Origin of the sequence: Bacillus sp. AFS017336, assembly GCF_002555445.1 — a bacterium.
Lineage (GTDB): Bacteria > Bacillota > Bacilli > Bacillales > Bacillaceae_G > Gottfriedia.
In genome coordinates this window covers 1-57,671 of record NZ_NUCO01000034.1, presented here as the reverse complement: position 1 = coordinate 57,671, position 57,671 = coordinate 1, and the positions used below count along the sequence as shown (strand labels likewise).

General features: G+C 31.7%; 65 protein-coding genes and 2 riboswitches (1 of these 67 running past the window's edge). Of the genes, 18 read left to right on the top strand and 47 right to left on the bottom strand.

The genetic code is table 11. The features are described from left to right. On the top strand, positions 1-524 hold the 3' portion of the coding sequence (locus tag CN601_RS19490; RefSeq protein ID WP_098172041.1) for a YitT family protein. 295 nt of this gene lie to the left of the window's left edge; only the last 524 of its 819 coding nucleotides appear in the window; its start codon lies off the left edge, out of view; it ends in the stop codon at positions 522-524. 69 nt (positions 525-593) lie between these two features. Here CN601_RS19490 and abc-f read toward each other — a convergent pair whose 3' ends face one another. Both abc-f and CN601_RS19480 read right to left on the bottom strand, forming a co-directional pair. Then, entirely contained in the window at positions 594-2,429 is a 1,836-nt protein-coding gene (gene abc-f / locus CN601_RS19485) for a ribosomal protection-like ABC-F family protein (RefSeq protein WP_098172040.1), read from the bottom strand. Between the two features lie 376 nt (positions 2,430-2,805). Beyond that, the gene (locus CN601_RS19480) at positions 2,806-3,300 is read right to left on the bottom strand and encodes an acyl-CoA thioesterase (protein ID WP_098117374.1); all 495 of its coding nucleotides are present in this window, start codon (positions 3,298-3,300) and stop codon (positions 2,806-2,808) included. Positions 3,301-3,645: 345 nt separating this feature from the next. Beyond that, positions 3,646-3,791, bottom strand: a riboswitch (cobalamin riboswitch). Between the two features lie 406 nt (positions 3,792-4,197). Here CN601_RS19480 and CN601_RS19475 point away from each other — a divergent pair. After that, the gene (locus tag CN601_RS19475; protein ID WP_098172039.1) at positions 4,198-5,124 is read left to right on the top strand and encodes a DUF4349 domain-containing protein; all 927 of its coding nucleotides are present in this window, start codon (positions 4,198-4,200) and stop codon (positions 5,122-5,124) included. A gap of 152 nt (positions 5,125-5,276) precedes the next feature. Beyond that, entirely contained in the window at positions 5,277-5,531 is a 255-nt protein-coding gene (locus CN601_RS19470) for a hypothetical protein (protein ID WP_098172038.1), read from the top strand. Between the two features lie 68 nt (positions 5,532-5,599). On the opposite strand, the gene CN601_RS19465 is transcribed toward CN601_RS19470, so the two are convergent. After that, complete coding sequence (locus CN601_RS19465; RefSeq protein ID WP_098117377.1) at positions 5,600-8,335, bottom strand: dynamin family protein; 2,736 nt, start codon at positions 8,333-8,335, stop codon at positions 5,600-5,602. A 192-nt stretch (positions 8,336-8,527) separates the two neighbouring features. On the opposite strand from CN601_RS19465, the gene CN601_RS19460 reads away from it, so the two are divergent. Further along, the gene (locus tag CN601_RS19460; RefSeq protein ID WP_098172037.1) at positions 8,528-8,995 is read left to right on the top strand and encodes a hypothetical protein; all 468 of its coding nucleotides are present in this window, start codon (positions 8,528-8,530) and stop codon (positions 8,993-8,995) included. A 62-nt stretch (positions 8,996-9,057) separates the two neighbouring features. On the opposite strand, the gene CN601_RS19455 is transcribed toward CN601_RS19460, so the two are convergent. Further along, complete coding sequence (locus CN601_RS19455; protein ID WP_098117379.1) at positions 9,058-9,201, bottom strand: imidazoleglycerol-phosphate dehydratase; 144 nt, start codon at positions 9,199-9,201, stop codon at positions 9,058-9,060. Positions 9,202-9,303: 102 nt separating this feature from the next. On the opposite strand from CN601_RS19455, the gene CN601_RS27635 reads away from it, so the two are divergent. Beyond that, positions 9,304-9,438 (top strand): hypothetical protein, encoded by a 135-nt coding sequence (locus tag CN601_RS27635; RefSeq protein ID WP_257131755.1) that lies wholly within the window; start codon positions 9,304-9,306, stop codon positions 9,436-9,438. Between the two features lie 81 nt (positions 9,439-9,519). Further along, on the top strand, positions 9,520-9,711 hold the full coding sequence (locus tag CN601_RS19450) for a hypothetical protein (RefSeq protein WP_098117380.1): 192 nt from the start codon (positions 9,520-9,522) through the stop codon (positions 9,709-9,711). A gap of 58 nt (positions 9,712-9,769) precedes the next feature. Here the strand turns inward: CN601_RS19450 and CN601_RS19445 are convergent, their stop codons facing one another. Further along, complete coding sequence (locus CN601_RS19445; protein WP_098172036.1) at positions 9,770-9,988, bottom strand: hypothetical protein; 219 nt, start codon at positions 9,986-9,988, stop codon at positions 9,770-9,772. A gap of 123 nt (positions 9,989-10,111) precedes the next feature. Then, positions 10,112-10,687 (bottom strand): GNAT family N-acetyltransferase, encoded by a 576-nt coding sequence (locus CN601_RS19440; protein WP_098117381.1) that lies wholly within the window; start codon positions 10,685-10,687, stop codon positions 10,112-10,114. A gap of 457 nt (positions 10,688-11,144) precedes the next feature. Here CN601_RS19440 and CN601_RS19435 point away from each other — a divergent pair, with 457 nt between their 5' ends. Genes CN601_RS19435 through CN601_RS19425 form a run of 3 tightly spaced genes read left to right on the top strand, consistent with a single transcriptional unit; the run spans position 11,145 to position 12,175 of the window. Further along, complete coding sequence (locus CN601_RS19435) at positions 11,145-11,516, top strand: DUF2089 domain-containing protein (RefSeq protein WP_098117382.1); 372 nt, start codon at positions 11,145-11,147, stop codon at positions 11,514-11,516. Further along, positions 11,513-11,902 (top strand): SHOCT-like domain-containing protein, encoded by a 390-nt coding sequence (locus CN601_RS19430; RefSeq protein ID WP_098172035.1) that lies wholly within the window; start codon positions 11,513-11,515, stop codon positions 11,900-11,902. The genes CN601_RS19435 and CN601_RS19430 overlap by 4 nt, the downstream gene beginning before the upstream one ends. Before the next feature lie 18 nt (positions 11,903-11,920). Beyond that, positions 11,921-12,175, top strand: coding sequence for a hypothetical protein (locus CN601_RS19425; protein WP_257131754.1), 255 nt, complete (start codon positions 11,921-11,923; stop codon positions 12,173-12,175). Positions 12,176-12,377: 202 nt separating this feature from the next. On the opposite strand, the gene CN601_RS19420 is transcribed toward CN601_RS19425, so the two are convergent. Further along, positions 12,378-13,208, bottom strand: coding sequence for a helix-turn-helix transcriptional regulator (locus CN601_RS19420; RefSeq protein WP_257131753.1), 831 nt, complete (start codon positions 13,206-13,208; stop codon positions 12,378-12,380). Continuing rightward, positions 13,205-13,306 carry a DeoR family transcriptional regulator gene (locus tag CN601_RS28045; RefSeq protein WP_257131752.1) on the bottom strand — a complete coding sequence of 34 codons (102 nt, stop codon included), beginning with the start codon at positions 13,304-13,306 and terminating at the stop codon, positions 13,205-13,207. Before CN601_RS28045 ends, CN601_RS19420 begins: the two co-directional genes overlap by 4 nt. Positions 13,307-13,468: 162 nt before the next feature. On the opposite strand from CN601_RS28045, the gene CN601_RS19415 reads away from it, so the two are divergent. Together CN601_RS19415 and CN601_RS19410 are read left to right on the top strand one after the other, a co-directional pair. Then, positions 13,469-13,927: a VOC family protein gene (locus CN601_RS19415; protein ID WP_098172034.1), complete on the top strand. Its 459-nt coding sequence runs from the start codon at positions 13,469-13,471 to the stop codon at positions 13,925-13,927. Between the two features lie 323 nt (positions 13,928-14,250). Further along, a complete protein-coding gene (locus CN601_RS19410; protein ID WP_098172033.1) occupies positions 14,251-15,510 on the top strand; it encodes a S1C family serine protease in 1,260 nt (419 codons plus the stop codon). Between the two features lie 69 nt (positions 15,511-15,579). Here CN601_RS19410 and CN601_RS19405 read toward each other — a convergent pair whose 3' ends face one another. The 4 genes from CN601_RS19405 to CN601_RS19390 form a co-directional block, all read right to left on the bottom strand. Continuing rightward, a complete protein-coding gene (locus CN601_RS19405) occupies positions 15,580-16,113 on the bottom strand; it encodes a DUF1003 domain-containing protein (protein WP_098172032.1) in 534 nt (177 codons plus the stop codon). A gap of 615 nt (positions 16,114-16,728) precedes the next feature. Next, positions 16,729-17,022 (bottom strand): hypothetical protein, encoded by a 294-nt coding sequence (locus CN601_RS19400; RefSeq protein ID WP_098172031.1) that lies wholly within the window; start codon positions 17,020-17,022, stop codon positions 16,729-16,731. Positions 17,023-17,163: 141 nt separating this feature from the next. Beyond that, positions 17,164-17,574: a hypothetical protein gene (locus tag CN601_RS19395; RefSeq protein WP_098172030.1), complete on the bottom strand. Its 411-nt coding sequence runs from the start codon at positions 17,572-17,574 to the stop codon at positions 17,164-17,166. Positions 17,575-17,694: 120 nt separating this feature from the next. Beyond that, positions 17,695-18,111 (bottom strand): NUDIX hydrolase, encoded by a 417-nt coding sequence (locus CN601_RS19390; protein WP_098117391.1) that lies wholly within the window; start codon positions 18,109-18,111, stop codon positions 17,695-17,697. Between the two features lie 856 nt (positions 18,112-18,967). Here CN601_RS19390 and CN601_RS19385 point away from each other — a divergent pair. Beyond that, the gene (locus CN601_RS19385; RefSeq protein WP_098172029.1) at positions 18,968-20,599 is read left to right on the top strand and encodes a P-loop domain-containing protein; all 1,632 of its coding nucleotides are present in this window, start codon (positions 18,968-18,970) and stop codon (positions 20,597-20,599) included. Positions 20,600-20,711: 112 nt separating this feature from the next. On the opposite strand, the gene CN601_RS19380 is transcribed toward CN601_RS19385, so the two are convergent. From CN601_RS19380 to CN601_RS19285, 20 genes are all read right to left on the bottom strand, one after another. Further along, entirely contained in the window at positions 20,712-20,906 is a 195-nt protein-coding gene (locus CN601_RS19380; RefSeq protein WP_098172028.1) for a hypothetical protein, read from the bottom strand. Between the two features lie 123 nt (positions 20,907-21,029). Continuing rightward, on the bottom strand, positions 21,030-21,452 hold the full coding sequence (locus tag CN601_RS19375) for an SRPBCC family protein (protein ID WP_098172027.1): 423 nt from the start codon (positions 21,450-21,452) through the stop codon (positions 21,030-21,032). A 186-nt stretch (positions 21,453-21,638) separates the two neighbouring features. Further along, positions 21,639-21,878 (bottom strand): hypothetical protein, encoded by a 240-nt coding sequence (locus tag CN601_RS19370; RefSeq protein ID WP_098172026.1) that lies wholly within the window; start codon positions 21,876-21,878, stop codon positions 21,639-21,641. A gap of 159 nt (positions 21,879-22,037) precedes the next feature. Then, positions 22,038-22,286 carry a hypothetical protein gene (locus tag CN601_RS19365; protein WP_098172025.1) on the bottom strand — a complete coding sequence of 83 codons (249 nt, stop codon included), beginning with the start codon at positions 22,284-22,286 and terminating at the stop codon, positions 22,038-22,040. Positions 22,287-22,358: 72 nt separating this feature from the next. Further along, on the bottom strand, positions 22,359-22,712 hold the full coding sequence (locus tag CN601_RS19360; RefSeq protein ID WP_098172024.1) for a hypothetical protein: 354 nt from the start codon (positions 22,710-22,712) through the stop codon (positions 22,359-22,361). Positions 22,713-23,215: 503 nt separating this feature from the next. Then, complete coding sequence (locus CN601_RS19355) at positions 23,216-23,977, bottom strand: SDR family oxidoreductase (RefSeq protein ID WP_098172023.1); 762 nt, start codon at positions 23,975-23,977, stop codon at positions 23,216-23,218. A 36-nt stretch (positions 23,978-24,013) separates the two neighbouring features. Then, positions 24,014-24,388: a MerR family transcriptional regulator gene (locus tag CN601_RS19350; RefSeq protein ID WP_098117398.1), complete on the bottom strand. Its 375-nt coding sequence runs from the start codon at positions 24,386-24,388 to the stop codon at positions 24,014-24,016. A 190-nt stretch (positions 24,389-24,578) separates the two neighbouring features. Continuing rightward, complete coding sequence (locus CN601_RS19345) at positions 24,579-25,370, bottom strand: GNAT family N-acetyltransferase (protein ID WP_098172022.1); 792 nt, start codon at positions 25,368-25,370, stop codon at positions 24,579-24,581. Positions 25,371-25,521: 151 nt separating this feature from the next. After that, positions 25,522-25,932, bottom strand: coding sequence for a DUF4288 domain-containing protein (locus CN601_RS19340; protein ID WP_098172021.1), 411 nt, complete (start codon positions 25,930-25,932; stop codon positions 25,522-25,524). 116 nt (positions 25,933-26,048) lie between these two features. Further along, positions 26,049-26,519, bottom strand: a complete 471-nt coding sequence (locus CN601_RS19335) for a DinB family protein (protein ID WP_098172020.1) — start codon at positions 26,517-26,519, stop codon at positions 26,049-26,051. A gap of 208 nt (positions 26,520-26,727) precedes the next feature. Next, positions 26,728-26,928 (bottom strand): hypothetical protein, encoded by a 201-nt coding sequence (locus CN601_RS19330; protein WP_098172019.1) that lies wholly within the window; start codon positions 26,926-26,928, stop codon positions 26,728-26,730. A gap of 159 nt (positions 26,929-27,087) precedes the next feature. After that, on the bottom strand, positions 27,088-27,909 hold the full coding sequence (gene hisJ, locus CN601_RS19325) for a histidinol-phosphatase HisJ (protein ID WP_098172018.1): 822 nt from the start codon (positions 27,907-27,909) through the stop codon (positions 27,088-27,090). After that, positions 27,906-28,547, bottom strand: coding sequence for a bifunctional phosphoribosyl-AMP cyclohydrolase/phosphoribosyl-ATP diphosphatase HisIE (gene hisIE / locus CN601_RS19320; RefSeq protein ID WP_098172017.1), 642 nt, complete (start codon positions 28,545-28,547; stop codon positions 27,906-27,908). The genes hisJ and hisIE overlap by 4 nt, the downstream gene beginning before the upstream one ends. 11 nt (positions 28,548-28,558) lie before the next feature. Continuing rightward, entirely contained in the window at positions 28,559-29,317 is a 759-nt protein-coding gene (hisF, locus tag CN601_RS19315) for an imidazole glycerol phosphate synthase subunit HisF (protein ID WP_098117405.1), read from the bottom strand. After that, complete coding sequence (gene hisA / locus CN601_RS19310; protein ID WP_098172016.1) at positions 29,287-30,018, bottom strand: 1-(5-phosphoribosyl)-5-[(5-phosphoribosylamino)methylideneamino]imidazole-4-carboxamide isomerase; 732 nt, start codon at positions 30,016-30,018, stop codon at positions 29,287-29,289. The genes hisF and hisA overlap by 31 nt, the downstream gene beginning before the upstream one ends. After that, positions 29,996-30,619, bottom strand: a complete 624-nt coding sequence (hisH, locus tag CN601_RS19305; RefSeq protein ID WP_098172015.1) for an imidazole glycerol phosphate synthase subunit HisH — start codon at positions 30,617-30,619, stop codon at positions 29,996-29,998. The genes hisA and hisH overlap by 23 nt, the downstream gene beginning before the upstream one ends. Then, entirely contained in the window at positions 30,620-31,198 is a 579-nt protein-coding gene (gene hisB, locus CN601_RS19300) for an imidazoleglycerol-phosphate dehydratase HisB (protein ID WP_098172014.1), read from the bottom strand. It abuts the gene before it with no gap. Then, positions 31,195-32,481 carry a histidinol dehydrogenase gene (gene hisD / locus CN601_RS19295; protein WP_373604992.1) on the bottom strand — a complete coding sequence of 429 codons (1,287 nt, stop codon included), beginning with the start codon at positions 32,479-32,481 and terminating at the stop codon, positions 31,195-31,197. The genes hisB and hisD overlap by 4 nt, the downstream gene beginning before the upstream one ends. Continuing rightward, positions 32,462-33,109, bottom strand: a complete 648-nt coding sequence (hisG, locus tag CN601_RS19290; protein WP_098172013.1) for an ATP phosphoribosyltransferase — start codon at positions 33,107-33,109, stop codon at positions 32,462-32,464. Before hisG ends, hisD begins: the two co-directional genes overlap by 20 nt. Then, positions 33,106-34,023 (bottom strand): ATP phosphoribosyltransferase regulatory subunit, encoded by a 918-nt coding sequence (locus CN601_RS19285; protein WP_098172012.1) that lies wholly within the window; start codon positions 34,021-34,023, stop codon positions 33,106-33,108. The genes hisG and CN601_RS19285 overlap by 4 nt, the downstream gene beginning before the upstream one ends. Before the next feature lie 545 nt (positions 34,024-34,568). Between CN601_RS19285 and CN601_RS19280 the strand changes: the two genes are divergently transcribed. After that, positions 34,569-35,780 (top strand): MFS transporter, encoded by a 1,212-nt coding sequence (locus CN601_RS19280; protein WP_098172011.1) that lies wholly within the window; start codon positions 34,569-34,571, stop codon positions 35,778-35,780. Positions 35,781-35,888: 108 nt separating this feature from the next. Here the strand turns inward: CN601_RS19280 and CN601_RS19275 are convergent, their stop codons facing one another. Continuing rightward, positions 35,889-36,830 (bottom strand): ketopantoate reductase family protein, encoded by a 942-nt coding sequence (locus CN601_RS19275; protein ID WP_098172010.1) that lies wholly within the window; start codon positions 36,828-36,830, stop codon positions 35,889-35,891. Positions 36,831-37,656: 826 nt separating this feature from the next. On the opposite strand from CN601_RS19275, the gene CN601_RS19270 reads away from it, so the two are divergent. Then, positions 37,657-38,214, top strand: a complete 558-nt coding sequence (locus tag CN601_RS19270) for a TetR/AcrR family transcriptional regulator (RefSeq protein WP_098117413.1) — start codon at positions 37,657-37,659, stop codon at positions 38,212-38,214. Positions 38,215-38,427: 213 nt separating this feature from the next. Here CN601_RS19270 and CN601_RS19265 read toward each other — a convergent pair whose 3' ends face one another. The 10 genes from CN601_RS19265 to CN601_RS19220 all read right to left on the bottom strand — a co-directional run bounded on the left by CN601_RS19265 (position 38,428) and on the right by CN601_RS19220 (position 47,773). Beyond that, complete coding sequence (locus tag CN601_RS19265; protein ID WP_098172009.1) at positions 38,428-39,636, bottom strand: FAD-dependent monooxygenase; 1,209 nt, start codon at positions 39,634-39,636, stop codon at positions 38,428-38,430. A 118-nt stretch (positions 39,637-39,754) separates the two neighbouring features. Then, complete coding sequence (locus CN601_RS19260; RefSeq protein ID WP_098172008.1) at positions 39,755-40,831, bottom strand: helix-turn-helix domain-containing protein; 1,077 nt, start codon at positions 40,829-40,831, stop codon at positions 39,755-39,757. A gap of 294 nt (positions 40,832-41,125) precedes the next feature. Further along, positions 41,126-41,395, bottom strand: a complete 270-nt coding sequence (locus CN601_RS19255; RefSeq protein ID WP_098172007.1) for a hypothetical protein — start codon at positions 41,393-41,395, stop codon at positions 41,126-41,128. Positions 41,396-41,470: 75 nt separating this feature from the next. Further along, positions 41,471-41,920, bottom strand: coding sequence for an NUDIX hydrolase (locus CN601_RS19250; protein ID WP_098172006.1), 450 nt, complete (start codon positions 41,918-41,920; stop codon positions 41,471-41,473). 131 nt (positions 41,921-42,051) lie between these two features. Further along, positions 42,052-43,134, bottom strand: coding sequence for a histidinol-phosphate transaminase (gene hisC / locus CN601_RS19245; RefSeq protein ID WP_098172005.1), 1,083 nt, complete (start codon positions 43,132-43,134; stop codon positions 42,052-42,054). 186 nt (positions 43,135-43,320) lie between these two features. Then, positions 43,321-44,472: a homogentisate 1,2-dioxygenase gene (locus CN601_RS19240; RefSeq protein WP_098172004.1), complete on the bottom strand. Its 1,152-nt coding sequence runs from the start codon at positions 44,470-44,472 to the stop codon at positions 43,321-43,323. 10 nt (positions 44,473-44,482) lie between these two features. Next, positions 44,483-45,379: a fumarylacetoacetate hydrolase family protein gene (locus CN601_RS19235; protein WP_098117420.1), complete on the bottom strand. Its 897-nt coding sequence runs from the start codon at positions 45,377-45,379 to the stop codon at positions 44,483-44,485. A gap of 4 nt (positions 45,380-45,383) precedes the next feature. Beyond that, positions 45,384-45,995, bottom strand: a complete 612-nt coding sequence (locus CN601_RS19230; protein ID WP_098117421.1) for a flavin reductase family protein — start codon at positions 45,993-45,995, stop codon at positions 45,384-45,386. Between the two features lie 12 nt (positions 45,996-46,007). Further along, positions 46,008-47,123, bottom strand: a complete 1,116-nt coding sequence (gene hppD / locus CN601_RS19225) for a 4-hydroxyphenylpyruvate dioxygenase (protein ID WP_098172003.1) — start codon at positions 47,121-47,123, stop codon at positions 46,008-46,010. Positions 47,124-47,452: 329 nt separating this feature from the next. Continuing rightward, on the bottom strand, positions 47,453-47,773 hold the full coding sequence (locus tag CN601_RS19220) for a winged helix-turn-helix transcriptional regulator (RefSeq protein ID WP_098172002.1): 321 nt from the start codon (positions 47,771-47,773) through the stop codon (positions 47,453-47,455). A 336-nt stretch (positions 47,774-48,109) separates the two neighbouring features. Here CN601_RS19220 and CN601_RS19215 point away from each other — a divergent pair, with 336 nt between their 5' ends. The 3 genes from CN601_RS19215 to CN601_RS19205 all read left to right on the top strand — a co-directional run bounded on the left by CN601_RS19215 (position 48,110) and on the right by CN601_RS19205 (position 50,213). Continuing rightward, on the top strand, positions 48,110-48,646 hold the full coding sequence (locus tag CN601_RS19215; protein ID WP_098172001.1) for a flavodoxin family protein: 537 nt from the start codon (positions 48,110-48,112) through the stop codon (positions 48,644-48,646). 23 nt (positions 48,647-48,669) lie between these two features. Next, complete coding sequence (locus CN601_RS19210) at positions 48,670-49,827, top strand: iron-containing alcohol dehydrogenase (protein WP_098172000.1); 1,158 nt, start codon at positions 48,670-48,672, stop codon at positions 49,825-49,827. Positions 49,828-49,985: 158 nt separating this feature from the next. Beyond that, positions 49,986-50,213, top strand: coding sequence for a hypothetical protein (locus CN601_RS19205; RefSeq protein WP_098171999.1), 228 nt, complete (start codon positions 49,986-49,988; stop codon positions 50,211-50,213). Between the two features lie 117 nt (positions 50,214-50,330). Here CN601_RS19205 and CN601_RS19200 read toward each other — a convergent pair whose 3' ends face one another. Next, positions 50,331-51,284: a carbohydrate kinase family protein gene (locus CN601_RS19200; RefSeq protein WP_098171998.1), complete on the bottom strand. Its 954-nt coding sequence runs from the start codon at positions 51,282-51,284 to the stop codon at positions 50,331-50,333. Positions 51,285-51,452: 168 nt separating this feature from the next. Further along, a riboswitch (PreQ1 riboswitch) is annotated at positions 51,453-51,497 on the top strand. A 5-nt stretch (positions 51,498-51,502) separates the two neighbouring features. Here CN601_RS19200 and CN601_RS19195 point away from each other — a divergent pair. After that, the gene (locus CN601_RS19195; protein ID WP_098171997.1) at positions 51,503-51,988 is read left to right on the top strand and encodes a QueT transporter family protein; all 486 of its coding nucleotides are present in this window, start codon (positions 51,503-51,505) and stop codon (positions 51,986-51,988) included. A gap of 52 nt (positions 51,989-52,040) precedes the next feature. Here the strand turns inward: CN601_RS19195 and CN601_RS19190 are convergent, their stop codons facing one another. The 3 genes from CN601_RS19190 to mutS all read right to left on the bottom strand — a co-directional run bounded on the left by CN601_RS19190 (position 52,041) and on the right by mutS (position 57,332). Next, positions 52,041-52,418, bottom strand: coding sequence for a VOC family protein (locus tag CN601_RS19190; RefSeq protein ID WP_098171996.1), 378 nt, complete (start codon positions 52,416-52,418; stop codon positions 52,041-52,043). 224 nt (positions 52,419-52,642) lie between these two features. Next, positions 52,643-54,580: a DNA mismatch repair endonuclease MutL gene (gene mutL / locus CN601_RS19185; RefSeq protein ID WP_098171995.1), complete on the bottom strand. Its 1,938-nt coding sequence runs from the start codon at positions 54,578-54,580 to the stop codon at positions 52,643-52,645. 109 nt (positions 54,581-54,689) lie between these two features. Beyond that, positions 54,690-57,332, bottom strand: a complete 2,643-nt coding sequence (gene mutS, locus CN601_RS19180; RefSeq protein WP_098171994.1) for a DNA mismatch repair protein MutS — start codon at positions 57,330-57,332, stop codon at positions 54,690-54,692. Positions 57,333-57,671 lie beyond the last annotated feature (339 nt).

Below are 57,671 nucleotides of genomic sequence, written 5' to 3'. Positions count from 1 at the left end.
CAAGCGAGACATTATTAGGTAGTATTTTTGCTGGTGTATTAATTGGGCTAGGGTTAGGAATTGTCTTCCGCGCAGGAGGTACAACAGGTGGTTCCACTGTTCTTGCACAAATGGTCCATCAATCGTTTGGCTGGAGTATTAGTAAATCTTTACTTGCCTTTGATTTAGTTGTCGTCTTAGGAGGCTATTTTGTAATCGGTTTTGAAAAAACACTGTATACCGTCATTTCAATTTATATTGGAATTAAAGTAATGGATTATGTTATGGAAGGAATAAATCCAAAAAAAGCAATTACGATTATTTCTGACCAAGCAAATGAAATTGCACAGATCGTATCAAATGAATTGAATCGTGGGGTAACAATCTATCCAGCAAAAGGACATTTCTCAGGTTTAAGAAAAGAGTCATTATACATAATTGTGAGCAATAAGGAATTGTTTGAACTTAAAAAAATAATTCACGCAATCGACCCAAAAGCTTTTGTCGTTATTCATGATGTAAATGATGTGTTAAAGGCAAGCTAAAACGAGCTAGTTAAACAAAAAAAACAAATCACTTTAGTCATTTACCTAAAGTGATTTGTTTTTTTTTACTTACACCTCTTGTTTCCCATTTATTCCTGATTCTAAAATTTGATTTATGTTTTCTAATTCTTTTTGTAACATTACGATTTTTGTAATTTGAGCTTTCTTTTCTTCATCGGTTTCGATTTCTTCCGCACTCAATGCAGCAATTTCTAGTTGTAACCTAATTCGTTCATTTAATAAAGATTGTTGATCGTTTGTAATGCTTTGTCTACCGTTCCATTCAGCAAAAGAACCTTTGAATTCATAAAGATTACCATTTTCGATATGAATTACACGATTTGAAACTTTTTTTAGTAAATAAGGATCATGAGAAACAACTACAACGGCTCCAGGATACGCAGCTAATGCTTCTTCAATTCGTTCTCTCGTGTGAATGTCTAAATAGTTTGTTGGCTCGTCAAGAACAAGTAGATTTGAGTCTGAAAAATATAGTTTTACGAAAGCAACTCTACACTTTTCCCCCATACTTAATTGAGCAATATTTTTATAAACATCCTCTCTTCTAAAAAGGAAGCAACCCAGTATTGTCCTCGCCTCTGTTTCAGTCATATTTGGAAGAGATAAAATTTCATTTAAAATCGTAGAATCTTCATTTAACGCTTCAAGCTCTTGCATAAAATAACCTATTTTTAATTGTGGGTTATGTCGTACGGACCCATTACTTGGAATCAATAATCCCGTTAATAATTTTAAAAATGTAGATTTTCCAGAACCATTTTTACCTATTACAGCTAATCGATCTTCTCGACCTAACAGAAAGTCAACTTGGCTAAATAATGATTTTTCAGCGTATGAGAAATCTACTTTTTCAAAGGTAATCATTTGCTTTGCAGTGAACGTTTCATTTTCAAAGCTAGCTGCAATTGTCTTAACTTCTTTCGGTTTCTCTACTTTTCTTTTCTCTAATCGTTCTAAATCCTTTTCCTTAGATTTAAATCTTAATGCGTTTTTTGCAGCTTGTTTCTTGGCAAAAGGATCACGTTCACTCGCTGCATTATGCGAGCTTGTAAACCATTGTTTATATTGATTGATCGTTTCGATTAACTTTTTCTTTTCCGCTTCTTGTTTTTCATATTGAGCTTGCTGGGTTTTTCGCTCATGTTCTTTTTGAATTTTATACGCTGAATAGCCACCATTATACTTAAATGTGCCAGCATGCGTTAATTCAACTGTAACGAGCGCAACATCATCAATGAATTGTCGTTCATGTGATATAAAAAGCACACTACCTTTAAAGTTTTTTAACCACTCAGTTAACCATTGAATCGACTCCGTATCTAAATGATTTGTTGGTTCATCTAAAATTAATAGCTTAGGTTGTTTCATCATCACTTTCGCTAATTTAACTTTTGTTTTTTGTCCACCACTTAAATGACTGAACGGGATATTCCATAACTCTTTCGGTAATTGAAATTTCTTTAATACTTGATCTATTTTATTTTCAAAGTCATATCCATCTAATTCTAAATACTTACTTAAATATTCATTATATTTATCAATGTTTTTTTCATTAGATAGGTCAAGCGATAACTTTTCTAAATTCTTCTTTATTAAATAACGTTCTTGATCAAATGATTCGATTACTTCCCTTGCTGTAAGTAATTCCTGGTCTTCTTCATCTGTTAGAAGCCAACCTATATCATCTTTTGAATATTGAATTTGCAAAAACCCTTTATTAAGCGGAATATTTCCTAAAATTGCATTTATAAATGTTGATTTCCCAACTCCATTTTCACCAATTAAAGCAACTCGTTCGCCTTCTTTTAGTTCTAGATTTCCATTTTTAAAAATTGTCATTCCGTTTAACTCTATTTCAATGTTCGATGCTTTTATAATAAACATATATTTCACTCCATCCGATTTAAAAATATCCCTCTGTTTTAGCCCAGAGAAAATAAAAACACACAAGCAGTATCTGCCTGTGTGTAAATTGGATGTAATTTAATAAGCCTAGTACATACGAAAAAGTATATACAAAGTTTAGTTATTATTAAATAAACCATTTTTTTAATTGAATGGATTTACTTAATATTCATTATGGGCTCAAAAAATAGACATACTTATCCAATTTCTCTGTTATCAGGCAGAGTACTTTTTTGCTATTAATTCTTTAGCTTTAAAAGTTATCGGATATTGTACATAGTGTCTAAATTTGATGCCTCCTTAAAAATATTAATTTAATATTAGCTTACTTTTAGTATGATTTCAATCATTACTTTTATTCTTTCCAAATTAATGCCAATTCCTTACTTAGTTTTTTTCTTAATTGGCGACTTTCTAAACGCTTAAATGCTAATTGCTGTAATTTAATTTCTTCTTCAGTTTCTGGTATTGCCTCTACTACTTTATGAGGTTTTCCATCTTTTAGTGCAACAAAAGTTACAAAACATGTTGCCGCCACTCTTTTTTCACCTGAAAGAAGGTCTTCTGCAGTAGCTCGTACAAATACTTCCATTGAGCTTGAGCCTGTTAAGATGACAAATGATTCATAATAAATGCAATCACTTTCGCGAACTGGACATAGAAACTCGACTGAATCCATCGATGCGGTTACACATTCCATTCTCGAATGCTTTGTTGCTGAAATAGAAGCAATTAAGTCCATTGCTGCAAGCATCTTTCCACCGAATAATGTACCATGGTTATTTAAATCAGTTGGAAATATTCTACTACTATCAAATACTCTGGATTCTTTAACGTATCTACTGTTCATCGGTTTCTCCCTACTTTTAATTAATTGAATTATGTATTTCTCTAATTTTTTTGATTTTACCAAAGTTAAAATTCATCTTTTTTTGTCTCATGGCGAGTCTTTATTTCAAATTCAGGCTTTACCCAATTTCATCAATTCTTTCAACTTTGCTGTCTTACATGTTTAATTTCCATCGTTTTTTGCATGTAAAATTGGAAGTTTCATAAATTCCCCTAAAAAAATAAAAAGCATTTTCATCTCAAAAAAGATAAAAATGCCTTAAGATCGTTGGAAAACATAAAATAATGACAATACTTTAAATTAAGCTTTCTTTCAAAAGGCACCTCCCTATCTCTCGTAGGTCAAACAGCGTCGTTAGAATAGGCAGGTCTCCTGACTTTAGAATTTTCATCTATTACAGTGGCGGGACCGCGTTGGAATTTCACCAATCTTCCCTTTTAAGTAAATGAATTAATAAGAATTTCATTTACACCTATTCCCTACTATTTAGTTTTCATTATTTTGTCATAAAATACAAAAATAGTCAAAATATTTATTTCTTTTCCAAAAATAATAATATTCATTCATTATATCTTAATAACTTTTCTATTAAATAAAAGTAACTCACCATAGATTTGCATGTGGTTTTTCATACTAAAAAATATACTTAAAATGTTCAAAAATTGGTTTAAATACCACACTTTCCCTTACTTCTATTTATGGTATAGTAGGTTAAATTAGAAATTTTTAACAAATATAAAATCTGCAACTAAAAAATAATTACTATCGCAATCGAATGTTTGATGAAAGATTAGGAAATAAAGGGAAGGAATACAAACAAAAATTAAACAACTAACCAAACTAATTACGGATCTTTCCAACCCTTAAATTCGACCTACATATGAGGTGATTAAATTCATGTTAATTTATCGTCGTTTTTTTAAAAACTTATTTTTAATACTACTTGTATGTTTATTCGTTTCTGCATGTTCAAATCCTGACTCAAAAAAAGAAATAAGTAGTATGTCATCAAAATCGTTAAAACAAGATCAGAGGGGCTTTGTAAATAACACTGATGCTTCGGTCAAAGATCAAAAAAAGCAACCTTTCGAACAACTTGAAGCTAGTAATCGCAAATTAGTAAAAACAGCTGAATTACAGCTCGAAACAAAGAAATTTGATAAAACCATTTCAGCTCTTGAAAAATCAGTTAGTAGTTCGAGCGGCTATATCGAATCGAATCATATTAGCGGAACATCCATATTGGAAAAGTACTCTAGTAACAACTCTGAGCAATCACCATCAAGAACTGCAAATTATACAGTAAGGGTTCCATCAACAAATTTAAATGAATTTCTAAATAATTTAAATAAGATTGGAAACGTAATTTCAAAAACTGTTTCAACTGATGATATATCCAATCAATACTTTGACACAGAAACGCGTATGAAATCATTAAAAATTCAAGAAGACCGTTTATTGAATTTATTAAAAAAAGCTGGCTCTTTAAAAGACATTTTAGAAATTGAAAAGCAATTAACTGATGTTAGATACGAAATTGAAAGTTTAACAACAACTTTAAAAAGTTATGATTCAGCTGTAAACTACAGTACAATCAATCTTTTTATTAATGAAGTTTCATCGATTACTGATACAACTCCTCCAAAAACGATTGGAGACCGGATTGGTGTAACATTTAAACAAAATGTTGATGCAATCGTAAGTGGATTTAAAAATACGACAGTTTTCTTGATTGGTAATTCTCTTATGATTATTATTTGGTTTGCGATCATTGCAGTTGGTTATTTTATAACGCGGAAAGCCATAAAAAAATATCAATTATAAAACATACCTAAATAGTTTTAAGATAGCATTCTTAAGAATAGAATTTAGTTAGATAGAATAAACCTTTTACCATTTCTCAATATAAGTATCTATTTTACTAATCAGTTTAATAAGTTAGTTTAAAAAACAACTTATAGAAGGAGAACTATTATATGAGTCATCTCTTATTAAGTAGACTAGGTAATTGGAAAATACAAATTCATTGCCACGCTGGTATTCGAACTGTAGGAAATGAGAGAGAAGTTCTTTTACTTGATGAAGAACATGAAAAAATTGCACACTTTTCAATTGATTCAAAAGGAGCCTTTTTAATCCTTCAAATCCCTTGGGGTGGCTATGTGAAAATTAAAGAGGGCTATCAAACAATTGTTGTACATATTCCTTATGAAGAAGTTGCGGAAGAATAATTGTCTTTATTATTGATTTAATAACTTGAAAAAAGAGTGTGCCATTTTGATATTGGCACACTCTTTTATTATTTACGTAATGTTAAAAACTCTAATTGTCTTAAACGCACTGTGAAGAATGTAATCGGATCAAAGTAAATACTTGGATTTGATTTCATGTCATCTAAAGTACGGTTATAGTTAGAAATTGCTAATCTTATTTCATCAACTAGCTCATGAATTTGCTCAAATGGAGCATTTAAGAACATAGCTAAATCTCTTGGTAAAGTCTTTTCAAACATTTCAAATTGTAGGAAAAACTTAGTTGATAGGTCAGATGTAACATCATCGTAGTTTACATTATCAACATATTTTTGGTATTGAGCAACAAGCTTCGATTTATTTTGAGGTAATAAACCTAATAAGATTCCTGAGCTCTTTAAAATAAATTGAGATGGTGATGAGTTTAATAATATATTCATCTCATCTAATTGAGTCATACTAGTCATTCGATCTGCATCACGGCGCCAGTCATCTAATACTTTAAAGTCACACTCAAGGCTTAAATATTCATTTCCAATATACTCATTTAAAGAATTACTCATTTCTGCTAAATAGCTTTGAGTACCTTCTAGTAATACACCAGATTCTTTAATCCAATTTTGAAGTGCTTCATTTAATTTTGGTAAAGTAGTCGCTCTGACATACTCACCAATTCGTTGATTCATCTCTTCATTTACAGTTTCAAGAATAGTACTGAAATCACTATCTTCTTTAATTAAATCTTTACATTCCTTTAAAAGGCCAGGAACACTTAATTTTAAGTCATATTTTAATTCGTCTTTTAGCTCACGATATGAGTTTTTAATTGTATTTAAATGTTCCATTTCTTTATCTTTTAAAGAATGTAATAAACCGTTTAACTTTTCATCAAGAACTTCATTCCATTCAACAGTTGCACGTAACTCGTCTTCTTTTTCAACTCGTTTTTCAAGTAGGAAATTGATTAGTTTTCGAATTGCTAATAATAATTTCTCAGTTTGCTTTGAATTAGCCTCAGTTGATAGCACATTCTTCTCAATAAATAGTTCTAAGTCTTTAAACTGATCTTGATTATTATAAATAGATGAGTATGGTAATACTTTAGCACCTGGGAAGTCTACCGTAATTTTTGATTGTATTTCATTACGAACTCGTTCAATCTCTTCTTTACTATAAATCGAATCCATTTTATTTAAAATAAAGTGAATCGGCAGAGTTGGTAGTTCTTTTTGAATAGTAATTAGTAATTTACGTTCATTCTCTGTATAAGGTGCAGTAGCATTTAGTACAAATACAAGTCGATCTGCTAATTTAACAGATTGTAATAATGCTTTTGTATTAATTGTGTCTCCATCAATTCCTGGAGTGTCAATTATTGAAAGGTTATGTTTTTCTAAAAATGAATTTGGCAATTTATAGTAAACTAGTTCATCACCTTTTAACAGATTATTTTCAACTGTTGTTAAATCATAAAAATCAGAGTATTCAGCAAGCTGCGTATTTCCTTCGTTCGAGAATACAATTATTTCTGACTCATTATTTTGCTCAAATAATACAGGCATTGTCGTAGAAGATCCCATCATCTTCTCACCTAAAAGTGAGTTAACAAATGAAGATTTTCCGTTTCCAGCTGTTCCTGCTACTAGCATAGTTGTATTTTCAAATTGAGTTAATTTGTTTGTCCACCATTCAAAGCTGTCGCCAACTTCAATTTCATTAATAACAGACCATTGTAGAATGTTTTCAAATAACTCTTTTCCAATTTCAAAGCAATCAGGTGTTTGCATAAGTTGTTCAAATGCTTTCTCTGCATCAACAACTATTTGCTGATCGATACGACCCGGGAATATACGATCCCATGCTAAAGTTGCAGTTGTTGCTAAAACCGCACCTTTCAAATCAGTAATGCGCAACCAATTTGTTAAGAAACTTGGCATCATCTCTTCAAGCTGTGCTACAAAATATTCACCTTCAACTAATGCCTCGTAAGTCATTGTATAAATTAAAGGCAAACGATTCCATTTAACACCTGTTTCAACGTTGATTTGGAATAACATATCGTTAAATGTTTGTAACCAATTTACATAAACTGATTGTTCACGATAACTGTTCCATAATGCTTCTACCATTAATTCAAAATGCTCTAGATTTACTTTACTTAATGAAAGTAAAGTTTGCACGAAATAACTTGGTGCCATTTCTCTTGTTACACCATTTATGATATATTCCTTCAAAATGATAAACCATTTTAAATCTTCTGTTCGGATTGATTCGTCTGAAGCTAATGCTACAGCACTGTTCCAATCGTGGTTTTTCTCATAAAAATTACGAGCAATTTTTGTTACATTAGGATAATCAGGATCATATTTCACTGCTTCTTTAATTATACGATCTGCTTCCTCATATTTCGCAACATCAATATAAAGTGAAAATAATTGTAGGTAGATCTCAGATGTTAAAGTTCTACTTTCTGTTTTAACTTCTTTATAAAGTTTCTCTGCTGTTTCATATGAACCAATCTCATAATAAGAATCAGCTATATTTTTCTTTGCCCAATCACTTAACTGGTTTCCAACCTTTTCCCATTTGAAAACTGCAGATTCAAAATCTTTATTTTCAAAATAAACTTCACCTTGTGCAAATCGGATCGAAGAAAGATCCATCTCTTCATCTTGCTCTCTGTAAAGGTCTGCTAAAACCGCAATCGGATGATTTTCGTTATGATTTTCATTTAAATATGATTTATAAAATTCTTTTTTAATAAATTGTTGTTTTACTGCCATTTCATCACCTACTATGTATAATTAAATCTAAAAATAAGCCAAAGGAATGTGTTAATTTAATACAGCATTATTATTCTACCAAATTAGAGTAACACAAATTGTGACAATTAGATGTCATTTTCTATAGAATTTTGTTATATTTGTTACGTTACAAACAAAACATAGGAAAAATAATAACTATTTGGAGGCATTATGCTTACTTACGAAGAAAAAATTAAGATCATCGAATCATTTCCAGAATTAACTCAAAAACCTGTTTCACTTGGGCGTACAAACTTCCAATTTGAAGAAAGTTTAAAAGAAAAAAAGAACGTTGTTTTTCATTTACATCCTAATGGTAATGGATTTGTATATGCTGAAGGAATTAAAGGATATAAAACAAATGACAAAGGCATGGTAAATATAAGAGACTTTTCTGAAAACGAACTTCGCACAATTTTATCGAAGTCGATTGAAAACCTTTCTGTTGAACCAATTTTTGATGAATATGAAGAAGAAGAAGTAGAAGAAATTTGGATAAATGAAAATGGACAAACTCTTATATTAGTCTCAGAAATGGACATGTGGAATGTATATGCAGGAGAAAATCTTGACGGTACCTTCAATAGTTACGGTGAAGCTTGTGAATATTTAGATGAAGAAGGTTTTCAAATAAAATAGTTCAAATTTAAGGGTTAAATAAAAGAGCTTGAAATTTCCAAGCTCTTTTTTTAATTCCTTTTTTAGTGTAGTTCTGTTTGAGATTTGCTTCCTTTTTTAGAACGATACTCGTTCCCTTTTGTGTTGTCGCCGCTCGCTGGTGCTTGGCCATGAAGTTCTGGTGCATTTTGATTTTTACTACCTTTGCTGCCATTTTTGCTTGTCATCATTCTTCCTCCTAATACCATTTATCATAAATAGATTCCCATAATAAATAAGAGATTATTCAAGGAATTTAAGCACATAATAACAAAAAAGGAGGGTTAAACATGGCAAAAGGACATACAAACAAAGGACCACAGAAAAGTTCTGTCGATCAATTTGGACATTCAGAAGAATCAGCATACTCAAAGAGCAAAAAAATGGAAGAATTTCATAAGAAAAATACCGAAAAAGAAAATTAACTTGAACACTTATTTGACTTGCTTATTTTCCTTCAACAAGTCATTATATAGGTAAGATGAAATTGGAGGAAAACTAAATTTATGAGCGAAAATAATGAAGTGAAAAATGAACAAAAAAAAGTAAGTCTTCAAGACTTAATGAGACAAAAATTAGCAAATAAAAAACAGCAAAATTCTAACTCAAATATGGGTTTAAATGCTGTTAAGGATACGACTAAAAAGAATCAAATTGCTAAGAAACCTAACAATCAACGTAAACGTATGGGTGTTTAAAAAATAATGAGGATGTCCTATTTAAGGGCATCCTCATTTTATATAGTTATACTGTTTATTAATAAAAATGCGAAGCGCAAGGCGTTGTTCGTGCAAATAATACTGTAAAATTTGCAATTAAGAAACTAGAAACTGCAAATAAACGTTGAAGTGCAAATAAAAATAGAGAATCCGCAAATAAAATTGGAAAAACTGCAATTAAAATGACCAAATCCGCAATTAAAATGACCAAATCTGCAATTAAAATGACCAAATCTGCAAAATAGAAATCCTCCACCAATATACCCCTCATTTTGCTTCTAGTCAGACTTAGATCAATAATTTTTCTCAATATAAAAAGGCCTGCCCAAGTATCAGTTTACACTAACCTTTAGGAAGGCCCCTTTTATTTTGTAAATTTTCAAATGTCTTCTAAAAGGTTTGGATTCGTTTTATTTTCACCAAATGTAAGTACTTCTTCTACAGGTTGATAAGCTTCCCCATAAAAATGTGTATCCCTATATGTATGGATCATATTATATGTTTTTTTCATCGCTTTAAAAATCATTTCTTCACTCTCGTTATTTGGTGACCAGTACAAGATTTCCATCGAATTTATTTCTTGAGTAGCAAGTGAACGTCTATTGTATCCAATTGATTGGGCATGCTCAAACCCTTCTCTTTTATAAAAACGAAGCCTTTTTTCTGTATCCGTATCTTCATAATTTACAGGTTCAACTTCTAAAATAATTGGTTTTCCCTTCTTTTTAAGCATATTAAGCAGTTTATTACCAAGTCCTTGACCGCGTGCATCTTTAGAAACAAATAAGTAATCTATAAATACAAAGTCTTCCAGTTCAACATACATCAACACATGATGAGGTCCTTCTTCTTTATGATAAATATTTGAACGCTCTTTTAATAATGTTTCCATGTGCTCTTTTGATTTCATTTCTTCAACAGGAAAATACTGATTCAGTTTTTCATACCAATGCATCCAAAATCTCCTTTTCATACATGCTGTTTTAAAGGAAGTATTTGAAGTATTTAACATTTTCATGCAAGTAAAGTATTAATTATTAAAAAGATCATGTAAAAACTTTCCACTACTTCAAAATAATCTTTTCCCCTTTCTTAAGTGACTACCCTGTAAACATTTTAATAGCCCCTTAAATTCAATCATTAGATAACCCAAGCAAGTATGTATTACCAGTTTTGAAAGATTTTATACTACTTTTTCATTACTAGTTTTCTTTTTACTTTTCTAACAATCCTTCAAAAATTCAATAACTTCATTTCCACTTCACAATTATTAAGCAATAGATTAATTTATTTAATACTTAAATTAACTTATTGAATTAAATTATAAAAAAATATAAATAATTTTAAAGTTTTTGTTTGAAAATTTAAATATATGGTGTATTATATGATTAAATAAAAGAAAGGAGAATTGTATGGCGTATCCTTTACTTACAAATTGTCCTGTTTGCCAGAAGACGCTTAAAATTACTAAGCTACAGTGTAACCATTGCCACACAACGGTTGAAAATGAATTTGAAGTTTCGAAACTAGCGGCTCTTGGCCAGGAACAGCTTCATTTTATTGAGATTTTTCTTAAATGCCGAGGTAATATTAAAGAGGTCGAAAAGGAGCTAGGAATTTCCTATCCGACTGTGAGAGGAAAATTAGATGAAATTATCTCAGCTCTAGGCTACTCCTCTCAAAAGAAACCAGAAGTAGATAAAACAAAAATTGTAACATTATTAGAAAAAGGCGAAATTACGGCAGAGAAGGCCATTCAATTATTAAAAGAGGGGGAATTATAATGGATGAAATTTCTAGAATCTTAACATTGGTAGAAGAAGGTAAAATTGATAAAGACAAAGCGAGTGAATTAATTAATATTTTACAAGTTAAAGATCAACCTGAGTTTGTAGAGGCAAAAAAAGAAGTACCTTATGGAAATAAAATGTTAAAGATTCGTGTGACTTCTGATGTTGGCGATAATGTAAATGTGAATTTACCAATTAATCTAGTAAAGGCTGTTTTAAAAGTAGGTACAAATATCGCTGAAAAAATACCGGAAGCAGAAAAATATGTAAAAGATATTAATGTTGACCTTCTAATTGAAGCAATCGAAAACGAATTAGTAGGACAGATCATTGATATTACTTCAGCTAATGGTGATAAAGTTTTTGTGGTTATTGAGTAGATTATGTTAAGAGTCAAGTTGAAAGTTAACGAAAAGCGTTTCTCCATCCCTGTTCCCTATTCTGTTTTAAATTTGGCTTGTTTAATTATTACATCAAAAAAGATTAATCATTTAATTAATAAAGCAATCGAAAAAGAAGGTAGTAAATTCATCTTCCCGAAAATTGAAAGAAGTGATTTGAAGCCATTGTTGCAGGGTCTTTCTAAAAATCGTGGAGTTACCCTTGTCGAAACGAAATTGAAGGATGGAACTGAGGTCGTAGTAAAACTTTAAGATCACATTTTTAGTATTTGACTTTTTGACCATCTTTTAGCACTTGAGCTCATGGTCGTTCCAACTTGAAAAGTCTAATTTCCTATAAGAAGTGGCGAAATTAGACTTTTTATAAAAAAATAGATTTTCAACAAAATCACGCATAAAAATCAAAGGAACTTTAGGAAAAGTTCCTTTTTTCAATTTTATTTTTTAGATTGGTTCATTCTATATTTTCAAGTAAATCTTTATAATTTTGTCGTAAACTTTCTTTTAAAATAATGGGCTCAATGATTTTGACTGTTTTGCCTAATTTGGCTAGATATTTAATGATAAAACCAAGTTCGTTTTGCTCATATGTACCAATTATATATGTTTTTTCAAGCTCATTTATCATTTTCATAGATGGGTAGTGTTCCTTTTGAAATAATTCGATCCCCTCTTCATTAATCAACCATTTAAATTTAACAGCGTTTTCAGATGGTTTCCAAAGCGAATGTGAATTTAACTTCGTAATTTCCTTTAATTCCTCTAACGGCTGAATATTCGTTATCTCAGCTGAAGAAATGCGATCGCAACGGAAAACACGGTACGCCATTTTATCCATATCATAAGCTTGACAATACCAGTACTCCTTTAAAACGTATATAGCAATTGGATGAATAGTACGAGAAATATTTTTATATACAATTTTAAGGACAATATTTTGAACAGCTGCCATTAATAATATTTCTAAATGTTTACATTCTTCGATTTGCACGGCATTTTGAAAAGATACTCGATTTTGCATCCGCGCTATTTCCTGCTTTTGACTTTCCGAGAGTTCATTGATAAATTTTTCATGTATTGTTCGGTAGGATACTTGAAATGGCAAATTCGAATAGCTTCCAAGTGCCTGCATAGCAAAGTAAAGCGCAATAATTTCTTGAGTATTAAAAGAAATAGGTGGGAGCTTCATTTGATTCAGTATGCGATAGCCTCCATAACGACCATATTCTGCATAAAGCGGTACGCCAATTTCCTCTAAGGAAGATACATCTCTTAAAGCTGTCATTTTGAAATCTGAAATTCCTGCATTAAATCCTGAAGTGTAAAATGCTGTTTTTGATTAATAAAGCGAAGAATTTGATTTATTCTTTCTGATTTTTTCATAAAAACACCTCTTAATGGTGCCTAAAATTGTCACCTTTAGACAGTATACTTGTAAGTGTAATCAATATTGTTTAAGAAAACAATATGAACTTATTTATAAATTGGAATACTACCAATGATCTAAATAAGGAAAAATTCACAATAACTAAAGGAGCTAATACGATGACTGTACAATTAAACTCATTTTTAATGATGGATGGAAATGCAAAGGAAGCAATTGAATTTTACAAAGAAGCTCTTGATGCAAAACTTTTATTTAGTCAAACTTTTGGAGATGCACCAGAAGACCCCAACTCCCCACTTCCAGAAAACTTAAAGGATTTAATCGTACACGCAATCTTAAAAATTGGTGAAACAAATATTATGATTGCAGATCTATTTCCCACTATGATTTATCGAAATGGGAACAATGTTAATATTTGTATTACTACTAATGAAATAGAGAAAACCAACTCTTTTTACAATTCGTTGAAGGAAGATGGCCAGGTAGTTATGCCATTGCAACAAGTCCATTTTAGTCCAGCTTATGGCATAGTAACTGACAAATACGGGATTACTTTTCAAATTTTCACGGCAAAATCAGAAGATGCAGTAAAAAGAGGACATCAAAAAGAAATTTAAGTAATTAATACCTCAATCTTTTACCTATCAAAACGTTACGTTATCTTTAAATTAGAAGGAACTTCATTCATTGCGAAGAAGTTCCTTTTCATTGTAAACTACCTCATTCGATAATCTTTCACCCTTTATTTTGATGATTAAAAAATAAGCTGATTTTCTCAAAACTAAAAATAACAAATCAATTTTTATTAAAGAATAACTAAAAATTCTATGAATAAAATGGTTTGACGGGATAATGGTGTAACATTGTTGGCAGGCATATAGATTGGTGCGCATCAGGAAATTAAGCAACTGTCGAATCTATATTGGAAAGGTGGAGTTGAATGAAAAAGAAAGCGCTTTTTTCCATTCCAATTAGTTTGCTACTAATCGCCATGATTGTCACTTCGTTTTTCTTAATTCACATGAAACCAAACACAAAAAATGTATCACAAGCACACAAATTAGCCGTTTACACAAAATCTTCTGTTGTACGAATTTTAGATTATGCAACAGTCAAATGGTCTTTCGACTTATCCGATCAGCGTGTGATTAATGTTCTTCAAAAAGATGATTACAAAACATCAGTATCCGATTTAGGATCCGGTGTCATTATTAGTTCAAATGGATACATCATCACAAATTCTCATGTGCTAGAAAGTTCACATATTATGACAGATGAAGATATTGGGACTAATGCTTTTGATATAATTGTGAATGAAGTAGCATCTGCAAACAATTGGGACTATGATCAGACTTACGATTATATGTATAAAAATACAACATATAAAGTAATCGAAAAAGGAACATCTGTCTATTTACCTGATGTAAATGAAGCAATTAAAGCAGAAGTTAAAATGAATACTTCCTTAACTAATGCAGCACAAGATGTAGCTGTATTAAAAATTGATGGAAAAGGCTTTCCAACCATCCCTCTAGGTGATTCTGATTCCCTTCAAAGTCAAGATCGAATTTGGGTGATTGGTTACCCAGCCGCAGCAGATTCTAATTTATTTTCAAATGATTCATTACTTGTCCCAACGATGAACGAAGGGCAGATTTCAGCCATTTCAAAAACAACCAAGCAAGGCACACCAGTAATACAAATCAATGCTGCTGCAACACACGGAAATAGTGGCGGACCGGTCATCGATCAGAATGGAAAAATCATCGGATTGCTCACATTTCGTGGTGACACCGTAAACGGTCAAGAAATACAAGGGTTCAATTTTGCTATCCCAGTCAATACAATTAAAAAATACATTGATTTATTAAATATACCCCATTCACGCAGTAACACTGATCGATTATTTAAAGAAGGAGCGGAGTTGTTTTGGGGTGGTTATTATAAAGATGCTCTACTAAAATTTCGTGCTGTCCAAGAAATCTATCCAAAGTACGCTGATATCAACCAATTCATCAGTGATTCTGCACAAAAATCTGATAGTAGTAAAATACTGTGGACTAATTATAAGGAGGCTTTTCTCCAATTTTATGTAATTTCTATTTTAATCATCATCGCTTTACTTATTTATACATTTACTTCTAATTCAAAACAAAATGTAAAAAATCCAACATTAACTGATCAAGATAAGGACGGTTGACTTTATTGAAAACACTGATATTCGTCATTAAAAAAAGGACTGTCAATATTTCGACAGTCCTTTTGCATTTTAATTTTTTTGTTTAAGCAAATCTCTAATCTCAGTTAATTGATTCTCTATATTGGTTAGTCGACTTTGCATATCATCAATCTCTTGTTCTGCTTTATAATTTATTGCAAAATCGATAACAGATTCATGTTTATCTCTTACTGCTTGACGGTTTTGACTCATCATAATGACTGGTGCTTGAAATGCTGCAATAAATGATAGACATAAGTTCAGCAAGATAAAAGGCGCAGAGTCAAAATGAAATGATTTCGTAAACGATAAGCTATTCCATATCATCCAGGCAGCAAGTGTACCACTAAACCATATAATAAATTTCCAACTGCCACCAAATTGCGCTATTTTATCTGCAATCCGATCAGACAATTTTGTTTTTTGTGTGTAATCACTATCTAAATGATGCAGAATTTCTGACTCATAACGATCCACAAGTCGATCAATTCGTGTTAAGTTTTCTTGGTTTAAATCAATATCAAAACCTTGTATTTTTTTTGGTTGTTTTTTAAAGTTAATTTGCTTCCAAATGTTTTGTACCATGCTTTAAAACCTCCTCTTTTATTAGAGGAAGCCATGTTTCAAAAGCTTATAAAAGGCGGACTACATTTTTATAAAGTAATCCTCCTCGGATATTCAATTGTATGACTTCCTCTGACGTCGGTAAATTATCCGACTCACCTATACTGGGACTACCCATAAAAATGTTCCACCTCACTTTTTTTAGTAAAATTACTCTTCTTATTATATGACGACTTATCCATTTGGACTATACTAATTTACCAAAAAATTGGTATATTCCTATATATATTTATTCCAAATTTTCGATATTCCTTATATAGGTCGCAAACGTGATCATAATTTTAACCACTATCATATACGATATCATACATTCACTAAATTTTTCATAAAAATGCTTGATTTTTCTATTACTTTTTAAATCTACAACATTTCCAAATTTTTATAATAAAAAGATCCTCAATCTAGAAAATCCGTAATATTCGGCAGTACTACTACTTAAACACATAAAAAAATCCCACTATTCGTTAGTCGGATTGTTCTAGTACTTTATTAACGTTTTTTAGTTTAGTAGTTACAAAGTTTTCACCAATTACTTCAATACACCAAAAGATGATTTATTAAGTTCTTCCAAAAAAATTAAGGATGTAAAAGAAATCTTAAATTTGATCGTACGCCAAGAAATATAAATCCAATCCCTAACAAAAACCATAGTGACCTCACTAACCAAACTGGCAAAAATCTTAAAAATCCACCAAGAATTAATGTTAGTATTAGACCAATGCAACCTAAAACTTCATTTCCATAAATGGTGATCTCTTCAGCATTACTTAAGTATTCTTTATTATTTTCATTTGTGTATATTCCCTGTAAGATTAGTAGTAAGCCTGCTATACACAATCCTACTCGAATTACCCAGTTAATCGACCACATAAATCCTCCTGATTGATAAAATTAACCCGCTTTTATTACTAAAAGGTTTAACGTTACTAAAATCTCTTGGATCATAAATTTTACATTTTCTTTTTGTTTATATCTATCCTAATAAGCAAATGTGGGAGAAAACACGTGCTTCTATTTTTCTGCTTTTTTAAAACTGAACCACAATAGTGGAATAATAGTCGTGAAAGCTATAAGTATATCTACAAATTTTACAGAGAAAACTGTTTTGTATTTTACTAAAGAAAGACTAATCGTAATTACAACTCCAATCATAAAGAATGGAAGTACTTTTTTTATAAGTAATTTTAATAGCCAAACATTTTTCACCAGAAAAGATGACGCAACCAGAATGTTTAAAGCAATTGTTACTAATGTAATTAATAAAATAACTAAATAAATTATGGCAAACCATTTCAAATAGGTTCGAGTTGCGTTTAAGAAACTTGCGCTACTTAATATTACTATTGAAAATACAAGCATCAATCCGGTTAATATATAAAATAGCTTATAAATTTTTCCGGTCATAGATAAATAGGTTTTCATTTTTAAATCTTTAACTCCTCAACTTTGAAATATGATTCTAAACTAAGCGTTTGACAAACCATTAAATCAGGTGAATGTCAGGATTATTAGTACTTTCATGGTAGTTGTAATAACGTTTTACTAACATTCGCCCTGAAATATGTACGGTGTTGAGGATTTTAATAAACTCTCTACACCTCCTGAATGATAAGGCATTAAACTATTAGCGGTATTTATGTCTACCCATTTTACTTCTTCAATTTCGTTCTGATCTTTAATAGTAATTTCTCCTCCAATTATTTTCGCTGAGAATGTAAACATTATACCGTGATGCCCTTGCTTATTAAAAAATGCTTCATTAATTGCATTTATATTTAATACTTCAACAACTAAACCAGTTTCTTCATTTGTCTCACGTATAACTGCCTGTTCTATGGTTTCTCCTTTTTCTACTGCTCCACCTGGTAGTGACCAAGTAGAATTTTGATTTTTAACCATTAATACTTTCTCCGCTGTTTCGTCATAAATAAAAGCATATACTACATCTACTCTCTTCATTAACAACACCTCTTGCTATTCTTCTCTATATATATATTAGCATTTTATTTCCTTAAACTATGCTCTCTAAAAGTATAATAGGAACTAATATTATCGTATATATTTTTTAACCTGTTAACGTGTGTGAAACACAGTACATATTTTTCCTACTACAAACTTTTCATGATATTGGATAATTCGTTAAATACTTGTTATTTCCTTTTTGGAACAACTCTGCAATTTACTTCAATACAAAACAATATACAATACACCTATTGTCAAATGGTTAAATTAATGGTAGGATTGGTTCTATCAAAATAAATTTTAATGAGGTGAGGATAACAATGAAAACAAAAAATTATATGTCTTATCCTCATATTACTATTTAGTTATTTTTTTATGAATACATTAGATCAAGCTCTGAGGGTAGGATTCACTCTCAGGGCTTTTATATTTTTAGGCAAATGATCGTTTAATCGTTCTTGCCGACCTATTTTATGACAGCCACTTACTGAGTGGCTGTTATTTTTTTGGAAAAAAATTACTCAAGACAACAATACTAGTAAGGATTTAATCGTTTGTCTTACAAATTAATTTGAAATCTATTAGGGGGAATATGTATTGAAATTGATTTACTTAGATTGGAATTTTTGTCATGGAAAATTTCAAACAGTGCCTGTTTATGTTTAAGCAGGCTAATACATGGAGATTAGGTGTCAACTCGTTTTATCGTTACTTTGCTCCAAAGGATAAAGGGCCCCCATCTCGAGGAAAGGTTTCCGTTATTCACTGCTTTCCAAATATGAAAGGATGATGCTTTATTAAAAGACTCGCTCAATATTTTCGCTCATTACAATCAGGACAATCATCTTACGGTATGATTTATGAAGACCCAATCTATTGGAATAATGATGTTGCTTATTACATTGAAAAGACACATAAACTCACACCGGATAAGCCATGTATCACCATAAAAATTCCTTTTGATCGTCTTGGCTTAGATGAAAAGATGGATCAAGTTGTTCTCGCAGATTTTGCTTTAAGAGAATGGGTTGATCAAATTAATACATTAAATGAATTGATCTATAACCGCTCACGAACCGATAAAGAAAATGGTGCATTTTATTGTTTTCGTCCAACCAATGTGCTGTTGAAACGCAATGTATCCTTTGTCGAAGTCATCTCGGAAAAATGGTATTTATGCATAATGATTACAGTACAACTTCCATTCAAGGATAATAATAAAGCTATGCGAATGCTATGCAAAATGCTTCCAAAAGAAGTGGAGAAGTTTATTACAAGTTTTGATCTCATAAAATTAAATACTGCCTTGAAATTGGTAAAAAAACAACATATGATTCGCGAATGGCTAAAAACCAATGGTTATTGTGCATTTATTGGAAATGGTAGCATTTTGCCAAGAAATAAAGAAAAAAATGGTCCACTAGAGGGTGCTTTGCCTTTTACATCCCCAGAAGATGTTGAAGTTGAAATTTATGGTATGCGCGGAATGGGTATAAAACGTGGTGTCACTGTCATCACCGGTGGTGGTTATTCGGGTAAAAGTACAATGTTGGACGCACTAAATTCTGGGATTTACAACCATATTATAGGAGACGGACGAGAATTTGTAGTTACAGATCAAAGTGCAATGGAAATTTCTGCAGAGGAAGGCCGTTCCATAAAAAATATCAATATTACACCGTTCATAAAGTGGATCCCAAATAGCTCGGCAGAACAGTTTTCTACTGACTATGCCTCTGGTTCTACATCTCAAGCTGCAAATATTATGGAAGCAATCAATTATGGATGTAAGCTTCTTCTTATTGATGAAGATAGAAGTGCGACCAACTTTATGATTCAAGACATCAAAATGCGTTCATTAATTAAGCATGAGCCGATTACACCTTTTACGGAACGTGTTAGGGAACTTTATGAGGCTGCTGGCGTATCTTCTGTTCTTGTTATTGGTGGAAGCGGGGAATTTTTATCCGTAGCCGATCAAATTATCTTAATGGATAACTTTGTGCCAAAAAACGTAACGCAAGAAGCAAAAAATTTATGTGAAAATGACAAACCACATGAACGTATCCCCCATACAAACTGGGAGAGAGAAAGAAAAATAAACACCGATCACTTTTCGAGCTATCCACAAGGTAGCGGTACAGAAAAGCTGATTGTTTCAACGATGGGATACATGATGATAGGCGATGAACAAATTGATATCAGAGGACTATACAATATCACATCACACGCCCAGCTTGCAGCTATTGCCTTTTTAATTCGAAAAATAGCCATAAATAAACAAGATCGCCACATCTTACTTCATGAAAAGATCAAAAAAGCTCTCGAAGACATGGAAAGAGATGGAGTGGATATTGTATTTTCTTCCTTTTTTCCTGGTTTCGAAAGATGGCTTGAATTACCTAGAATTAATGAAGTATTATCTGTCATAAACCGAATGAAACATTTAACTTTTATTCAGCCAGAGCCATCTGAACAACTCTAAGCATGTCATAATTATTTGATTGTCTTATAGGAACTTAGAAAACTATCAAACTAAAAAAAGATATATGATAAATAAAGAACCCGTTTTGATCAATTTTCATCAAAACGGGTTTTTATAATTTAACGCTAGAGCTTGTGTACTTCGTTGATAGGCTTGTGATTTGTGCATAAAGTGGAGGTTTTTGTTCATATTGTTGTGTGTTTTGTGCATAAAGTACGGAGATTTGTTCATAAGCAGTTGGTTTTGTGCATAAGGCGTCTGCTCTATTTTGAAAAGGCCCTTCCATGTCTAAATCGTGCTCAATCAATGAATGCACTTCTATCAATTCATCATTTAGTTTAAAAAAATTCGATATTTTCTTTTTTAAACCCTTAATTTCTAGTGCAAAAAAGAGAATGATTTAATAAAATCATTCTCTGTAAGTCTCTTATTAATTTGTTTGCTCCGCATACTTTTTGAAATTGTCTAGAATAGATTGCCATCCTTGTTTTTGAAACTCAGGTGGATTCGTTGTTTCAGGATCGAATGTTTCAATTACTTCTGTTTGGTTTTCTTTTTCTCTAAAGGTGATATCTACTTTTCTTCCATCACCTAGCGTATAGGAAATGAGTTCATGCGTTTTTACATCATCATAGATTCCTCCAAAATCGAAACCAAAACTGCCATCCTTTGCTTCCATTCTTGAACAGAATTCTCCTCCAACTCGTAAATCATTCTCAGCCTTTGGTGTGTGCCAGTCCTCTGAAGGAGTGTTCCATTTTTTGATATGTGTTGGTTCTGTCCAAAATTCCCAAACTTTTTCTACTGGTGCATTAATAGTTGTTTCAACTGTTACTTTTTTAGTTGTATCCATTTTATTACCTGCCTCTCTTTGATATAAAAAAATTTAAAGAAAACTTCCACTTGTCAGGCCTATTGTATAAGCTTTCTGAAAGTCACAATTTCTTAATCCCCTAACGAGTTAAGTATAACCAATTAGTAACGGAAATAGTTTAAGTACTCAGTAATTCAACTATAACTATGCAATAGTTGAATAAAATTACTCATTAATACCTCTCTTTATGTAATTAATACCTATAAAAAAGAATATCAAACTAATAACCAAAGGAATGAGTCCAATAGTAAATAAAACCGAACCAAATGGACCTAAACGCCAGTTATAATGTGCACCATATGGTTTAGCTACATACAAAGAATAAACTGCTGCCGTAATAAGTGTCATACCAAACAAAAGAACGCTTGATAAAATTCCTATACCGCCAATAAAAAGGTTCTTCATTTTTGTTTCTCCCTGACATTATGTATAATTTATTAAATTCGAGTTGGAGAAGAGGAATCCTCTTTATTAAACTATATTATCAATTAGTGCAAAAAAATAGATTACCTTTGTACGATCATTGTATACCTAACGCAATGCGTTTAGTTTCAAAAGTAGATTTTATGGATTTCGATTCTCCGATGACACATTTTTATTCCCAAGTTTGTGTTCGATAACCTTTAACAAAATTCCAATGGCCAGTCCAAGTAAGATGAAGCTCATAAATAATAAAGTTAATAATGAAGCGTTCTTTGACAAAGGTTCGATATGGGTTCGAGTAACGTAATAATTTGTAGCAAACCTACTACTTCCAATCATAATGAAAACTGGTATTAAATAAATAACAAAGTTTTTTATTTTTTTGTTCATTCATTGACATCCTTTTGTTTTTTATATTAATAATATTAACTTAACGATTTTTAAATTTGGGGTAATCTCGTTTTACTCGTTAAAGTTCACTAACGAACCAATTAAAGCCCCTATTCCAGCAAACAGTACTGTTGATGAGCCTTTTAGAAATGAATTTTCAAAAAATGCAATATTTAATACTCCATTATAAAGAAAAATAAATAAGAAGCAGATGACAATAAAATACCATTTTGAAGTAAAGCTACGACTCAACCCATGTTCTTTCATCTTCTTTTTAAACAAATGTTGCGTGTAGTAAAAGAAAACAAAAAACAGAGCCACTATAACTGACACGATACCAATCGGAAATTCCATTTTTATAATTGCATAAATTATCATAAAAATAATTCCGGTAGTTACTAATTCAATCACTTCATACCTATTCATAAATACTCCTTCTTACCCATTAGTTTTCTATCTGTTACTTTTACAACGGTAGTTGAATTACACATTCATTAATTTAGTAATTTCAGCATATACGTATTTTGCCAAGCAGATAGGTTCTTTCTGATAATCGATTAAATCCTTACAAACAACGATTTCGCCAGTTTGTGGCATGTTTGTTTTTGTGTTACTAATACAGCATCTAATGGTTATAGGTATTTTTTACGAGTCAATTAAATTACTCTGATTGATTTAAAAGTAGTTTAGAAAATTATACCTACACACAGGTGATTTGTAACTTAGACGAATTTCCCATTTTCCATTGAAATTTGATTATCCTTAAGCATTTAAACTACCATTATGTTACATAAAAAGCCCTATAACAAAACGACAAAAAAGACAAATTCGAATTAACGAACTTGCCCTTTTATTAATTAATTTTTTCTCCAGATTTAAGTTTCCAATTAAAATAAACTTAACTTAAAATTTTTTGAGTTTAAAGATGATTATAAAATCGTATTTTTCAACGCATTGTACATATTTTCCACGTGCTCATCGACTTTGTCGCGTGACATACGTAGTCTTTCAACGGAAGATCCATATCCAATTTCTTGTTTGCCATCTTCTAATCCTTTAAAAATTCCATCTGCGAATTCATCTAAAGGTTCGCCATGAGTATGCAATCCTGCCCCGCCTAAATCTGTATTAACTGCAGGAGGAGCGATTTCAATTACTTCTACAGTTGAATCAGTTAGTTGGTGTCTCAAGCCAACTGTAAATGAGTGGAGTGCAGCTTTTGTTGCCGAATAAATTGGAGCAATTGCCAAAGGAGTAAATGCTAATCCAGATGTAACATTAATAATAGCCGCTTCTTGTTTTGTAGCAAAAAATGGAGCAAACAGCATGGAAAGGTGAATTGGAGCTTCAATATTTGTTGTGATTTCATTATTGAAATATTTCCAATCATTTTTCGCATCTGCTTTTAAGACATTAAAACGTTGTTGAATCCCTGCATTATTTACTAATACATTCACTTCTGGATAGTTATTTGTTACCCAATCAAACAATAAAGCGCGGTCTGATTCAGTGCTTAAATCACTTACATGAGTAATAAGCTCTGGGAATTTTTCTTTTGCATCTTTAAGAACATTTTCACGTCGACCTATAATAATAACTTTATTTTCTAATTTTAAAAAGCGTTCTGCAATAGCCAATCCAATACCAGTACTTCCCCCTGTAATAAGGATTGTATTTCCTGTAAGTTTCATTTTATTTCCTCTTTTCCTTACGTTTTTAAAAGGAACTTATCCCTTTTCTTGTTCAGTACGTTTTAGATAACGATTAATTTTCAAATCAATACCCTCTAATGATTTTGTCATTAACGAAATTTCTTCTAGTACTGCCTGCTTATGATTTTTCATCATTTCAAGTCGTAATTCAGTCGTTTGATCACCTACCACTACCCAATCGATATATTGCTTTATACTACTTATAGACATGTGCGTATTCTTTAAACAAATCACTGTTTCAAGAAGTAACATTTGATTTTCTGAGAACAGCCGTCTACCTGCATGATCACGTTCAATTAGTGGCAGTAAGCCCTTTTTTTCATAATATCGTAATGTAGATTCTGTAATATTAAATTTTGCTGCCGCTTCACTAATTGAACAATATTTCATAAGTTGACCTCCAAAATGTTACTTTCATCGTCGACTTGATTATCATACGACTTAAACCATAGTTTAAGTCAACAAAAGAAATAAATTGTTTATCGCTCATGAAAATCGTTTTTTTAGTATTAAGCAAATTTCTAAGTAGGTAATATGATGCTTACCGATTAACAGAGAAATAAAAAAAATGAACTTATAATTATTTATATGTATACATCATCCAAAATCCAATATCTTCAAACCCAATTCGCTTATAGATTGCACCCGCTTGAGGGTTATCATAGAACAAACACAATTCTTTCCCTTCTTGTAAAAGGGTATTACAAAGCTTGAGCATACACTTTGTTGCATATCCCTTTTTCTTATAGCTTTCTAACGTTGCTACTCCTACAACCATTGCTGACAAAGTATTTTCCGCTGCAGTTGATGCACTTGATACCATTTTTCCATCTTCCTTTATAAAAAATGAACGTGAAGTACCATCAGTCAATGTTCTACGTTTTCGTTCCACTGAAATGATCGAATCACTAAATTCAGGAACAGATGTCAATAATTCTACAAGTTCTTCTGCATCTTTGGATGATGCTTGATGCACATTTAAAAATTCACTTTGATTAGTTGAAATCAATCTTTTACACTTGGCGTAATATGTTTGTCTTTTTGTTTTAAGCTCTTTAGTTAAGTATGGCTCAATTTTTCCAGTAATCTCTTTGAGACCAGACATATACTTAAAGTCAGGATCATTCGAAATAATCTCAGCAAATTCTTTTGCATTAAATGAATCCGCTGCAAATGGGATATAGTTTTCTTGATATTTTAACAATATAGCTACTAATTCTCCATGATCGTTAAACTCTCCCCAAACCTTTTGAAATTCTTGGTCATATCCATAAGCTTCTATGTCACCAATAATAAATAAGTTTTCAGCGCTTCTAGACTTTAATAAGTTAAAACAAACCTCATGATCACTCTGATTAAGTCTTCTTATCATTGTTTTTCTCCCCCTACATAGTAAAAACAAACAAAAAATATTTTCATCATTTTACAGTAAAACGAACATATTGAAAAGGGAAAAGTTAGTATTTTCGAAACTTTTAAAAAACATTAAAATCTTGCATATCATCTTTATGATTACTAGCCTATTAATTTTTTTCCTTCACTACTTCTGGATAATATTGAAAAATAAGTTCTTCTTTCGATAAATCCTTTGGCACTCTTATAAAGCGTGAATACAACTCAGTTCCCGTTTGAAGTTTTTTATCAAATAATTCAAAGCAATCTAGGATTTCAATGAATTTCCATTCTACTGTTTCACCAAATTGATTCAAGTATTCAGTTTCATTTTTTAAAGCTTCTTTTTCACCAATTAAATAGGCTTGTTCCACAGTAGGAGCCTTTATTAGAAGAATGGTTTCCTCAAATGTATTAAGATCATCGATTTCATAATTTATTTTTTCTGGTGTAGGATTTCCAGATATTTTACATTCATATAATACTTTTACTGCAAACCATTCCCATTCTTGTGTCACTTTTTTTCGTAATCTTTTCTTCATTTTCTCTCTCCTAATTTATTAAAGTTTATCTATAGAGTATTATCATGTTTTATACAAAAAAAAGACAACATTTAGCTGCCTTTATAGTCTATTAATATTAAAATTTCACTTTATATTCATCGATGAGAAGGCCACGATCCTTGCATTTTTCTAATTTGAATAATTTGACCTGTATGATAGGCTTCATGAAGAAGTATATCCATTAGCTTCGTTGTGAAAGAATCTCTATTTAGTTCTTCATCCGTAATATTATTTAATCGTTGTCTTAAACTTAATTGGGCATTTTCCAAACGTTCAAATACTTTTTCCCATTCGTTTTTATGATTAGACTGTTCAGTAAAGTTAAAGGTTTCATCACCATCTAGTTTTTTTGTCCATTCTCTACCTTCTAAGTTTGCTACTAACCTCTCTTTATAATAAAGCAGATGATTAACGTTTTCCCAGATTGATTTCGTTGCTTCTCCAGTAGGTTTCCAGTTAGCTTGTTCAGCACTAATTCCTTCGATTGAATCTTTTAATGGAGCAAACCAACTTTCCTGATCATACGTTTTGTCTAATACATTTAAAATTAATTCTTTTCGATTCAAAATCTACTCCTCCTTAAACTCGATTAATTTAAGAAAATTACTTCTGTAAAGTCACTTTAACCACTGTTAATTTATTCAACATAGAGTAGCCTTTTCCTTTTCTTATCTCGATTTTATAAAGATATTTGTATTTTGTATCAACTTTTTCTTTAAATATAAAAAAGAACCAAAACGATGACTCTTTTCATGACTATTCAAAACATTAGTTCTAATATAGATCTATAAATTCAAAAATGAATAAAACTAAAAAAAGAGCAGACACCAAACCAATTTTTTGAATCTTGGTTCTTTTTCGAAACCATTTCCATCTATTATTCTCTTCGTTAACATTTCCAAATTGAAAATACATCAAATAATCAATTGTACTCAACAATAAAGCCCCTAAAATAATCCATAAAATATGTGACATTTAATTTCTCCCTTAATATAAATAGTTTCTAACTCTTACTTAATTATACTTCAACGATTATTACTTGTAATTTGGGGGAATTTCATGGTTTTTCAAAAAAAAACACTTCTACAAATATAAAAAAGACGATAAATTCATCAATTTATCGTCAGAACAAGATCATTTAATAGTTGAAGAATAAACCTCATATCCTCTTCCAATATCTTTTACACTATGAGAATCCGAACCATACATAAATGAGATATTTAATGAATTTGCAATTTCAACTACGTGTTTTGGTGGATAGGTTTCACCACAATATTCTTTAAATAGTCCCGCTGTATTATAGTCTAAAATATAGTTTTTTTCTTTTACTAGTTTTAATACTTCAATTTGTTTATTTATTATTTTTTCGGTATCTTCACACTTTAAAAATTGCATAAACTTATTACATAAAGTCATATGTCCGATTCGTGTTGGTTTAAGTGGGCCTAAATCATCTAAAATCGATTGTTTCACAGTATCGTAGTAAGCAAGTTGAAACGCTTCTACACTACCATAGTAATTTACTAAGCCACTCAGTGTGTCTTCAGCTTTATAATCTATACAATGCCAACCATCTTTCCCTTCCAAATAATGAACAGATAATAGACCCGTATCACAATATTTACCGTATTCTTTTAAAAATTGTTTAAACCATACCGATTCGCTAGGTAAATAATCGTATTCAAAGCCGATTTTGATTCGAATTCGATCTTTGTATTGATCTCTTACTTTATTCATTTCCTTAATATAATCGTCTACATCATTTTCAGACATTGAAAGTGATGCAACTGCTTCATCTGGCTTTAAAACATTTTGAAATGATGACGGTATTGGAGTATGCTCGGTGATATGGTATTCATCGAAACCAAGTTCAATAGCTTTCTCAATCATTAATTGTACATCGTCTCCACTTCCGTGTGGACAATATTGTGTATGAGTGTGTCCATCAATCTTCAAGATTTTACTTTCTCCTTTCTGTTGATTAAACTATTGTTTATTTCTTCAAGTTTTATTCCCTTTTCTACCATTAAGACCATTGTGTGATAGACAAGATCACTAATCTCATAAATTAATTCCTCTGTTCCCTCATTTTTAGCTCCGATGATCACTTCACTTGTTTCTTCACCTATTTTTTTCAATATCTTATCAATTCCTTGATTAAATAAATATGTAGTGTAAGATCCTTCAATTGGATTCTTTTTTCGATCAAGAATTGTTTCATAGAGATTTGGTAAATAAGATGGCACTTCATTTTTTACATCATTCTCTTCATTTAATGATAATTTTTCTGAAAAACAACTATAGTTTCCTGTGTGGCATGCAACGCCTACTTGCTCAACTTGCAGTAAAATTGAATCTTGGTCGCAGTCATACGATACTGATTTTACATATTGTAAGTTCCCTGACGTTTCACCTTTTTTCCATATTTCTTGGCGACTCCTACTATAAAAGGTTGCAAATCCTGTTTCAATTGTGAGATTAATTGATTCATAATTCATATACGCTAGCATTAATACTTCCTTTGTATCTACATCTTGAACGATTGCTGGTACTAATCCTTGTTCATTAAATCGAATCTTTTCTATATCAAACATGTTTGCTCCTCCTATAGTCGAACTGGAATATTTTTTTCATTTAAATAATTTTTCAAGTCGTTAATTTCGATTTCTCCAAAATGGAAGACTGAGGCAGCTAATACACCATCCACATTTGCGTATTCAATCGCGTCGTAAAAATGTTCTAATTTACCCGCTCCTCCAGATGCGATCACGGGTACATTCACTGCATTTGTCACTTTTTGAAGCAATCCGATATCAAATCCTCTTTTCATACCATCTTCATCAATACTATTTAGAACAATTTCACCCGCTCCGAGTTCTACACCCTTCTTAGCCCATTCAATCGCGTCCCACTCTGTTTCTTTGCGCCCGCCATTTATAAACACTTTATATTGACCATCACTATTTAACTTTGCATCAATTGAAAGGACAACACATTGTGAACCAAAGCGTTCTGAAGCTTCTTTGATTAAATTCGGATTTACGATTGCAGCAGAATTAACGGATACTTTATCTGCACCATTTCTTAAAAGTTTAGTAAAATCCTCTATTGAGCGAACCCCACCACCAACGCTAAAAGGAATGCGTAATTCTTTTGCTACCTCTGAAACAAATTGCAATGATATATCTCTTTCTTCATTTGATGCTGTAATATCATAAAATACTAATTCATCAGCACCATTTTCACTATAATATTTTCCAAGTTTAGTAGGTGAATCAACATCTTGAATGCTTGAAAATTGTTTTCCTTTTACGACACGTCCATTTCGAACATCTAAGCACGGTATAATTCTTCTTGCAAGCATTTAAGTGCCTCCTCTACAGTAAATTTTCCTTCATACAATGCTTTACCAGAGATCGCACCATAAATATTTAATTGACTAAGTGTTTCAAGATCATTTAACGTACTTACTCCACCTGAAGCAATTATGTTTAAATTCGTTTCTTCAGCTAATCTTTTATATGCTTCAATATTTGGTCCACTTAACATGCCATCCTTTGATATGTCAGTGTATACGACTGTTTTCACACCTAGTAGTTCTAACTGCTTGCAAAATTCAAAGCTGTCTTGATTAGTAGACTCTTCCCAACCATTTATTGCGACATAACTATTTTTTGCATCTACGCCTACAATGATTCGATCTCCGTATGTAGAGATAGCTTGTTCTAATAGCTGTCTATCTTTCATCGCAGCTGTTCCTAAAATAACACGTTCAACTCCTAGTTCTAACCAGAACGAAATTGATTCAAGCGATCTGATTCCTCCACCAATCTGAATTTTCAACTTCGTATTTTGAACGATTTCTTTTATAATTGAAGCATTTTTTCGTTCACCAGTTCTTGCTCCATCTAAATCAACTATATGTAATACTTTTGCGCCAAACTTTTCAAATTCTAACGCAACCTCTAAAGGTGAATTTTGATAGATTACTTGTTTATTAAAATCTCCTTGCTCAAGGCGAACACAATTACCATCCTTTAAATCAATTGCTGGATATAGAATCATATAAACACAACTCCTTAAATGCTTTTAATAGATTAAGACCTGTTTCTGCGCTTTTTTCAGGATGAAATTGCATACCGTAAATATTACCGGATTTAATGATTGCTGGTATTTTGACCCCATATTCAGAGTAAGCTAGCAGTTCATTATTTGAAGAACTAACATAAAATGAGTGTACAAAATAGACATACTCACCTTCATTTACATACTTAACAAATGATTCTTCTTTCGTAAAATTTAATTTATTCCAACCCATATGGGGCACTTTTACAATATCCGGAATTTGTTTGACTTGGCCTTGAATTAGGCCAAGACCATTCGTTCCTAAGTTTTCTTCACTAAATTCATATAGTAATTGCATTCCTAAGCAAATCCCTAAAATCGGCGTACCACTTTTTGCTTTAGACTTTATTATCTCTATTAGACTAAGACGTTCTAATTCAATCATCGCCGCTTCATATGCGCCAACCCCTGGAAGAATGATAGATGATGCTTGCTTTATCACTTCAATTTCATTACTGATCATTACTGGAAAACCAATTTCTTCACACGCTCTTTTTAAAGAGTCCAAATTACCTACACCATAATCAATAATAATATTCACTTATAACATTCCTTTCGTGGAAGGTAACTTAGACGAGGTCACTTCTACCGCTTGTTTAACTGCTCTACCGAACGCTTTAAATAAAGCTTCAATTTTGTGATGATCATTTTCCCCATATAAAACTTCCATATGGCAATTCATTCTAGCTTCAGAGCTCAGTGCCTTAAAAAATTCTTTGAAGTTTTGAGTATCAATCATTCCAATTCGCTCTCTTACTGTTCGATCATTATAAACAAGATATGGTCTATTACTAAAATCGACTACTACTCTTGCTAATGTCTCATCCATTGGAATATAGCAAGAGCCGTAACGATTAATGCCAATTTTTTCTCCTAATGCATCTACCAATGCCTTACCTAAAGCAATTCCAACATCTTCTGTTGTGTGATGATCATCAACTTCCAGATCACCTTCACAAAATACATCTAAATCGATTCCGCTATGGAATGAAAATAAAGTTAGCATATGGTCTAAAAATCCAATGCCAGTCTGAATATTACTTTCCCCATCACCATCTAAGTTTAATGTTAAACTAATTTTTGTTTCTTTTGTTTGTCTTGAAATTATTGCAGTTCTCACTTTGAATCCTCCTCAAATCGGATACTAATTGCTTTACCATGTCCAAAAAGACCTTCTTCTTCTGCTATCACTTCAATATGTTTTCTTGCTTCATTTAAAGCTTTCTTATTGTAATAAACGACCGATGTTTTCTTTTGAAAATCATTTACATTTAAAGGTGATGTAAATCTTGCAGTTCCACTTGTTGGTAAAGTATGATTCGTACCAGCAAAATAATCGCCAACTGGCTCAGGCGTGTAGTCACCTAAAAAAATAGCACCAGCGTTTTTAATATGATGAACGATTGATTCCGGGTTTTTGATCATGATTTCAAGATGTTCAGGAGCTAACTTATTAACTAGCTCAATTCCTTCTTCAATTGTTTTAACAACTAGTATTGCTCCATACTGTTCGAATGAACTTTTAATAATTTCTTTTCTTGGTTGTTCTTCTAATAAATTTGGTATTTGTTGCTGAATTTTTAGAGCAAACTCTTCTGAATTTGTAATGACAATACTAGATGCCATTTCATCATGCTCTGCTTGCGCCATTAAATCGGCAGCAATAAATCTTGGATTAGCTGTTTCATCTGCTAAAATAACAACTTCTGTTGGACCTGCGACCATATCAATTCCAACTATTCCTGAAACACTTTTCTTAGCAAGTGCAACATAAAGATTTCCAGGACCAACTATTTTGTCTACCTTTTCAATTGTTTCCGTTCCATATGCTAGTGCACCAATTGCTTGTGCTCCACCAACTTTATAGACTTTTGAAACACCAGCTAATTTCGCAGCTACTAGAATTGAAGGCTTGATTTTCCCTTCTTTATTTGGAGGAGTTATAATGACAATCTCTTTTACCCCTGCTATTTTTGCGGGAATTACATTCATTAAAACAGTAGAAGGATATGCCGCTTTACCTGCTGGAATGTACACGCCAACTCTTTCAATTGGATGAATTAATTGTTGTACATATGAATTTTTATCGTTTATTTTATAGCCATCTTGAAGTTGTTTTTCATGGTATCTTTCTATGTTCTTCTTAGCTTCAGCTAATGCAGTAACTAGTTTTTCATCAGTTTGTTCTAACGCTTCATTAAATTCTTCTTCACTTACTTCAAAGTCTTTTAGTTTGACTTCGTCGTAAATTAAAGAATATTGACGTACAGCTTCATCACCATTTTCTTTCACATTTAATAAAATTTTTTCTACGCTTTTCGTAGTCTCAACAGTAGGTAAATTAGTTCGGTTTATAATACTTTCAAGTTTATCGCTTTTTTGATTAATCGATAATATTTCCAGCATATACATTCTTTCCCTTCTTTATTTTTTCGAGAAACTCGGTAATTCGTAAGTGGTTAAATCTGTAACTTACACGATTTGAAATGACTCTAGCACTAATCGGAATCATTTCTTCTAAGATCACTAATCCATTCGCTTTTAAAGTACTCCCAGTTTCAACTAAATCAACTATGATATCTGACATTCCTACAATGGGTGCTAATTCAACTGACCCATTTAAGTAAATTAATTCTATATTTTGCCTAAACTGAAAATATTTTGAAGTAATATTTGGATACTTTGTTGCGATTCTTAAAGTTTCTTCACCTCGATCGAGTAGTGTTCCTGGAAAACCAGCTGCTGCAAAGACGCATTTTCCAAGTTCTAAATCCATTAGTTCATATACATCCTTCTCTTGTTCTAGCAAAATATCCTTTCCAACAAAACCAAGATCACAAACTCCTCGTTCTACATAAGTAGCAACATCTACTGGTTTAACTACTAAATATTTAATTTTATGTAATTCGTCTTCAAATATTAGCTTTCTAGTTTTAGAATCAATCACTTTTTGAAACCCTGCTTGATTTAATATATTTATAACCTCATCTTCAAGTCTTCCTTTTGCAACTGCAACGGTTAGCCAACTCATTGTTCATCCCTCATTTGACATGTTATCCAAGCGTTAGTATTAATCGAAAAGCCAATTGCATCAATTTCGTTTTCCGAATCTTCAGACACTAGAAGATAGCGCCCACCACTTAAAACCTCTTTATTTAGCTGATCATAATATCCTTTAAAAACAATGCCGTCATAATAATCAAATTCATTTACGATTGATAAATCAATCAGTATATTTGGGCTAATATCTTGAAACTTGATTAACTTTTCAACAGCAATTTCCATTTCTTCGTTCAAGATTAAGCTTCTCAGTACTGAATGAAGTTTTTCTCCCTTACCTTGCAAACTAAATAATTGTTTGAAAACATTTCTAGCTTGTGACGGAAGATCGATTGACTGAATAAATCGTTCTAACTCATCTATGTTTTTTAAATAAATTAGCTTTTTCAATTTTGTTTTTTGAGATTTTGTAAAGTTACATTCTTTAAATAATCCTTCAATAAAACCTGTATGGCCAATTTCTAAAATAAATGGAACATTACTTAGTAAATCAATTGCCATAATAACTACTTCAATTTCTGATGCTTCTGTAATTTGACCTAAATTTTCAATACCGAACTGCTTAATTTCATCAATTTCTACACCATTATTTCGATAAATTGTTGATTGATAAAATACTTTGCACTTCTCATCTTTTTGTGCAATCGGATAAATTTCTTTCATCAATGTACTAGTTATATCAGGCCTTAACAATAAAATTTGTTGCAGGCGAGTTAAAACGACAACTAAGTCTTCTTTTGCTAATCTTGGGTTTCGACTAGAAAATGAATCATACTCTTCAAATAGCTGTGGATGAAACGGGATATATCCCCGCTCTAGTGCATAATCTTCCATTTTTCTTTTATATCGATAATTAATTAAGGACTGCTTTAATTTCTGATCCAATCGAAATAACTCCCTTCTAGAAAAATAAAAAGGCCATACAGGTTAATGCCTGTATGGCCTTCTGGCACGACACAAGCACCTTCTTCGATACACGAATAGGGCTTGCATCTATGGTCAATTTTTGTCCATAGATTCAAACCCTGGGTGGATGATGATGTTGTAGCCCATTATTCGTGCGTGCAAAAAACATGTTCATGTCTCCTTTTTAAGTTTTATTTTTATTCATCTTAATGAATTTGGTATAAGTTGTCAATCCCTTTTGAATAATAATTTTTTTGGAAGGGTTTACATTACAAATTTTTAATTTTTGAATCTATTATACTAAAATGTATTTTCCCATACATTTTTCCTAATAATGAAGGATCATTTGATTATATCATTGAACTTTAAAACAAATTCGATTATTATCTAATTAGATAGATGTTTAATTAGTTAGTTTTATATATTGCCCTCTTGACTCTATTATTTTTTTGCCCACCAAATTAGATACATATCAAATTAGATAGAAATAAAATCATTAACAATAACAAAGGGGATCTTTAAAAATGGAGACTTCATTTATTAAACAAGAAAAACAATATTTTAAATTATTTTTAGCAGGAATTGTGAATGGGATTGGTGACCGTTTTAGTTCTGTTGCTGTGTTGGCAATGCTCTTACAAATATCAGGTTCAGGACTTGCTGTAGGTATGACATTAGCAATTCGTTTGATACCTTTTTTATTGTTTGGTCCAATCGGAGGAAGACTCGCTGATCAATTTTCTAGAAAAACAATTTTAATAACTACTGACCTGATAAGAATCTTGTTTGCACTCTCCTTCTTATTAGTTCACGGTAAAAATGATATTTGGATTGTTTATTTTAGTTCATTTGTACTTGCAGCTGGAGAAGCAATCTATGCTCCGACTAGAAAATCTGCTATTCCTCAACTAGTTAACAATGAAAATCTTGTAAAAGTGAATAGCTTAGAGCAGGTTATGATTGGAATTGTCTTAGTAATTGGTGCACTTTCAGGAGGATTAGTCTCTTCTATTTTTGGTCCGAGCGTGACATTTTGGTTTAATGCAGCATCATTTTTAGGGGCCGCTGTTATCAATTCTACAATTAAATTTCCTGATCAAAATGTGATTAAAAAATTTGAGTCTCATATAAAAGAAAATGTCTTCTCTGCTTTTAAAAAGATTATTTTCATTTCTATGCCGGTTCAAATATTAATGCTATGTGAGATTTTAATTGCATCTATTAATGGAGTTGATAATGTATTAATTAGCGTTTATGCAATTTCAGAGTATCGACTAGGAGATTTTGGAGTTGGTCTCTTTTATAGTGCTTTAGGCATTGGGCTAATATTAAGTTTTTCGGTTGCAAACCGTCTACGAAATCATTTACTTATTTCAGGTTTCGCGTGTCTATTGCTTGAAGGAATTTTTCAGCTGTTATTAAGTCGAACACATTTCGTGGTTTTTGCTCTTCTCATGTTTTGCGGCGCTGCATTTATGTCAGGTATTTGTAATGTTTGTTTTGATACGCTTCTCATGAATGAAATAGAACTCCAACATCAGGGTACAATATTTGGTCTATTAGCAACCATCACAAGCACTGTTTTAGGTATCTCTATGTTCATTTCTGGTTTAGCCCTCCAATATCTTTCTCCTCGATCGTTAGGATTGATTGGTGGAATCGCGTATATACTTATTGCTATTTCCCTTATAACTACAATTACAGTGAAAGAATATCGGAAAAAGGGTACTATTTAATTTATTTCATTGTTCACTATTTTTATTAAAATTGACAAAAAAAAACGGTCATTTAGAATAAACAAACCACCCATTTAAACGGGTGGTTTGCACTTTTGAAAGCAGTGGCTATATTGCCTCATCCCTATACTTTTCTAGTGATCGCTTTTTAAGATCTTCCCAAACAGGAGTTGAAATATTCGCTTCTTTTTGTAACTCATCAAATGTTCTATATACGGCTTCAATCTCACTAAAAGATCCCTCAATTAATTTATTCACTGAAAGTTTATGAAAAATTTTCATGCCGTAGTATCCAATTTTCCGATAATTTCGCACGACTTTCACTTGAAATGCAGGGTCAATTTTGTAACCTAATTTTTCTAAAATCATAAAACCCTCATCCATTGCAGAAATCATCTGCGTTAATGCTATCTTATTTTTTGAAATTTTTTTAAAGTCAAAGTTATTCAAGTAGTGAATTGAGTTCATCGCGACAATTGCAATGACATGACTTTTAAGCCAGCCATCAATGTTATCATTATAAATTAGTTTATACTTCGATTGCTTAAAAGCATTTTCCAAAGTAGATTTAAATGATATGTCACCATCAAGGCTTCCAATCACCATTTGTCCTCCTCCGCGAACCGAAATAATGCGACCACTTTCTTCCCGTTTCCCTCCACTCAGTTGGAACCCAAACACAATATTCTTTTTAACTTCGCTATTTTCCACTAAGAAGTTTTGCATATTAGCTGAATCAGCATTATTTCCGACAATTATAATATTATTACTATTATTTTGAGCTAGTATCGGTAAAACTGATGTGAATTGATTATATTTCATAACAACAAATATAAGGTCATAATAATCATCTTGTTCAAGTCTATTAATAACATTAACTGAGTCAACGGTATTTTTTCGTTGGAAATGATGACGAATAACAATTCCATCTTTTTTCAGTTGCTCATACCTTCTACCCCTAGCTAAAACAGTAACCTCATTCCCTGCGCGAACTAATGCGTGTGCAAGATAACTTCCCAAAACGCCAGCGCCATATATTAATATTTTCATCATCATACTCCTATTCTATCGAATCTATCGTTACTATTTTTTGAATTGTTAATGGACATTCGTTCGTTATTCAACATTTGTCTATTATCTATAAAGTTTAACAACTGTCTATAGCCGTATCAATGGATAATAAATTCGGTTTTGTTTAATAATGAACAAATTAAAATGATTTGTTTAACAAATGTTTAATAAAAAACATTTCATGCTGTTGAAAAAAGAACTTGTCAATTAAGGGGTAATATTTTTCAAAGTAAAGGAAGCTGTATGATATTGATTTCCACTACAGGATTCTCGCTTTCCATGGGGCGAGACCTGAGCCTCCTCGGCGTGCGCCTGCGGGGTCTCAGCCTTCCCGCATTTCCCATAGGAGTCGAGAACCCCTCCGTTGCAATCAACTTCTTTTAATAAAAAAAGCACACAATAAAGAACTTAATTGATGTCCTTTTCTAAGAGAAAAATAGAAAGTAATTACTCAATATCTTTGCAAATCTCAATAGATCTACTTATAAACTAATAATTTGAATCTGTTCTTCAAACGTTTAGCATCTCAATATTTTTATATTCTGAAAAAAATAAAAGCAATTACTAAAATTTGTTGGTACTTCATAAATAAACGATTACTAAAAACCTTTAATATAACATCATCAAAAGATTACCACTTAAATTCAAACATTACGCGTAGTGTGCGTTTAAATATTGACTATTTTATATTTCAACATTCTGAAAAGTTTAATAAAAAACATTTGTTTATTTTTAGACTTTTGTTCATTATAATTAATCGACTAAACCTATTTCTAAATGAAACGATATTTGAGGGAGATTTTTTATGGATAAAAGAATTAGAAAATCTAAAAAAGCGATAGAAGATGCACTAATTAGTTTAATGGCAGAGGAGGATTTTGAGAGTATTACAATAAACTCAATTGCTGAAAAAGCAGACGTTAATAGAGGGACCATTTATTTACATTACAAAGATAAATACGATTTATTAGAGCAATGTATTGAGAGAGAAATAAATGAATTATTAATTTCTTGTTTACCAGAAGGTTCCGGCGTTTATCCATCTAAAAACCCTTTACTAAGGACATTTAAATACTTAGAAAAAAATTCTTTCTTTTACCACACATTGTTAACAAATAATGGAGTTCCGACTTTTAGAAATAAATTATTAAATGTGATGAAAGATGGAATGAGAGAACAATTAAATTTAAATGAATTGAATCAAAATATGAACAAAGAATTTTTAATTCAGTTTTGGTCATCTGCAGCAATTGGCGTCATAGAGTGGTGGATCATTCAGTCAATGCCATTTAGCGCAGAAGAAATCACTGAACAGTTATGGATTTTACTCGAACGAAATCAAATTTTACCAACTATTGAATAATGGTACTGTTTACGTACTGATGTCTGAATAAAATTCTTAGGCATCAGTATTTTTTAATCGTTGGCTCTTTTAAATTTAACTGTTTTTTTTCGAACAAAAAAGAATGTCAAATTTGACATCCCTTAGTAACTCTTAAACTAGTAAGTTGCACAAGAAAATCAACAATCTGCTTTAACAGAGCTAATAAATAAGAAAGTATATATTTAATAATCATCAATCTTCAGATTCATAATCTTTCAGTTCAATCTCATTGGCAGCTTTAGTAATCATTTTCGTAATCATCTTAAACATTATGTTCATAACTATGGGAAACCTTAACATTAAATTACGTAACAATATTTTGAAGTTTGACTTTTCAATCATACCTCCAGCAGTTAAAAGTCCTATTTTTTGATTTTTCTCAACAAAATTTCTCATTTCATTTTCATAGGAGATAAAAGCCTTGTTGTAATCACCATGAGCTGCTTTAAGTTCCCCTGCTAATACATAAGCCCCGACTAGAGCTAGGCTGGTGCCTTGACCCGAAAGAGGAGACGGACAATATGCCGCATCACCTATTAATGTAATTCGACCTTTTGACCAAGTTGGCATATGAATCTGACAAATTTCATCAAAATAAAATTCTGTAGATTCCTTCAATTTTTCAAGTAATCTCGAAGTTTCCCAACCACTAAGTTCTTCAAAATCTTTATTAATTAGCTCCTTTTGTTCCTCCTGATTATTGCGGTCGAACTTAAGCGATTCTGATTTGAACAAAAACATAGCCTTTGCTTGAGCATGATCGTTTGAGCTATACATACCAACAGTTTTACCTGGTACCGTAAATAACATCTGGCTATGGTCGAGATTAAGGTAATTCTCAAGGTTAAAAATCGAGATATAACAGCCAAGTGTACGTTTAAACTGTTCTTCGACGCCCAATGTCAAGGTACGAACATTTGAATGTATCCCATCCGCTCCAATGATCAAATCGAATGTCCTTGGCTGACTATAAGTAAATTGGGCTTCTACCCCTGTTTCTGTCTCATGTATTGATGTAATAGAATCGCCCCAAATATATTCAACATTATCTTTCGTTAACTCGTACAAAATGCTACTAAGGTCCTCTCTCATAATCTCGATGTCCATCCCTTGCTGATTACCTAAACTCGCTTCGCTTAATTTACCTAGGATTTTACCCTCATCGTTCACGAAATAAACACCCTTCATACGAGTATCAGCTGTACGAACTTGATCAAGAATACCCATCCGCTTTAGTACCGAAATCGCAGCTCCACGTATATCAACACCATAACCACCTGATCGTAATGCTGGCGCACGTTCAATGACAGTTACATCAAAACCAAAACGGTGAAGCCAGTGAGCGAGTGCCGGTCCAGCAATACTCGCACCAGAAATTAGGACGCTTAACTTTTGCTTCATAATTTATTTTCTCTCCTATACTAATTTAAGTTAACAAACATAAAAGAAGTATATTCGAGGCTTTTTTACTTATGTGTCGTATTAAAAATTCGCTTATGGAGAAGTTAAGTAAAATTCTTCACTTTGTTTTATCAATCAGCTCCAAATATTGTGTATCCCCATATCCTATTGTTGGGAAAACCTCGAATAATCGTTTAAGTAATTCGGATGTAGGTAAATGTTTATTTTTTGAAATATATGTTGTGACGGCATTATTTTCTGTCTGCATTTCTAAAAATAAATCGATTGCCTGGTACATTACTGGAATTAGTTTAGTAGTTGGCTTCAAATGTTTGATCAACACTTCTTCATAAACAGAATAATAGCTACCTAAAGTAAGCTCCGTTTGGCTGACTTTAAATTCATCCTCTCTAAAGCTATTAAAAAATACTTTACCTTTATAATTAGATTGTTCAAGATACGCAAGGATCGTTAGCAGATTCATTTGACAAAACATATCTTCTCCAAACCATAAAACAATATAGTTATAGTTTTTCCTAACCAGATTATTTAAGGGCTTTATTACCATGTTGCTGTAACTTTCAACAGACACATTATGTCCTGATGCTCTTGTTTGAATAAATACCTCATCGAAAATGAATTCCGTAGTTGCATTTACACACATTGCCTCATTGAAGGGAACATAATCAGAATCTCCCATAAGTTTTTTATTACTAAACTCATCATACATTAATTGACCGTTTAAAATATTTAGTACATCTCGGTCAAATAATTCCATATTATTATTTTTTAATTGTTCAACCTCAGTTTCTCTAGATTTATTCATTCTGCTACCATCCTCACTCTGGTGAATAGTAAGCTTTGCAAATGATTGAACTGGCATTTGATTGAGTTGAAATTCTCTAGGACTAACACCAAAAACTGTTTTAAAAGCCCTACTGTAGGCTTCTTGCGAGGAATAATTATATTCAAAGGCAATATCAATTATCTTCCTATTATTTGCTAAATCCTTCGTAGATAAATAGACTCTTCTAAAAAGAATGTATCGTCTAATACTTATACCTGTTACCTGATGAAACTTAAAAGAACAATAATAAGGGGAATATCCCATATAATTAGCTAAGTCTTCTAATGAAAATTTATTTTTTATATTTTCCTCAATCCAATCAATCATCGGCTGTATATATTCATTCATTTGCATCACTCCTAAATAGAATTATAGATTACCTCAATTTTATTCTTTTGATAATTGTTGTGCTATAACATAATACTGTCCATAAATAATTTCCATTTAGGCATAAATAAGACCTTCTCATATAGAAAAAAGCCTTATTGCACAATAAAATCAACAATCTACTTTAACAGAGCCTATAAAAGTACCAGGCAACAAAAAAAACGACTAAAAAGCCGTTTTTAGCAGACACTTACCCCTTATAAATGATTATCATATAACATTTCATAGTTAAGAGATTATATCAAGTTATTCTTATCAAGATAATAAACTACTAAGATTTAATACAATCATGACTAAAGTCGAACTTCCTATTATTAGCGAACAATAAAAACTAGTTTTAGCTCTCTTTTTAGATTCTTGAACATCACTTTTTCGAAAAAAGACATAGTTTTTCAATTGCTGGAATGTTAATACTCCAAAAATAATAGGATTTGCCCATTCTTTGTATTCGGTAAACATTAAATACAATCCTAACATGAGAAGGATTATTGAAAAAACGATTTCATATTTAGTCGGTTTTCTCATCGTTTAACTCCTAAAATATGGTGATTTGCTGCATATCAAAATAGTATTTTTAGAGGAATTTCCACTGATCGTCTCTTACATTCTTTCCTTAAATGACATTATTATAGGAAGTTCAGGTGGACTAATATCAGATGGAAGATTATTAAAATCAAAAAAGCGTAAATCTTTTACTTCGCTTTCTTGTTTCTCTAATACACCAGTGTACTCGGTACATATATAAGTCGTAATTACATTGTATACTTCATCTCCATGAGGATACTTATAGTAGAATTCTTTTCCAGAAAAGATGTTAAAAAACTCAAGGTTTAATGCTGTTAAACCAGTTTCTTCTTTCAATTCTCTTTTAGCAACTTCTTCTAAATTTTCTCCTAACTCTAACGTACCACCAGGTAATCCCCAAGTATGATTGTCTTGTCTTAATTGCAATAGTACTCTTTTTTGTGAATCTAATAGTATAACGTTTGCGCCAGCCATTATGAGAGGACGACTTCCTACAATTTTTCTTAAGTCCATAATGTATCCCATTCATATTCTCCTTAAAAACGATGATCTTATATGATTCTATTAATTTGATTTAATAATTTTTGATTCTACTAAACTTACTAAAAGTTGAAACAAAAAATCGTCACTTTTTCAAATGACGATTTTTTAATGAATTAGATTGTAGAAATATTTTTCGTTAATGTTGGCTTCAAATGTAATATTAGTCCTTCATTTTCAGCAGCTGTTCCGATTGTAATTCGGATTCCATTAGGGAAAGCACGGATAATATAACCTTTTGATTCAAGATCTTTAAAGATTTCTTGGCTATTTTCAGTTGGTACGAATATAAAGTTAGCTTGAGATGGATAGAATTCTACGCCATAACTATTGAAAAATTCTTCATATTGTTCCATACCTTTTTTATTTTGTTCAACACAGTTTTTAATAAATACTTGGTCATCAAGTGCTGCTAATGCTGCAACTTGAGATAGCATTGAAGTGTTGAAAGGAAGTCTTGCGATATTTAATTCTTCAATTAATTTACTATTTGCGATACCATAACCGATTCTAAACGATGCTAGACCATATGCTTTTGAGAATGTTCTTAATACAATAAGATTATCAAATTTATTTAATAAAGAAATTGTATCAGGGAAATCTGATGCTGATACGTATTCAACGTAAGCTTCATCAACAACTACAAAAGTATTGCTTGGTACTTTTTCTAAAAATTCTGCTAGTTTACGGCTACCAATATATGTACCTGTTGGGTTATTTGGATTACAAATCCAAACAATTTTAGTATTCGTATCTACTTCTGCAAGCATTGCATCTAAATCGTGTACACCATTCACTAAAGGAACAGCTCTAACTTCAGCTCCTTCAATAACTGCATGGTGAGCATATTGTGAGAATGTTTGAGAAGCTTGTACAATATTATGTTCATTCGTTAATAAAGATCGACTAATGATTTGAATTACTTCGTCAGCACCACTTCCGAATATTAATTGATTTGGTTGTATATTTAAGAAATTTGCTAATTTCTTACTGATTTCTTCTGTTGCACCATCTGGATAGATTGCAAACTTACTAACTACATTACGTAGCTCTTCAAAAACTTTAGGGGAACATCCGAATGGATTTTCATTTGATGCAAGTTTTACTACTTTGTCTAGACCATATTCTCTCATGACTACTTCACTTGGTTTTCCTGGTGTGTATGCTTGAAGTGTCAAAATTTGCGGTTTCACGTACATGCTAATTTCTCCCTTTATTCAAATTTTTGTATAATGTTGTCAGTTTATCATATATTTAAGCTATTAATCTAGTGTTATGATTTAAGAATATTTCAAATTATCTATTTCCGATGAAGCTTAAACTTCACTCGAGACAGTAAACATTATAGCTTTCAAAATTCAAATAAAAAGTAGAATCAAAAGACTCTACTTTTCAATCCAGCTACCCATATAAGCCGGATCTTCATATTGATGTGCTTCTTTTACAACGTATAACGGTCTAAATGTATCAATCATAACTGCTAGTTCTAATGTTTCTTTTTTACCAATACTACCTTCTACTTTACCTGGATGTGGTCCATGTGGAATACCTGATGGGTGTAAAGTAATTGATTCTTGTTCAATTCCTTTTCTACTCATAAAGTTACCTTCAACATAGTAAAGTACTTCATCACTGTTTACATTACTGTGAACATATGGTGCAGGAATTGCTTCTGGGTGATAATCATACATTCTAGGAACAAATGAGCAAACTACAAAATTATGTCCTTCGAATGTTTGATGTACTGGTGGCGGCTGATGAATTCTACCCGTAATCGGTTCGAAATCTTCAATATTAAATGCCCATGGATATAAATACCCATCCCATCCTACTACATCAAAAGGATGATGTGTTAAAACATGTTTGTAAAGATTGCCTCTTGCTCTAGTTAGAACAGTAAACTCACCTTTTTCATCAAATGTTTCTAATGTTTCTGGCCCTCTAAAATCACGTTCACAAAATGGGCTATGCTCAAGCATTTGACCATATTCATTTCGATAACGCTTTGGAGTTGTTAATTGGCTATTTGACTCTACAATTAATAGCTTTGTATCATCATTAGGAACTACTTTGTAGATCGTCCCAATAGGGATCATGATATAGTCCCCTTTACGATATGTGATTGTTCCAAACATTGTTTGAACTTCACCAGAGCCGTAATGGACGAAAAACATTTCATCGCCTTCACCATTTCGATAAAAATGACGACTTTCTTCAGTTACATTAGCAACTGAGATTAATAAGTCTGCGTTTCCTAGAACATAAACTCTACCTTCTAATGCATCACCTGTACGTTCTAAATTACTAGTTCGAATATGGCGATGCTGTAATGAAGACTGTTCTTCAAATTCAATTTGAATTGATTTATAAAAAGATGTTTCACTAACTGAAGTTGGCATATGGTTATGATATAAAATTGATTGGGTGCCTGAAAATCCTTTTGTACCCATCACTTGTTCTCTATATAATGTTCCATCTTCTTTTCGAAATTGAATATGCCTTTTCTTTGGAATCTTACCTAAACTACGATAATACACAAGCTCCCCCTCACTTTCTAACAGTATTTCGTAAAGTTCCTAATCCAGTAATACTTAACTCAACTTCGTCTCCATCTTCTAGCCAACGATGCTTCTCTTCACCAAGTTCAAGAATACATCCTGTTCCGACAGTTCCTGAGCCGATGACATCACCAGGGTATAGCTTTACATTTTTTGAAGCATGAGCAATTAATTCTGGGATTGAATAATAAATTGTTGAAAAATTACCACTAGAAATAACGTTTCCATTTACTGAAGCAGTCATCCTCAAATCATAGCTTTTATCCGTTCTATATTGTTCTAATTCATCTTTTGTTACAATCCAAGGTCCAATTGAAGTTGCAAAATCTTTACCTTTAGAAGGACCTAATCCTACCTTGACTTCATGTGCTTGAATATCTCTTGCACTCCAGTCATTTAATATTGTATAGCCAAGAATGTAATCATCAGCTTCCTCAACTGAGATATCTTTTCCTTCTTTGCCAATGATACAAGCAATTTCAAGTTCAAAATCCATCTTTTTGCTATTAGCTGGAATGCTAACAAGATCATCTGGTCCAACGACTGCACGGTGATTTGTAAAATAGAAAACTGGTACTTCATACCATTCAGGTATCATTTCTAATCCTCTTCTACCGCGAGCAGTTTTAACATGCTCTTCAAAGGCATAAAAATCTCGAATACTTTGTGGTCTTGGTAATGGTGCTCGCAATTGAACAGAAGAAAGTGGAATACCTTCTCCTGTTAATTCTGCAATTTCATTTTTATATAAATCGTAGTTTTCTAGTATCGATAATAAATCAACAGGTATTCTTCCATTACTAGCTTGATTTAAATCGATTACTTGATCTTCAACTAATAATCCTGCTCGCTCTTTACCATCATATTGAAAAGTAATAAATTTCATGCCTTCACCTTTTTCTTTCAATTGCAAAAGTATCGGAAATAGCACGAGTGTATGAATGTCCAGCAAGGCGTCCTACTGGATTTAGCTTTTCGGAATTGATTTTGCCATTTTCATATAATTCATCATTTATATGAACATTAACAACTTTACCAATTACTAAACTTCCTGCGCCTTTGTTCTCACCAAAATGTAATAGCTCATGAAGCTCACATTCTAGTCCTACTAAACTTTCTTTTACTCGAGGAACTTGTACAGTTGTCCCTTCAACTTTTGTAAGTCCAACTTGTTCAAATTCATCTACACCATATGGAAAATCTACAGCAGCATTATTAACCTGCTCACAAATTTCTTCGCTTACAATATTAATAATGAATTTTTTTGTTAGTTCAATATTTTTTAAAGTGTCTTTTTTCTCGCCGTCTGTACCTCTAATCATTGGTGCAAAGCACACTAACATCGGGTCAGCACAAATCGCTGTAAAGAAACTAAAAGGTGCAACATTCGCTACACCTTCTGAGTTTACAGTTGAAACAAATGCAATCGGACGAGGCAACACTGAACCAATTAACAGTTTATAAGCATCTTGCCATGGTAAAGTATCGGGTCTAATTTCCATTGTTACAACTCCTTATAGATTTCCTCGAAGTTCTTGCTCACGCTCGATTGACTCGAATAATGCTTTGAAGTTACCATCACCGAAACCTCTTGCACCTTTACGTTGAATGATTTCAATAAATAAAGTTGGACGGTCTACGATTGGACGAGTAAAGATTTGTAATAAATACCCTTCATCATCACGGTCAACTAAAATCTTTAATTCTCTTAATTTCTCCATATCTTCATCAATTGTTCCAACGCGCTCTGATAACATATCATAATACGTATCTGGTGTTTTTAAGAATTCTACACCTAACGCTTTAAGTTTAGTAACAGTATCAACAATATCCTCAGTTAATAAAGCAATATGTTGAACACCTGGTCCATTGTTAAAGTCTAAATACTCTTGAATTTGTGATTTCTTTTTACCTTCAGCTGGCTCATTGATTGGGAATTTAATTCTGCTACCATTTGTCATAACTTTTGACATTAATGCAGAATACTCAGTGCTAATATCGTCATCATCAAAGTGGATCATTGACTGGAAGCCCATTACTTTTTCATAATAAGAAACCCACTCATCCATACTTTCAACATTTCCAACAACATGGTCAAGTGCAATTAAACCAGTTTCATTTACTGGAATTGTGAAAGCACGATCTTTAAATCCTGGTAAGAAAGGACCATTGTAGTCGCCTTTTTCGATTAATGTATGAATTGTATCGCCATATGTTCCAATTACAGCTTTTTTAACTGTACCGTGTTCATCACTAATTTCAGTTGGAGGTAAAATTTTAATCGCTCCACGGCTTACTGCACCTTGGTATGCTATTTCAATATCATCAACTACTAAAGCGATATCTTTTACGCCATCGCCATGTTTTTTAATAAACTCAGCAATTTTAGTATCTTCTTTTAAAGATCCAGTAATTACTAAACGGATTGTTCCATTTTTTAACACGTAAGAAACTTTATCACGTACTTTTGTTTCTAAACCTGAGTAAGCTACTGGTGTAAATCCAAAAGTGTTTGCAAAGAAATACGCTGTTTGTTTCGCATTACCTACATATAATTCTAAATGATGTACATCTTGTACTGGAAAAACATCATAGCTAGTATTTGCTTGTTTTAATTCATCTTGTTTCATTTTAATTTCCCCCTATAAATTACGATATTTGTAAAGAAAAAAACTATGTAAGAGCGTTAAGTAAACGCTTACAAAACAAATAAACTACATAAAAAAAAATCTTAACAAGGATGACGATTCGCCAAGAAAATCATTTTAGTATATATGAGAAATACCTTAACGAACACACAATCTTTACTACTATATTAATGGATCGACTGTTTTATGAATCGATTTCACATTTATATAGTAGTCTATAATTAATTATTTCTACACTTCTTTTTAAATTCCTTCATTAAATTTATAATTAAATAAATTTTTTGTTGTTTCTAAATTTTTTAACTATAACTTTAATTCGGTTTGTTTTTCATTAGATGATTTCCGCCCCACGCACATAAAAGATCCAAAATCGGTTTCATTGATTTTCCGTATTCATTTAATTCATATTCTACTTTTGGTGGAATTTGATCATAAGCAATACGATTAATCAGTCCATCCGCCTCTAATTCTCTTAATTGCTGCGTTAACATTTTCTGCGTTATTTTGGGCATTAATTTTCTTAATTCATTCGTTCTTTTCTTCCCAGTTTCTAAGTGACAAAGTATGATACATTTCCACTTACCACCTATTACTTCTATTGCTGCTTCAATTGGCATATTATATTCTTTCATATATCCTCCATAATTTCTAATTACTATTTAATTATAATTTAAGTTATTTTATTCAACTTATTTAGTTCTAATGAAAACTCAAAAATCCCCAAACTAGTTAGAATTCACAACTTTAGTCCTATCACTTATTTTGGAGTCAATAATAAATTGTTCATAAAATATAGCATATAAATATTTTATAGTTCAAATTTTTATTAGTTTTAAAGAATTTAAACCTAGTACGATTTGCCCGATTGACATTTCAATTTATAGGCACTTTTTAGTGCGTACTTTATTTTAAGTTTGTTATCATTCATAATAACAATATTATTTTTGTATAAAAAGGAGTGTGTCAATATGTTTATCATTCATGGAAGTTCAAGAGAAAATGGAAATACAGAGCAACTTACAAATCTAATGACAAAAGAAATGAACAAGACAGAAGTACATTTACGTCATAAAAATATTATGGCAATTAACGACCAAAGACATGAGCCATCTGGATTCCAAACAATTGATGATGATTATGAGGAAATCATAAAAGAAATGCTAGAGCATGATACGATTATTTTTTCAACTCCATTATATTGGTATGGTATGAGCGGATACATGAAAAACTTCATCGATCGTTGGTCTCAAAGTCTTCGTAATAAAGATCTACATTTCAGTGAAAAAATTAAAAATAAAAAAATGTATGTTGTCATTGTTGGTGGAGATCAGCCGAAAATAAAGGCTTTACCATTGATTTTACAATTTAAACATATCTTTGAATTTGTTGGAGCAACTTTTGAAGGATATATTATTGGCGAAGGAAGTTCACCAGGAGCAATTTTAGAAGACCATTTAGCAATTCAACAAGCGGAATTATTAAATAGTACATTAAAAAATAAGTAATTAGCATTAGAAGGAGTAAGGCATTGATTCCATTTTTACAACATAACCCAACTAAATTATGGTTTGGGAAAAATCAAATTGAACAACTAGCAAATGAAGTACGAGATTTTAATCGTATACTTGTCGTTTATGGTGGCGGAAGTATTAAAAGTAATGGTGTATACGATGATGTAATAAACCAACTAAGTAGTAAAACAATTTTTGAACTTTCTGGTGTTGAACCTAATCCGAGACTTACAACAGTCGAAAAAGGTATTCAAATTTGTCGTGATGAAGAAATTGATTTTATTTTAGCTGTGGGTGGCGGAAGTGTAATTGATTGTGTTAAAGCGATTGCAATTGGTATTCCATATGAAGGGAATGTTTGGGATATCATTACAAGAAAGTCCCAACCAACTAGTGCAACTCCTTTTGGGACTGTTTTAACATTAGCTGCAACTGGTTCGGAAATGAACTGCACATCAGTAATTTCTAATATGGAAGTAAATGAAAAAAGAGGATGGAGTAATTCGTTAGTTTTTCCTAAATTTTCAATATTAGATCCTACTTATACATTCTCTGTTCCTTTGGATCAAACAATCTATGGCATTGTTGATATTATGTCGCATGCTTTAGAGCAATATTTCCACCGTGTCAGTAATACACCGATGATTGATCGTTTTATTGAAAGTTTATTAATCACAGTGATCGAAGCTGGCGGTAAGCTTGTAAATGATTTAGAAAACTATGATTTACGTGAAACGATTATGTATGCTGGTACAACAGCCTTCAATGATACTTTATTAAATGGTACAGATGGTGGCGACTGGGCTTCTCATCAAATTGAGCATGCAGTATCTGCCATTTACGATATTCCTCACGGCGGAGGATTAGCAATCATTTTCCCTAATTGGTTAAGTCACTGTCTAGACTACGATCCGAGCAGAATTAAAATGCTTGCTACAAATGTTCTTGGAATTTCTCAAGAAGGAAAGACAACAGAACAAATTGCAGAAGAAGGAATCCAAGCTCTAAGAAGTTTTTGGAATTCAATCGGTGCTCCAAGCCGTTTAGCAGATTATCAAATTGATGACTCACGTTTAGATGAACTAGTAGAAAAATCATTTGTAAAACCTGTAGTTGGCGGCTACAAAATTTTAGATAAGGAGAGTGCTAGAGATATTTTAGTACGATCTCTTTAATGTTGAAAAGAACCTTGCATTGAGCGAGGTTCTTTTTTGTATTTGGGTGTTAGTTGATCCAATTTGTTGAGAAACATTACTTTTTTGGTTCGATTTAATGACTTTTTTGACTGATTTCAGCTTGTTTAATAGTAATACGAGGTTTATTTGCAGTTATATTGTTTTTATTTGCAGTTTCACTATTTTTATTTGCAGTTTCTCCAATTTTAATTGCACTTTCACTACTTTTATTTGCACTTTCCCCAATTTTAATTGCACTTTCACTATTTTTATTTGCACTTTCCCCAATTTTAATTGCACTTTCACTAATTTTATTTGCAGATCCAAGTTTATTTGCAGCTTCACAGAACTTATTTGCACTCTATTTAATTTTATTTGCAGGCTAAATTGATCTCTATGCTCCACTGACCATATTTACACTTCTCTAATTTCATTTCCATCCTCACTTACTTTTTTTAGATCCACATTCATATAAAAAAAAGAACCCAACAAAAGGTTCTCATCTAAAATTGCATTTCTACCCAATTTATTTCATTAATATGATGTTCAACAACATTACAACACATATTTGGATTAATCGTATCTACATGTGAAATTGTAATAGTAGACATTGAAACAGAATATTTAACTGTATCAACAATGCTCATATTATTCATATAGCCATATCCAATACCTGCTACTAATGCATCACCCGCTCCTGTTACATTAACAACAGATACTCCATCTACTTGAACAATTCCTTCTTCTATTCCATTATTATAATAAATTCCTTCTGCATCTAAACTAATGAAAACATTTGTTACACCTAGTTCTCTAAAATATCTACCAGCTTTGCGTACATCTTCAACTGAAGTAATTTCAAATCCAGCCAATACTTCAGCTTCATGGCGATTTGGTTTAATTGTATGAAAATATTTAATATAATCTCTAATTTTTGAAGCTTTTGAGGCAGATACGGGATCTAAAATAAATTTTGTTTCATTATGAAAATTTGTTAATAAATAAGCTAAAGTACTTGGGTTATCTGCATCTACTACCATATATTCAGCATTTCGTATAACTTCTTCTTTAGTGTCGATAAACTCTTTTGTAAAATTGTTTGTTATATCTAAATCCACTACTGCAGAGACCATTTCTCCGCTTTCATTTAAAATAGCTAAATATGTTGGGGTAGATTCACCTTTAATAATTAATGTATCTTCCATATCAATGTTCATATTTTTTGCATGATTTAACATGTTCATACCATTTATGTCATCGCCAATTACTGATATAAATTTTGTATTTAAATTGACCTTTGCCATATTTTCTGCAATATTGCGGCAAACACCACCAAATGATACTTTTACACTACCCGGGTTTGAGTCATAGGGGCGATAGTTCTTTTTCGTAAAACCAATAATATCGCATATGGAAACACCAAATACTAATATATATGGGTTAGAAGGAATTGTCATGATGTCAGTCCTTTTCAGTTAAAGTTGAATTAAATATTTATACTCATTTCTAATTATATCAGTATAATAAATTTTATAAAGTATTTTTTTGAACTTCTTTCACAATTACTTTTTATTTATTATTGACTAAAAACAATTTTCGGTTTAATATTTATTCTTACGTGTAAAATTTACGTGGTTCGAAAACCTCCCACGGAAAAAAACTAAGGAGAAACAAAATGAAGATAAAGACAATTACCGTTAATGGAGTATTTGCTGCACTTTATATTGCAGTTACATACTTTATTCAGCCATTCGGGTTTACGAATATTCAATTTCGTGTATCTGAAATGTTCAATCATTTAGTCGTTTTTAATAAAAAGTACATTTATGGGGTAGTTTTAGGCGTTATTTTAGCAAATTTTTTCTTTTCCCCAATGCCCGTATATGATTTAACTTTTGGTGTTGCCCAATCGATTATTTCTTTATTAATTACGATTGCAACAGCAAAGTTTATTAAAGGTATTATTCCAAGAATGATTATTAATACGATTGTATTTACAGTGACTATGTTCATAATTGCATTCGAATTGAAGTTAGCACTTGGATTTCCGTTCCCAATGACTTATTTAACAACAGCAATTGGTGAATTTGTAGTGATGGTAATTGGTATACCAATTATGTACTATTTAAATAAACGAATTAAATTTGATCGTTTAATTTAAGAAAAAAAGAGTTGTTTCCTTTTTGGAATCAACTCTTTTTCTATATTATGTATTATTTGTCTTCTCTTAATAAATAATCATTACCATCTTGATCGTAGAAATTAAACATTGAACCGTATGGCATTTTCATAAGATCATCAACTTTTACTCCGTTTTGTTTCATTTTTTCATAAGCAGCATCAATATCCGTTGTACTAAAAAGAACAGATGGATGAGATATTTTATCTGGTTTAAATTGTTCCATCGAAGATTTAGAGTAAAGAACTAGTGTAGTAAATTCACTTTCACTTGGACCTACTTCAATCCATTTTGCATCTGGCCCCATGGGCATTTCTATTTTTAGAACAAATCCTATTTTATTAATCCAAAAATCTTTTGCTTGCTCTTGATCTTCTACATAAACAGTAACTTTACCGATTTTATTAATCATTATAACATATCCTCTACTGGATAATTTTACTACCTAATCAATTTTAGCAAACACAAATGTATAAAACAAACTGATTTCGCACTATTTAATTTGAATTGAATTAATCTTAATGAATATTAATTTGTGCTAATTAACGAATAAAAAGGATAGTTAGATTTTCTAACTATCCTTAAGTATTTCAAGGTATAAGTTATTTCATGTTTCACACTTCATTGACCTACAGCTTACATTACACGTTTAAACATTTTTTCAAGTTCATACGAACTAAAATGGATGACGATTGGACGACCATGTGGACATGTAAATGGATTGCTTGATTTTCTTAACGATTCTAATAAACTAAAAATTTCATCGTTTGTGATATAGTGATTTGCTTTTATTGAAGCTTTACAGCTCATCATGATGGCTTTTTCTTCACGTAGTTTTTTTATGTTAATTGTTCCGCGTTTTAATAATTCTTGAATCATTTCATCGATTAAAGTATCTTCTTGCCCTTCTGGAAACCAATTTGGATGCTCTCGAATGACATAACTATTAGATCCGAATTTCTCGATAAACAGTCCAACTTCCATTAGTTCATCATGGTATTGATCTAATAAAATAGCTTGCTCTGGTGAGACATCAAATGTAATTGGAATTAATAAAGTTTGTAGTTCTGATGCAACTTCACCTATTTTTTCTTTAAAATATTCATAATAAACACGTTCTTGGGCAGCATGCTGGTCGATTAAATATAAGCCTTTTTCATTTTGAGCGATTATATAAGTACCATGCATTTGTCCAATTGGATATAGAGGAGGTAATTGGTCAATATTTTGCTCATCATATACTTCTTCTTTAACGATTACGGTTTCTTCTATATTTGATTTATCTTCTTGATTCACTAAATTCGAATAATTTTCGTCTTTATTAACGATTTGTTTTTCAAAATAAAGACTCTCGTAATCGATCGGTGTTGATGAATCAATTTCTTCGGTTGAATCGAATTCAATTGAACTTTCTTCAATCGTTGATTCGTTAGTTTCATTGGATCGATCTGAATTAAAACGTTCCTGAAGAGAAAATGGTAATTTCTTTTCTACGTCTTCTTTTATCGAAGAATGTTCAAAAGAAAATGTAGATTGTTCACTATATAATTTTTCCTTTGTTGCTGTTGGCTTTATTTCTGGAATTAGAGAACGCCCTCTAAAAACTTTTTTAATACTTTCACTAATTAATGTAAATAGTTGATCTTCTTTACTGAAACGAACTTCTTGTTTTGTAGGATGTACGTTTACATCTACTAATTGTGGGTCCATTTTAATAAATAGCGCTACGATTGGAAAACGACCAATTGGAAGCAATGTATGGTATCCTTCGCTTATTGATTTATTTACACCGTAATGTTTTACATATCTTCCATTTACATAAAGTGAAATATAATTTCTAGTTGCTCTTGTATATTCGGGCATTGATAAATAGCCTTCAACCTGAAAGTCTAGTGACTCCCCTTTAAAATGAACCATATTTTTAGCAATCTGTAGGCCGTATAATGAAGCAAGAATTTGTCTTGCGTCACCATTTCCATTGCTTCGGAACATTAGTTTATCATTATGTTTCAAATCAAATGCGATCTGAGGATTTGCTAATGCTAATCGATAGACGACGTCCGTCACATTGCTTAACTCCGTTTGAACAGTTCTCATATATTTTAATCTAGCTGGTGTATTAAAAAATAAATTTGAAACTTCTATACTAGTCCCTTGTGATTTGGCAATTTCTTTTTGAGATTGCAAAACGCCACCCTTTAAGATTGTTTCAATTCCGGGTCCATCTATGGTTGATGTTTTCACGGTAACATAACTAACAGATGCGATACTCGGCAATGCTTCACCACGGAAGCCTAATGTACGGATTCGAAATAAGTCACTCTCATCTTTTATTTTACTAGTTGCATGACGCTCAAATGCAAGGATACTATCTTCCTTTGTCATCCCCTCACCATTATCGCTTACAAAAATTCGTGAGAGTCCACCGTCGTTAATTTCAACTGAAATACGTGTACTAGTAGCATCAATTGCATTCTCGAGCAATTCCTTTACAACTGATGCAGGACGTTCTACAACTTCCCCTGCCGCTATTTGATTGGCTAAGATTTCATCTAACTTCTGTATCTTTGACATTAGTGAACCTCCTCTCTAATTAAATAAACTATACAATAAAAGGTATAGTACATTAAGCTATTTTCATAATTTTAACTATTAATAAAAAGAAAGGCCAATTGGCCTTCTTTTATTTTTTCACTTGCTTTTGTAGTTCATATAATAAATTAAATGCTTCCATTGGATTTAACTCTAGAATATTTATTCCTTTTAATTGATCAATCACTGGATGGCTTTTAATTACTTCTTTAACTTTTGGTTTATTATCATCAAATAAGCTTAATTGAGATCCTATATCTTCTTTGTCGGATGTTTGAACAATATCTTTTTTAGTTCCTTGCTTTTTTATAATAACTTGTTCTGTATTTTCGATATCTTCTTTAACAAAAGAATGATTATTTGATTCTAAATCCTTTAATAATTCTTTTGCTCGAATGATTACATCTTGCGGAAGATTTGCTAATTCAGCTACATGTATACCATAGCTTTGGTCAGCAGCTCCCTCAAAGATTTTATGAAGGAATAATACCTTTCCATCTTGCTCTTTTGCTGCTACGTGAATGTTTTTCAAAAACTTAAGCTGATTAGCTAATACCGTCAATTCATGGTAGTGAGTAGAAAAAAGAGTTTTTGCTCCGATATGATCATGTATATATTCGATCATCGCTTGTGCTAAAGCCATTCCATCGTATGTCGATGTACCCCTACCAATTTCATCAAATAAGATTAAACTCTTTTCAGTTGCATTCGTAATCGCATAATTAGCTTCTAACATTTCGACCATAAATGTACTCTGACCGGAGATTAAATCATCCGCTGCTCCAATTCGAGTAAATATTTGATCAAAAACAGGTAATTTTGCATAATCAGCAGGAACGTAACATCCAATTTGAGCCAAGACACTTATTAAAGCTACTTGTTTCATATACGTACTTTTACCGGCCATATTCGGTCCAGTAATTAAAAATTGATGTGTATCAACCTCGAAATTTGTATCGTTAGGAATATATTCTGAACCATGTAATACTTTTTCAACTACCGGATGTCTTCCATTCTTCACGATATATTCTCGATCAGCCGTAAACGTTGGTCTTACATATCCATTTTTTTCACTTACTACAGAAAAACTTTGTAGTACATCAATTTGACTAATGACTTGTCCTAATGTTTGAAGTCTTGATAAATATTGTTTTACTTGTTCTCTAATTGAAAGAAACAACTCATATTCTAAACCAATCATTTTTTCTTCAGCTTCAAGAATCATTGTCTCTTTTTCTTTTAACTCTTCAGTTATAAATCGCTCTGCATTTGCTAAAGTTTGTTTACGCTCATATCGTCCTTCTGGAATTTGACTAATATTTGATCTAGTTACTTCAATATAGTAACCAAAAATACGATTATATCCAATTTTTAATGATTTAATCCCAGTAATTTCTCTTTCTCGTTGCTCAAGTTCCATTAACCAGTTTTTACCGTTCTTACTCACAAAACGATACTCATCTAATGTTTTATTAAAACCATCTTTTATGATGTTACCTTCTTTAATCGATAGTGGAGCCTCTTCAATAATTGCGTTTTCTAAAATAATTTGAAGGTCTTCACATGGGTCAATATTCGTAATTAGCTTGTCAATGCTTTCGTGATTTATTGATTTCAAGACATGAATAATTGAAGGGACTGTTTGAAGTGAACGTTTTAATTGCAATAAATCTCTAGCATTTACATTGCCAAATGAAACTTTACCAGCTAAGCGTTCTAAATCATATACATCTTTTAATAATTCCTTGAGATCTTCTCGAATAAAATAGTTTTCCATTAGCAATTCAACAATTGTTAAACGGTCATTGATTTGATTCGCATTTACTAACGGACGTTGAATCCATTTTTTTAGCAAACGTCCACCCATTGCTGTTTTCGTTTCATCTAATAACCAATTCAAAGAACCTTGTTTGTTTTTTGAACGCTGAGTTTCAACTAACTCAAGATTTCTCATTGAATACATGTCCATATTTAAAAAATCATGTTGATTAATCACAACGATTTCTTGAAGATGTGAAAGTGTTCGTTTTTGCGTTTTTGATAAATAATTTAATAGTCTAGCAGCTGTTGCTTTTAAACTTGTTTGATCAATCGAATTTACAACATCTGTAAATTCCTCTAGTAAACGATCATTTGATTCAAAAGAAACTGTAATTGAGAAGCTCTTTTCAAGAGTTTGAATCGCTTTAGATGAAAAATCATCATGTACGACAACTTCTTTCGTTCCAGTTGCTGCAATTTTTAAGATTGCTTCCTCTAATGACCCGCTAAGTAATAAGGCATTCCCTTCACCAGTCGTTAAATCAATCCAAACTAATGCATATGAAGTTTTAGAAACTTCCGTTAATGTTGAGATATAATGGTTCTGCTTCTCATCAATTGATCTACCTTCCATTTGCGTACCAGGAGTAATTAATTGAACTACCTCTCTTTTTACTACTCCTTTAGCGACCGTTGGATCCTCAACTTGTTCACATATTGCTACTTTGTAACCTTTTTCTACTAATTGTTCTATATATCCAGCAGCTGCATGAAAAGGAACACCACACATTGGAATTCGCTCTTCAGTACCACCTGCTCGCCCTGTTAGTGTTATTTCCAAAACTTGAGATGCTTTTATCGCATCCTCAAAAAACATTTCATAAAAATCGCCAAGTCTAAAAAATAAAAAAGCATCCTGGTAATTTTTCTTTATATTTAAATATTGCTCAATCATTGGCGTATATGTTGCCATTTTATCCTCTCCATCAAAAAACATTCTTTGCATATTATATCACATTTTGCCGAAGGCTTATGAATGTTCGAAAGTTAAGATAAAGAAACTCTTCGATTGGTTAAACTATAAAAATAGAGTAACAGTCACGTTTTGAATAACCTCAGATTTACTAATTAAGAAAAACCGGGCAAAAAACGCCCGATCCTTTATGAGTAACACTTTTTCTTCTTTTGGCTGTTTTACTTACTCATGAAGCTTCTATGAGTAACACTTTTTCTTCTTTTGGCTGTTTTACTTACTCATGAGCCTTTTATGAGTAACACTTTTTCTTCTTTTGGCTGTTTTACTTACTCATGA

Excerpts from the sequence above, each read along its gene's own strand:
- abc-f (WP_098172040.1), bottom strand. The coding sequence starts at position 2,429 with ATGTTTATTATAAAAGCATCGAACATTGAAATAGAGTTAAACGGAATG.
- CN601_RS19480 (WP_098117374.1), bottom strand. The coding sequence starts at position 3,300 with ATGAACAGTAGATACGTTAAAGAATCCAGAGTATTTGATAGTAGTAGA.
- CN601_RS19475 (WP_098172039.1), top strand. The coding sequence starts at position 4,198 with ATGTTAATTTATCGTCGTTTTTTTAAAAACTTATTTTTAATACTACTT.
- CN601_RS19470 (WP_098172038.1), top strand. The coding sequence starts at position 5,277 with ATGAGTCATCTCTTATTAAGTAGACTAGGTAATTGGAAAATACAAATT.
- CN601_RS19465 (WP_098117377.1), bottom strand. The coding sequence starts at position 8,335 with ATGGCAGTAAAACAACAATTTATTAAAAAAGAATTTTATAAATCATAT.
- CN601_RS19460 (WP_098172037.1), top strand. The coding sequence starts at position 8,528 with ATGCTTACTTACGAAGAAAAAATTAAGATCATCGAATCATTTCCAGAA.
- CN601_RS19455 (WP_098117379.1), bottom strand. The coding sequence starts at position 9,201 with ATGACAAGCAAAAATGGCAGCAAAGGTAGTAAAAATCAAAATGCACCA.
- CN601_RS27635 (WP_257131755.1), top strand. The coding sequence starts at position 9,304 with ATGGCAAAAGGACATACAAACAAAGGACCACAGAAAAGTTCTGTCGAT.
- CN601_RS19450 (WP_098117380.1), top strand. The coding sequence starts at position 9,520 with ATGAGCGAAAATAATGAAGTGAAAAATGAACAAAAAAAAGTAAGTCTT.
- CN601_RS19440 (WP_098117381.1), bottom strand. The coding sequence starts at position 10,687 with ATGCATTGGTATGAAAAACTGAATCAGTATTTTCCTGTTGAAGAAATG.
- CN601_RS19435 (WP_098117382.1), top strand. The coding sequence starts at position 11,145 with ATGGCGTATCCTTTACTTACAAATTGTCCTGTTTGCCAGAAGACGCTT.
- CN601_RS19420 (WP_257131753.1), bottom strand. The coding sequence starts at position 13,208 with ATGACAGCTTTAAGAGATGTATCTTCCTTAGAGGAAATTGGCGTACCG.
- CN601_RS28045 (WP_257131752.1), bottom strand. The coding sequence starts at position 13,306 with ATGAAAAAATCAGAAAGAATAAATCAAATTCTTCGCTTTATTAATCAA.
- CN601_RS19415 (WP_098172034.1), top strand. The coding sequence starts at position 13,469 with ATGACTGTACAATTAAACTCATTTTTAATGATGGATGGAAATGCAAAG.
- CN601_RS19410 (WP_098172033.1), top strand. The coding sequence starts at position 14,251 with ATGAAAAAGAAAGCGCTTTTTTCCATTCCAATTAGTTTGCTACTAATC.
- CN601_RS19405 (WP_098172032.1), bottom strand. The coding sequence starts at position 16,113 with ATGGTACAAAACATTTGGAAGCAAATTAACTTTAAAAAACAACCAAAA.
- CN601_RS19400 (WP_098172031.1), bottom strand. The coding sequence starts at position 17,022 with ATGTGGTCGATTAACTGGGTAATTCGAGTAGGATTGTGTATAGCAGGC.
- CN601_RS19395 (WP_098172030.1), bottom strand. The coding sequence starts at position 17,574 with ATGAAAACCTATTTATCTATGACCGGAAAAATTTATAAGCTATTTTAT.
- CN601_RS19390 (WP_098117391.1), bottom strand. The coding sequence starts at position 18,111 with ATGAAGAGAGTAGATGTAGTATATGCTTTTATTTATGACGAAACAGCG.
- CN601_RS19385 (WP_098172029.1), top strand. The coding sequence starts at position 18,968 with ATGATTTATGAAGACCCAATCTATTGGAATAATGATGTTGCTTATTAC.
- CN601_RS19375 (WP_098172027.1), bottom strand. The coding sequence starts at position 21,452 with ATGGATACAACTAAAAAAGTAACAGTTGAAACAACTATTAATGCACCA.
- CN601_RS19370 (WP_098172026.1), bottom strand. The coding sequence starts at position 21,878 with ATGAAGAACCTTTTTATTGGCGGTATAGGAATTTTATCAAGCGTTCTT.
- CN601_RS19365 (WP_098172025.1), bottom strand. The coding sequence starts at position 22,286 with ATGAACAAAAAAATAAAAAACTTTGTTATTTATTTAATACCAGTTTTC.
- CN601_RS19360 (WP_098172024.1), bottom strand. The coding sequence starts at position 22,712 with ATGAATAGGTATGAAGTGATTGAATTAGTAACTACCGGAATTATTTTT.
- CN601_RS19355 (WP_098172023.1), bottom strand. The coding sequence starts at position 23,977 with ATGAAACTTACAGGAAATACAATCCTTATTACAGGGGGAAGTACTGGT.
- CN601_RS19350 (WP_098117398.1), bottom strand. The coding sequence starts at position 24,388 with ATGAAATATTGTTCAATTAGTGAAGCGGCAGCAAAATTTAATATTACA.
- CN601_RS19345 (WP_098172022.1), bottom strand. The coding sequence starts at position 25,370 with ATGATAAGAAGACTTAATCAGAGTGATCATGAGGTTTGTTTTAACTTA.
- CN601_RS19340 (WP_098172021.1), bottom strand. The coding sequence starts at position 25,932 with ATGAAGAAAAGATTACGAAAAAAAGTGACACAAGAATGGGAATGGTTT.
- CN601_RS19330 (WP_098172019.1), bottom strand. The coding sequence starts at position 26,928 with ATGTCACATATTTTATGGATTATTTTAGGGGCTTTATTGTTGAGTACA.
- hisIE (WP_098172017.1), bottom strand. The coding sequence starts at position 28,547 with ATGTTTGATATAGAAAAGATTCGATTTAATGAACAAGGATTAGTACCA.
- hisF (WP_098117405.1), bottom strand. The coding sequence starts at position 29,317 with ATGCTTGCAAGAAGAATTATACCGTGCTTAGATGTTCGAAATGGACGT.
- hisA (WP_098172016.1), bottom strand. The coding sequence starts at position 30,018 with ATGATTCTATATCCAGCAATTGATTTAAAGGATGGTAATTGTGTTCGC.
- hisG (WP_098172013.1), bottom strand. The coding sequence starts at position 33,109 with ATGAGTTGGCTAACCGTTGCAGTTGCAAAAGGAAGACTTGAAGATGAG.
- CN601_RS19280 (WP_098172011.1), top strand. The coding sequence starts at position 34,569 with ATGGAGACTTCATTTATTAAACAAGAAAAACAATATTTTAAATTATTT.
- CN601_RS19275 (WP_098172010.1), bottom strand. The coding sequence starts at position 36,830 with ATGAAAATATTAATATATGGCGCTGGCGTTTTGGGAAGTTATCTTGCA.
- CN601_RS19270 (WP_098117413.1), top strand. The coding sequence starts at position 37,657 with ATGGATAAAAGAATTAGAAAATCTAAAAAAGCGATAGAAGATGCACTA.
- CN601_RS19265 (WP_098172009.1), bottom strand. The coding sequence starts at position 39,636 with ATGAAGCAAAAGTTAAGCGTCCTAATTTCTGGTGCGAGTATTGCTGGA.
- CN601_RS19260 (WP_098172008.1), bottom strand. The coding sequence starts at position 40,831 with ATGAATGAATATATACAGCCGATGATTGATTGGATTGAGGAAAATATA.
- CN601_RS19255 (WP_098172007.1), bottom strand. The coding sequence starts at position 41,395 with ATGAGAAAACCGACTAAATATGAAATCGTTTTTTCAATAATCCTTCTC.
- CN601_RS19250 (WP_098172006.1), bottom strand. The coding sequence starts at position 41,920 with ATGGGATACATTATGGACTTAAGAAAAATTGTAGGAAGTCGTCCTCTC.
- hisC (WP_098172005.1), bottom strand. The coding sequence starts at position 43,134 with ATGTACGTGAAACCGCAAATTTTGACACTTCAAGCATACACACCAGGA.
- CN601_RS19235 (WP_098117420.1), bottom strand. The coding sequence starts at position 45,379 with ATGAAATTTATTACTTTTCAATATGATGGTAAAGAGCGAGCAGGATTA.
- CN601_RS19230 (WP_098117421.1), bottom strand. The coding sequence starts at position 45,995 with ATGGAAATTAGACCCGATACTTTACCATGGCAAGATGCTTATAAACTG.
- hppD (WP_098172003.1), bottom strand. The coding sequence starts at position 47,123 with ATGAAACAAGATGAATTAAAACAAGCAAATACTAGCTATGATGTTTTT.
- CN601_RS19220 (WP_098172002.1), bottom strand. The coding sequence starts at position 47,773 with ATGAAAGAATATAATATGCCAATTGAAGCAGCAATAGAAGTAATAGGT.
- CN601_RS19215 (WP_098172001.1), top strand. The coding sequence starts at position 48,110 with ATGTTTATCATTCATGGAAGTTCAAGAGAAAATGGAAATACAGAGCAA.
- CN601_RS19200 (WP_098171998.1), bottom strand. The coding sequence starts at position 51,284 with ATGACAATTCCTTCTAACCCATATATATTAGTATTTGGTGTTTCCATA.
- CN601_RS19195 (WP_098171997.1), top strand. The coding sequence starts at position 51,503 with ATGAAGATAAAGACAATTACCGTTAATGGAGTATTTGCTGCACTTTAT.
- CN601_RS19190 (WP_098171996.1), bottom strand. The coding sequence starts at position 52,418 with ATGATTAATAAAATCGGTAAAGTTACTGTTTATGTAGAAGATCAAGAG.
- mutL (WP_098171995.1), bottom strand. The coding sequence starts at position 54,580 with ATGTCAAAGATACAGAAGTTAGATGAAATCTTAGCCAATCAAATAGCG.
- mutS (WP_098171994.1), bottom strand. The coding sequence starts at position 57,332 with ATGGCAACATATACGCCAATGATTGAGCAATATTTAAATATAAAGAAA.